Annotated in this window: 47 protein-coding genes, 1 tRNA gene, 1 other RNA gene, 1 pseudogene and 1 riboswitch (2 of these 51 cut by a window edge); of the genes and pseudogenes, 38 read left to right on the top strand and 12 right to left on the bottom strand. The window is 74.7% G+C overall.

Annotation, left to right across the window (positions count from 1 at the left end):
• Positions 1-1,107: the start of an FtsK/SpoIIIE domain-containing protein gene (locus tag ACZ3J7_RS19920; RefSeq protein ID WP_465622709.1), read on the bottom strand. 1,608 nt of this gene lie to the left of the window's left edge; 1,107 of the gene's 2,715 nt are visible here — the first part of the coding sequence; it begins with the start codon at positions 1,105-1,107; the stop codon falls past the left edge of the window.
• 341 nt (positions 1,108-1,448) lie between these two features.
• Between ACZ3J7_RS19920 and ACZ3J7_RS19915 the strand changes: the two genes are divergently transcribed.
• From ACZ3J7_RS19915 to prfB, 3 genes are all read left to right on the top strand, one after another.
• Positions 1,449-3,266: a serine/threonine-protein kinase gene (locus tag ACZ3J7_RS19915; RefSeq protein ID WP_465622707.1), complete on the top strand. Its 1,818-nt coding sequence runs from the start codon at positions 1,449-1,451 to the stop codon at positions 3,264-3,266.
• Positions 3,267-3,418: 152 nt separating this feature from the next.
• Positions 3,419-4,672: a serine/threonine-protein kinase gene (locus ACZ3J7_RS19910; RefSeq protein ID WP_465622704.1), complete on the top strand. Its 1,254-nt coding sequence runs from the start codon at positions 3,419-3,421 to the stop codon at positions 4,670-4,672.
• Positions 4,673-4,706: 34 nt separating this feature from the next.
• Positions 4,707-5,810, top strand: a complete 1,104-nt coding sequence (gene prfB, locus ACZ3J7_RS19905; RefSeq protein ID WP_465622700.1) for a peptide chain release factor 2 — start codon at positions 4,707-4,709, stop codon at positions 5,808-5,810.
• A gap of 171 nt (positions 5,811-5,981) precedes the next feature.
• Here prfB and ACZ3J7_RS19900 read toward each other — a convergent pair whose 3' ends face one another.
• Positions 5,982-6,170, bottom strand: coding sequence for a hypothetical protein (locus ACZ3J7_RS19900; RefSeq protein WP_465622697.1), 189 nt, complete (start codon positions 6,168-6,170; stop codon positions 5,982-5,984).
• A 261-nt stretch (positions 6,171-6,431) separates the two neighbouring features.
• Here ACZ3J7_RS19900 and ftsE point away from each other — a divergent pair, with 261 nt between their 5' ends.
• From ftsE to ACZ3J7_RS19850, 10 genes are all read left to right on the top strand, one after another.
• Complete coding sequence (ftsE, locus tag ACZ3J7_RS19895; protein ID WP_033253741.1) at positions 6,432-7,121, top strand: cell division ATP-binding protein FtsE; 690 nt, start codon at positions 6,432-6,434, stop codon at positions 7,119-7,121.
• Between the two features lie 11 nt (positions 7,122-7,132).
• The gene (ftsX, locus tag ACZ3J7_RS19890) at positions 7,133-8,041 is read left to right on the top strand and encodes a permease-like cell division protein FtsX (protein ID WP_465622694.1); all 909 of its coding nucleotides are present in this window, start codon (positions 7,133-7,135) and stop codon (positions 8,039-8,041) included.
• Between the two features lie 51 nt (positions 8,042-8,092).
• Positions 8,093-9,295, top strand: a complete 1,203-nt coding sequence (locus ACZ3J7_RS19885) for a S41 family peptidase (RefSeq protein WP_465622691.1) — start codon at positions 8,093-8,095, stop codon at positions 9,293-9,295.
• A gap of 44 nt (positions 9,296-9,339) precedes the next feature.
• Positions 9,340-9,822 carry an SsrA-binding protein SmpB gene (gene smpB, locus ACZ3J7_RS19880; protein ID WP_014136009.1) on the top strand — a complete coding sequence of 161 codons (483 nt, stop codon included), beginning with the start codon at positions 9,340-9,342 and terminating at the stop codon, positions 9,820-9,822.
• A gap of 122 nt (positions 9,823-9,944) precedes the next feature.
• Positions 9,945-10,323: a transfer-messenger RNA gene (ssrA, locus tag ACZ3J7_RS19875) on the top strand.
• Positions 10,324-10,516: 193 nt separating this feature from the next.
• Positions 10,517-11,887, top strand: coding sequence for a nitrate/nitrite transporter (locus ACZ3J7_RS19870; RefSeq protein ID WP_465622685.1), 1,371 nt, complete (start codon positions 10,517-10,519; stop codon positions 11,885-11,887).
• Positions 11,888-12,060: 173 nt separating this feature from the next.
• A complete protein-coding gene (locus ACZ3J7_RS19865; protein ID WP_465622681.1) occupies positions 12,061-13,206 on the top strand; it encodes a uroporphyrinogen-III synthase in 1,146 nt (381 codons plus the stop codon).
• Positions 13,207-13,330: 124 nt separating this feature from the next.
• On the top strand, positions 13,331-15,631 hold the full coding sequence (locus ACZ3J7_RS19860; RefSeq protein ID WP_465622677.1) for a HelD family protein: 2,301 nt from the start codon (positions 13,331-13,333) through the stop codon (positions 15,629-15,631).
• A gap of 325 nt (positions 15,632-15,956) precedes the next feature.
• Positions 15,957-17,432, top strand: a complete 1,476-nt coding sequence (locus tag ACZ3J7_RS19855) for an NAD-dependent malic enzyme (RefSeq protein WP_465622673.1) — start codon at positions 15,957-15,959, stop codon at positions 17,430-17,432.
• Positions 17,433-17,859: 427 nt separating this feature from the next.
• Positions 17,860-18,141 carry an HU family DNA-binding protein gene (locus tag ACZ3J7_RS19850; protein WP_030459611.1) on the top strand — a complete coding sequence of 94 codons (282 nt, stop codon included), beginning with the start codon at positions 17,860-17,862 and terminating at the stop codon, positions 18,139-18,141.
• 81 nt (positions 18,142-18,222) lie between these two features.
• On the opposite strand, the gene murA is transcribed toward ACZ3J7_RS19850, so the two are convergent.
• A complete protein-coding gene (gene murA, locus ACZ3J7_RS19845; RefSeq protein ID WP_465622669.1) occupies positions 18,223-19,578 on the bottom strand; it encodes a UDP-N-acetylglucosamine 1-carboxyvinyltransferase in 1,356 nt (451 codons plus the stop codon).
• A gap of 224 nt (positions 19,579-19,802) precedes the next feature.
• On the opposite strand from murA, the gene ACZ3J7_RS19840 reads away from it, so the two are divergent.
• From ACZ3J7_RS19840 to ACZ3J7_RS19815, 6 genes are all read left to right on the top strand, one after another.
• Entirely contained in the window at positions 19,803-20,372 is a 570-nt protein-coding gene (locus tag ACZ3J7_RS19840) for a YqgE/AlgH family protein (RefSeq protein WP_465622666.1), read from the top strand.
• Between the two features lie 81 nt (positions 20,373-20,453).
• Positions 20,454-20,729, top strand: coding sequence for a DUF3039 domain-containing protein (locus ACZ3J7_RS19835; RefSeq protein ID WP_014136001.1), 276 nt, complete (start codon positions 20,454-20,456; stop codon positions 20,727-20,729).
• A gap of 72 nt (positions 20,730-20,801) precedes the next feature.
• The gene (locus ACZ3J7_RS19830) at positions 20,802-22,442 is read left to right on the top strand and encodes a beta-N-acetylhexosaminidase (RefSeq protein WP_465622663.1); all 1,641 of its coding nucleotides are present in this window, start codon (positions 20,802-20,804) and stop codon (positions 22,440-22,442) included.
• Positions 22,443-22,662: 220 nt separating this feature from the next.
• A complete protein-coding gene (locus ACZ3J7_RS19825; RefSeq protein WP_465622661.1) occupies positions 22,663-23,559 on the top strand; it encodes an FAD binding domain-containing protein in 897 nt (298 codons plus the stop codon).
• A complete protein-coding gene (locus tag ACZ3J7_RS19820; RefSeq protein ID WP_465622659.1) occupies positions 23,556-24,467 on the top strand; it encodes a (2Fe-2S)-binding protein in 912 nt (303 codons plus the stop codon). The genes ACZ3J7_RS19825 and ACZ3J7_RS19820 overlap by 4 nt, the downstream gene beginning before the upstream one ends.
• Positions 24,464-26,785: a xanthine dehydrogenase family protein molybdopterin-binding subunit gene (locus ACZ3J7_RS19815; protein ID WP_465622656.1), complete on the top strand. Its 2,322-nt coding sequence runs from the start codon at positions 24,464-24,466 to the stop codon at positions 26,783-26,785. The genes ACZ3J7_RS19820 and ACZ3J7_RS19815 overlap by 4 nt, the downstream gene beginning before the upstream one ends.
• Positions 26,786-26,837: 52 nt before the next feature.
• Here ACZ3J7_RS19815 and ACZ3J7_RS19810 read toward each other — a convergent pair whose 3' ends face one another.
• The gene (locus ACZ3J7_RS19810) at positions 26,838-28,541 is read right to left on the bottom strand and encodes a hypothetical protein (protein ID WP_465622653.1); all 1,704 of its coding nucleotides are present in this window, start codon (positions 28,539-28,541) and stop codon (positions 26,838-26,840) included.
• Positions 28,542-28,638: 97 nt separating this feature from the next.
• Positions 28,639-30,174, bottom strand: a complete 1,536-nt coding sequence (locus tag ACZ3J7_RS19805; RefSeq protein ID WP_465622651.1) for a hypothetical protein — start codon at positions 30,172-30,174, stop codon at positions 28,639-28,641.
• Between the two features lie 273 nt (positions 30,175-30,447).
• On the opposite strand from ACZ3J7_RS19805, the pseudogene ACZ3J7_RS19800 reads away from it, so the two are divergent.
• The 5 genes and pseudogenes from ACZ3J7_RS19800 to ACZ3J7_RS19780 all read left to right on the top strand — a co-directional run.
• Positions 30,448-30,906 (top strand): annotated as a pseudogene (locus tag ACZ3J7_RS19800) (S8 family serine peptidase); the annotation flags it as partial.
• A 76-nt stretch (positions 30,907-30,982) separates the two neighbouring features.
• Entirely contained in the window at positions 30,983-31,198 is a 216-nt protein-coding gene (locus tag ACZ3J7_RS19795) for a hypothetical protein (RefSeq protein ID WP_465622813.1), read from the top strand.
• A gap of 214 nt (positions 31,199-31,412) precedes the next feature.
• Complete coding sequence (locus tag ACZ3J7_RS19790; protein ID WP_465622649.1) at positions 31,413-32,840, top strand: S8 family serine peptidase; 1,428 nt, start codon at positions 31,413-31,415, stop codon at positions 32,838-32,840.
• 127 nt (positions 32,841-32,967) lie between these two features.
• Positions 32,968-33,294, top strand: a complete 327-nt coding sequence (locus ACZ3J7_RS19785; protein WP_465622647.1) for a hypothetical protein — start codon at positions 32,968-32,970, stop codon at positions 33,292-33,294.
• A gap of 1 nt (position 33,295) precedes the next feature.
• Positions 33,296-34,825, top strand: coding sequence for a PPE domain-containing protein (locus ACZ3J7_RS19780; RefSeq protein ID WP_465622645.1), 1,530 nt, complete (start codon positions 33,296-33,298; stop codon positions 34,823-34,825).
• 160 nt (positions 34,826-34,985) lie between these two features.
• Here the strand turns inward: ACZ3J7_RS19780 and ACZ3J7_RS19775 are convergent.
• A tRNA-Cys gene (locus ACZ3J7_RS19775) sits at positions 34,986-35,057 on the bottom strand.
• A 314-nt stretch (positions 35,058-35,371) separates the two neighbouring features.
• A riboswitch (guanidine-III (ykkC-III) riboswitch) is annotated at positions 35,372-35,437 on the top strand.
• Between the two features lie 34 nt (positions 35,438-35,471).
• On the opposite strand from ACZ3J7_RS19775, the gene ACZ3J7_RS19770 reads away from it, so the two are divergent.
• Together ACZ3J7_RS19770 and ACZ3J7_RS19765 are read left to right on the top strand one after the other, a co-directional pair.
• Positions 35,472-35,786 carry a DMT family transporter gene (locus ACZ3J7_RS19770; protein WP_465622643.1) on the top strand — a complete coding sequence of 105 codons (315 nt, stop codon included), beginning with the start codon at positions 35,472-35,474 and terminating at the stop codon, positions 35,784-35,786.
• A gap of 97 nt (positions 35,787-35,883) precedes the next feature.
• On the top strand, positions 35,884-37,329 hold the full coding sequence (locus ACZ3J7_RS19765; RefSeq protein WP_465622640.1) for an MFS transporter: 1,446 nt from the start codon (positions 35,884-35,886) through the stop codon (positions 37,327-37,329).
• A gap of 91 nt (positions 37,330-37,420) precedes the next feature.
• On the opposite strand, the gene ACZ3J7_RS19760 is transcribed toward ACZ3J7_RS19765, so the two are convergent.
• Positions 37,421-38,716 carry a polysaccharide deacetylase family protein gene (locus tag ACZ3J7_RS19760; protein WP_465622639.1) on the bottom strand — a complete coding sequence of 432 codons (1,296 nt, stop codon included), beginning with the start codon at positions 38,714-38,716 and terminating at the stop codon, positions 37,421-37,423.
• Between the two features lie 333 nt (positions 38,717-39,049).
• Between ACZ3J7_RS19760 and ACZ3J7_RS19755 the strand changes: the two genes are divergently transcribed.
• Together ACZ3J7_RS19755 and ACZ3J7_RS19750 are read left to right on the top strand one after the other, a co-directional pair.
• Entirely contained in the window at positions 39,050-41,593 is a 2,544-nt protein-coding gene (locus ACZ3J7_RS19755; RefSeq protein ID WP_465622637.1) for a phosphatidylglycerol lysyltransferase domain-containing protein, read from the top strand.
• 125 nt (positions 41,594-41,718) lie between these two features.
• Positions 41,719-42,339, top strand: a complete 621-nt coding sequence (locus tag ACZ3J7_RS19750) for a class F sortase (protein ID WP_465622635.1) — start codon at positions 41,719-41,721, stop codon at positions 42,337-42,339.
• Positions 42,340-42,431: 92 nt separating this feature from the next.
• On the opposite strand, the gene ACZ3J7_RS19745 is transcribed toward ACZ3J7_RS19750, so the two are convergent.
• Entirely contained in the window at positions 42,432-42,929 is a 498-nt protein-coding gene (locus ACZ3J7_RS19745; protein WP_465622632.1) for an SsgA family sporulation/cell division regulator, read from the bottom strand.
• A 280-nt stretch (positions 42,930-43,209) separates the two neighbouring features.
• Between ACZ3J7_RS19745 and ACZ3J7_RS19740 the strand changes: the two genes are divergently transcribed.
• From ACZ3J7_RS19740 to ACZ3J7_RS19715, 6 genes are all read left to right on the top strand, one after another.
• On the top strand, positions 43,210-44,292 hold the full coding sequence (locus ACZ3J7_RS19740) for a cellulose binding domain-containing protein (protein ID WP_465622630.1): 1,083 nt from the start codon (positions 43,210-43,212) through the stop codon (positions 44,290-44,292).
• Between the two features lie 184 nt (positions 44,293-44,476).
• Positions 44,477-46,300: a DEAD/DEAH box helicase gene (locus ACZ3J7_RS19735; RefSeq protein WP_465622812.1), complete on the top strand. Its 1,824-nt coding sequence runs from the start codon at positions 44,477-44,479 to the stop codon at positions 46,298-46,300.
• 365 nt (positions 46,301-46,665) lie between these two features.
• Positions 46,666-46,920, top strand: coding sequence for a TM2 domain-containing protein (locus tag ACZ3J7_RS19730; RefSeq protein ID WP_465622628.1), 255 nt, complete (start codon positions 46,666-46,668; stop codon positions 46,918-46,920).
• A 1-nt stretch (position 46,921) separates the two neighbouring features.
• Positions 46,922-47,380 carry a DUF2752 domain-containing protein gene (locus tag ACZ3J7_RS19725; protein ID WP_465622627.1) on the top strand — a complete coding sequence of 153 codons (459 nt, stop codon included), beginning with the start codon at positions 46,922-46,924 and terminating at the stop codon, positions 47,378-47,380.
• A 356-nt stretch (positions 47,381-47,736) separates the two neighbouring features.
• The gene (locus ACZ3J7_RS19720; RefSeq protein WP_014135981.1) at positions 47,737-48,387 is read left to right on the top strand and encodes an IclR family transcriptional regulator; all 651 of its coding nucleotides are present in this window, start codon (positions 47,737-47,739) and stop codon (positions 48,385-48,387) included.
• Between the two features lie 99 nt (positions 48,388-48,486).
• Complete coding sequence (locus ACZ3J7_RS19715) at positions 48,487-49,293, top strand: hypothetical protein (protein WP_465622622.1); 807 nt, start codon at positions 48,487-48,489, stop codon at positions 49,291-49,293.
• 94 nt (positions 49,294-49,387) lie between these two features.
• On the opposite strand, the gene ACZ3J7_RS19710 is transcribed toward ACZ3J7_RS19715, so the two are convergent.
• The 3 genes from ACZ3J7_RS19710 to ACZ3J7_RS19700 form a co-directional block, all read right to left on the bottom strand.
• Positions 49,388-50,149 carry a helix-turn-helix domain-containing protein gene (locus ACZ3J7_RS19710; protein WP_465622620.1) on the bottom strand — a complete coding sequence of 254 codons (762 nt, stop codon included), beginning with the start codon at positions 50,147-50,149 and terminating at the stop codon, positions 49,388-49,390.
• A 186-nt stretch (positions 50,150-50,335) separates the two neighbouring features.
• Positions 50,336-50,824: an Lrp/AsnC family transcriptional regulator gene (locus ACZ3J7_RS19705; protein ID WP_465622618.1), complete on the bottom strand. Its 489-nt coding sequence runs from the start codon at positions 50,822-50,824 to the stop codon at positions 50,336-50,338.
• A gap of 121 nt (positions 50,825-50,945) precedes the next feature.
• A complete protein-coding gene (locus tag ACZ3J7_RS19700; RefSeq protein ID WP_465622616.1) occupies positions 50,946-51,563 on the bottom strand; it encodes a hypothetical protein in 618 nt (205 codons plus the stop codon).
• A gap of 179 nt (positions 51,564-51,742) precedes the next feature.
• Between ACZ3J7_RS19700 and ACZ3J7_RS19695 the strand changes: the two genes are divergently transcribed.
• The 3 genes from ACZ3J7_RS19695 to ACZ3J7_RS19685 all read left to right on the top strand — a co-directional run bounded on the left by ACZ3J7_RS19695 (position 51,743) and on the right by ACZ3J7_RS19685 (position 55,756).
• Positions 51,743-52,438, top strand: coding sequence for a response regulator transcription factor (locus ACZ3J7_RS19695; protein WP_465622614.1), 696 nt, complete (start codon positions 51,743-51,745; stop codon positions 52,436-52,438).
• 25 nt (positions 52,439-52,463) lie between these two features.
• Entirely contained in the window at positions 52,464-53,855 is a 1,392-nt protein-coding gene (locus ACZ3J7_RS19690; protein ID WP_465622809.1) for a sensor histidine kinase, read from the top strand.
• 488 nt (positions 53,856-54,343) lie between these two features.
• Positions 54,344-55,756 carry a glycosyltransferase 87 family protein gene (locus ACZ3J7_RS19685; protein WP_465622612.1) on the top strand — a complete coding sequence of 471 codons (1,413 nt, stop codon included), beginning with the start codon at positions 54,344-54,346 and terminating at the stop codon, positions 55,754-55,756.
• A gap of 211 nt (positions 55,757-55,967) precedes the next feature.
• On the opposite strand, the gene ACZ3J7_RS19680 is transcribed toward ACZ3J7_RS19685, so the two are convergent.
• Positions 55,968-56,387: an SsgA family sporulation/cell division regulator gene (locus ACZ3J7_RS19680; protein WP_465622609.1), complete on the bottom strand. Its 420-nt coding sequence runs from the start codon at positions 56,385-56,387 to the stop codon at positions 55,968-55,970.
• Positions 56,388-56,841: 454 nt separating this feature from the next.
• On the opposite strand from ACZ3J7_RS19680, the gene ACZ3J7_RS19675 reads away from it, so the two are divergent.
• Positions 56,842-57,671: the 5' portion of an RDD family protein gene (locus ACZ3J7_RS19675; RefSeq protein WP_465622606.1), read on the top strand. It continues 916 nt past the right edge of the window; 830 of the gene's 1,746 nt are visible here — the first part of the coding sequence; it begins with the start codon at positions 56,842-56,844; its stop codon lies off the right edge, out of view.

Genomic DNA, 57,671 nt, shown 5'->3' with positions numbered 1-57,671 from the left:
GTGCAGGGCGGCGAGCTGGGCGAGGGCGGCCCGGGCCAGGCCGGTCAGCCGGTGCCGGGGGCCGGTCAGGCCGAGGCTGCCGGCGGTCTGCAGGTCGACGGTGACCGGGACGGCGGGCAGCAGGCTGCCGGGGGCGGTGCCGCCCCCGCCGGGCAGGTCGGCGGTGCCGAGCCGGAGGGTCAGCGCGTCCGGGTGGTCGGGGCCGCGCTCCCACAGCCGGGGGCCGGTGCCGAGCGCGGTGAGCAGCAGGGCGGCCGGGTCGGGCCAGCGCTCGCGCTGGTTGGCGGCCTGCCGGAGCCGGGCGCTGTCGTGCTGCCGGCCGGTGTCGGTGGCGGGCGGTTCGGCCTTGCCCCGGCGCAGCCAGCGGCCGCCGCGGCCGGCGGCGGGCGCCGGGTCGGGCTCGGGGGCGGCCGGGGGTGCGGCGGGGCGGCCGAGGGCGGCGCGGGCGCCGGTGCGCGCGGCGAGCCGGAGCCGGCCCTCGCCGTCGGGCGCGGTGGGGCGGGCCGCTATGTCCGCGGCCGCGGCGGGGGCGAGCTGCAGGGTGGACTCGCCGATCCGCAGCAGGGCGCCGGGGGCGAGGTCCGCGGAGTCCTCGCGCAGCCACTGCTCGTCGAGCCGGGTGCCGTTGGTGGAGCCGAGGTCCCGGACGGTGGCGCGGCCGTCGGCGGCCAGGTGCAGGGCGAGGTGCAGGCGGGAGACGTCGGGGTCGTCGAGCGGCACGTCGGCCTCGGTGGAGCGGCCGATCCGGATCCGCTCGCCGTGCAGCCGGTGCACGCCGCCCGCGTCGGGGCCGCCGACCACGCGCAGTTCGGCGGCCGGGCGCTCGTCGCCGGCCTCGGCGTCCGGGTCGGGCTCGCCGAGGGCCAGCACCGCGCCGTCCACCAGCGGGGGGTGGCCGAGCGGGGTCTGCTCGTCCAGCCGCCGTTCCCCGTCGTAGAGGTGGACGTGCGTGGCGGAGCGGGCGCCGCGCACGCCGACCGCGCCGGCCAGGGCGGTGGCGACGGCCCCGAGCACGGTGCCGGCCGGTGCCGTGACCAGGACGTCGGCGGAGCTCCCGGGGGAGGCCGGGCCGCTGCGCGGTCGAAGGACGGTGAGCCGGATCTGCATCTCGCCCGGGGTCCCTTCTGCACACGTGTGGTGCCTGCCATCCTGCCACTCGGGACGGACAGTCCGCGCACGGTACCGGATTTGACGATCTTGCGATCATCGCCATGGTGAATCCGACGGCCAGTCAGGTCAAGGACGCCCCCGCCGCCCACCGGGCGACCCCGCCCGGCCCGGCCGGGGAACACCTCGGAAACCCGCGCGGGCACCGTTAGAGTTGCCGAAAATACCGGAGCCCGCCCGCCGGGCGGGCTCCTCCAGGCCCCGGCGCCGTTCACGGGAACGGGGGAGTGCCGGAACGCGGCCCCGGCAGCGGGCGCCGGGTGACCGAACGGAGTGCACAGGTGCGGCCTGTCGGCAGCAAGTACGTGTTGGAGGACAGCCTCGGGCGCGGCGCGACCGGGACGGTCTGGCGCGGCCGGGTCCGCGAGGACGCCGCGGTGCCCGGCCTGGTCCCCGGGCAGGCGGTCGCGGTCAAGGTGCTCCGCGAGGAGCTGGCCGCCGACCCGGACGTGGTGATGCGCTTCCTGCGCGAGCGCTCGGTGCTGCTCCGGCTGTCCCACCCCAACATCGTCCGCACCCGCGACCTGGTGGTCGAGGGCGAGCTGCTCGCCCTGGTGATGGACCTGGTCGACGGCCCCGACCTGTACCGCTACCTGCGCGAGTCCGGCCCGCTGTCGCCGATCGCCGGCGCGCTGCTGATGGCCCAGGTCGCCGACGCGCTGGCCGCCAGCCACGCCGACGGCGTCGTGCACCGGGACCTCAAGCCCGCCAACGTGCTGCTGGCCACCCTCGCGGTCGACGGCGACGAGCGGATGCACCCGATGCTCACCGACTTCGGCATCGCCCGGCTCGCCGACTCCCCGGGCATCACCCGCACCCACGAGTTCGTCGGCACCCCCGCGTACGTCGCCCCCGAGTCCGCCGAGGGCCGTCCGCAGACCGCCGCGGTGGACGTCTACGGCGCCGGCATCATGCTGTACGAACTGGTCACCGGCCGCCCGCCGTTCCAGGGCGACAGCCCGCTGGCGGTCCTCCAGGCGCACCTCGCCCAGGAGCCGCAGCGCCCGCGCACCATGCCCGAGCCGCTGTGGACGGTGGTCGAGCGCTGCCTGCGCAAGGACCCGGCCCAGCGCCCCACCGCCGTCGCGCTGGCCGGGGCGCTGCGGGTGGTCGCGGCCGGCGTCGGCGTGCACGCCGCCCCCGCCGCGGTGGACGCCGCGCTGGGCGTCGGCGCGCTGCTGGTGCCCGACCCGGCGCTCGCCCCCGCCGCGCCCGCGGCCGCCCCGCACGACGCCACGCTGGCGGGCGTCGGGTACGACCCGGCCGCCGCCACCCAGGTGATGGCGCACCAGCCCGCCGTGCCCGGCGCCGAGGACCGCACCCGGCTGACGAGCCCGCAGCCGCCGGCCGACCCGCCCGCCGACCGCACCCGGGTGATGCCCCCCGTCCCGCCCGGCGCCCCCGGCGGGCGGCCCGGCGGGTCCGAGGACCCGCACCCCTGGCAGACCCAGCTGCGCGCCGCCCGGGACCGCAACGCGCAGACCCGGATCGGCCACTTCGAACCGGAGGAGCTCGGCGAGCCGCAGGTCGCCCCGCGCCCCTACCAGGCCGGCCAGTACCCGCAGCAGGCCCCGCACCCGCAGCAGCAGCCCCGCCCGTACCCGCCGCAGGACGGCCGGTACGCCCCCCAGCAGGGCCCGTACCGGCCGCAGCAGCCGCCGCAGCCGTACCCGCCGCAGGGACAGGGCCAGGGCCAGGGCCGGCACCCGCAGCAGGGCCGCCCGCCGGTCGCCCCGCCGCCGTACCAGGCCCGGCAGTCGGCGCCGCAGCCCGCCCCGCCGGCCGCCTACGGCGGGCAGCCGCAGGGCTACGGCGCCCCGCAGCGCCGCCCCGAGCCCGCGCCGCAGCACCGCCCGGAGCCGCCGTACCGGGAGCCGGAGCCGGCCCGCGAGGCGCCCCGGGAGCGGGAGCCGCGCCGCCGCAGCCCGAACCGGATGCGGATCCCCGGCCTGGGCTGCCTCAAGGGCTGCCTGCTGGTGCTGGTGGTGCTGGCGCTCGGCTGCGTCGCGCTGTGGAACTTCACGCCGCTGCCGCACTACTGGGACAACGTGGTCGGCTGGTACGACTCGGCCCGGAACTGGGTCACCAGCCACACCTGACCGGCCGGGCGGTGGAATTGACGCTATGTCGACAATCCCGCGAAATTCCACCGGATCGGTACCTCGACGAGCGCCCTCGGCGGCCCACCGGAGGCCCGCGGGCGCGTAGGTTGTTCGTCGAGCACCGACCTACACGAGCCCACGGAGCAGCATTGGCACGCAAGATCGGCAGCCGGTACACCGTCCACCAGGTGATCGGCCGCGGCTCGGCCGGCACCGTGTGGCTCGGCGAGGGCCCCGACGGCCCGGTCGCGGTGAAGCTGCTGCGCGAGGACCTCGCGGCCGACCAGGTGCTGGTCGGCCGCTTCGTCCAGGAGCGCGCCGCCCTCACCGGCCTCGACCACCCGCACGTGGTCGGCGTCCACGACATGGTGGTGGACGGCAGCGACCTCGCCCTGGTGATGGACCTCGTGCAGGGCAGCGACCTGCGCACCCGGCTGGAGCGCGACGGCGTGCTCAGCCCGCTGCTCGCCGCCTCGGTGATCGCCGACGTCGCCGACGGCCTGGCCGCCGCGCACGCCGCCGGCATCGTGCACCGCGACGTCAAGCCGGAGAACGTCCTGCTCGACCTCGCCGCCCCGCCCGGACCCGGCGGCGCCCCGCGCGCCAAGCTCACCGACTTCGGCATCGCCCGGCTGGTCGACGCCCCTCGCCGCACCCGCGCCACCCGGATCATCGGCACCCCCGACTACCTCGCCCCCGAGATCATCGAGGGCCTGGAGCCGCGCGCCGCCGTCGACATCTACGCCACCGCCACCGTGCTGTACGAGCTGCTCACCGGCGCCACCCCGTTCGGCGGCGGCCACACCGGCGCGGTGCTGCGCCGGCACGTCACCGAGAACGTCCCCCCGGTCGAGGGCATGCCGGACGGCCTGTGGCGGATCATCTCCGAGTGCCTGGCCAAGGCCCCCGCCTCCCGGCTGCGGGCCGCCGAGCTGGCCGCCCGGCTGCGCGCCCTGCTGCCCGAGCTGGCCGGCCTCGGCCCGCTCGCCGTCCCCGGGCAGCGGGCCGCCGCCGAGGAGGTCCCGACCCCCGGCGAGGCCGTCTACGCGGAGGCCGACGCCTTCGCGGGCAGCGGCACCCACCGCCGCCGCCGGGGCCCCGCCGTCCCGCTGGTGCCCGTCCCGCAGCCCGACTCCACCCGGGACACCCACACCAGCCTGCGCCGCCCCTCCGCCCAGGAGCTCGCCTCGTACGCCGAGGAGTCCCGCGCCCAGCGCGAGCGCCCGGCCGCCGGCCACCGGCGCACCCGGGCCCAGATGATCCGCCGCCGCCGCACCCTGGCCGTGCTGATCGCCGTCGTCCTGCTGCTGGCCGGCGCCGCCGCCGCGTGGACGGCGTTCGCCGCCGAGCCCCCCGGGGGGCCCGCCGCGACCGTCGGGGCGCCCTGGTACCCCCGGCTGTAGCCGAGCCCCCCCGCGGAACCATTACCCTTGAGGCGTGGCAGCCGTCGATCCTTCCGAAGAGCTCAAGAACCTCGACTCGACCATGTCGTCGATCGAGGCAGTCCTCGACCTGGACAAGATCCGGGCAGACATCGCGACCCTGGAGGAGGAGGCAGCCGCCCCCACCCTGTGGGACGACGTCGCGAACGCGCAGAAGGTCACCAGCCGGCTCTCCTTCCTCCAGGGCGAGCTGCGCAAGGTCGAGACCCTGCGCGGCCGGGTCGAGGACCTGGGCGTCCTGTTCGAACTCGCCGAGGCCGAGGACGACGCGGACACCCGCGTCGAGGCCGAGGCCGAGCTGGAGTCCGTCAAGAAGGCCGTCGAGGAGCTGGAGGTGCGCACCCTGCTCTCCGGCGAGTACGACGCCCGCGAGGCCCTCGTCAACATCCGGGCCGAGGCCGGCGGCGTCGACGCCGCCGACTTCGCCGAGCAGCTGATGCGCATGTACCTGCGCTGGGCCGAGCGGCACGGCTACCCGACCGAGGTCTACGACACCTCGTACGCCGAAGAGGCCGGCATCAAGTCCGCGACCTTCAGCGTCAAGGTGCCCTACGCCTACGGCACCCTCTCCGTCGAGCAGGGCACCCACCGCCTGGTGCGGATCTCCCCGTTCGACAACCAGGGCCGCCGCCAGACCTCCTTCGCGGGCGTCGAGGTGCTCCCGGTCGTCGAGACCTCCGACCACGTCGACATCGACGAGGGCGACCTGCGGATCGACGTCTACCGCGCCTCCGGCCCCGGCGGCCAGGGCGTCAACACCACCGACTCCGCCGTCCGGATCACCCACCTGCCCACCGGCATCGTGGTCTCCTGCCAGAACGAGCGCTCCCAGATCCAGAACAAGGCCTCGGCGATGAACGTCCTCCAGGCCAAGCTGCTGGAGCGCCGCCGCCAGGAGGAGCGCGCCGCGATGGACGCCCTCAAGGACGGCGGCTCGTCCTGGGGCAACCAGATGCGCTCCTACGTCCTGCACCCGTACCAGATGGTCAAGGACCTGCGCACCGAGCACGAGGTCGGCAACCCGCAGGGCGTGCTGGACGGCGACATCGACGGCTTCATCGAGGCCGGCATCCGGTGGCGCAAGCAGCGCGAGAGCTGATCGCGCGGGGCGAGGAGGTCGGCTGAGATGGAGATCGAGCACAGCATCGAGGCCGGCATCCGGTGGCGCAAGCAGCGCGAGAGCTGACCGGGCGCGCGACCGCGCCTCCGTCGTCACGCACGGTGAAGGGCCCCACCGCCTCGGCGGTGGGGCCCTTCGGGGTCTTTCGGGTCAGCGCAGCAGCAGGACCAGGGTGAACACCGCGGCGAACAGCAGGGCCAGCAGCACCGCCGGGTTGAGCGTCGCGAACGGCCCGTGCTGCTCCTGCTGGAGCCGGGCCCGGTTGGCGCGGCACACCGGGCAGCGGCCGTCGCTCACGCGGCCGTTGCAGTTGGCGCACACCAGTTGGTCGCAGGTCATGCGATCTCCTCCTTGCTGCATAGCCAACGCGCCGGAGGCGGATTCGGTTCCGACTGCCTACCACTCTGCCAGGTTCCGTACCCCGCGGCCCCCGGAGGGGAAGGGTTACCGATCTGTGACGTACCTCGCAATTTCCGGTCCGAACCGGAACAACACCTGACGAAACCACGGTCAGTAGGCGTCCCGCGACTGCGGGTGCCGTGGGGCATCGCGTAAGGTCACTGGCTCCGATCCACCTAGGATGGCCTCCGTGATGCAGCCGTGATCAGATTCGACAACGTCTCCAAGACCTATCCCAAGCAGAACCGTCCGGCCCTGGACAACGTCTCGCTGGAGATCGAGAAGGGCGAGTTCGTCTTCCTGGTCGGTTCGTCCGGTTCGGGCAAGTCGACGTTCCTGCGCCTGTGCCTGCGCGAGGAGCGCCCGTCCACCGGCGCGGTGCACGTGCTGGGCAAGGACCTGGGGAAGCTCTCCAACTGGAAGGTGCCGCACATGCGGCGCCAACTGGGGACGGTCTTCCAGGACTTCCGCCTGCTGCCGAACAAGACCGTGGGGCAGAACGTGGCGTTCGCCCTGGAGGTCATCGGCAAGCCGAAGAGCGCCATCAACAAGGTGGTGCCCGAGGTGCTCGACCTGGTCGGCCTCGGCGGCAAGGAGGAGCGGATGCCCGGTGAGCTGTCGGGCGGTGAGCAGCAGCGCGTGGCGATCGCCCGGGCGTTCGTGAACCGGCCGATGCTGCTGATCGCCGACGAGCCCACCGGCAACCTCGACCCGCAGAACTCGGTCGGCATCATGAAGCTGCTCGACCGGATCAACCGCACCGGCACCACCGTGCTGATGGCGACTCACGACCAGGCCATCGTCGACCAGATGCGCAAGCGCGTCATCGAGCTGGACAAGGGCCTGCTGGTCCGTGACCAGGCCCGCGGCGTCTACGGCTACCAGAGCTAGAAGAGAGAAGCATGCGCGCCCAGTTCGTCCTGTCGGAGATCGGCGTCGGTCTCCGCCGCAACCTGACCATGACCATCGCCGTCGTGGTCAGCGTCGCGCTCTCGCTCGCCCTCGCCGGAGCCTCGCTGCTGGTCCGCGACCAGGTCAACTCCATGAAGGACTACTGGTACGACAAGGTCGAGGTCAGCATCTACTTCTGCACGAAGGCGGACCACAACTCGCCGCAGTGCGCGGCGGGTGCGGCCACCGACGACCAGGTCGCCCAGGTGAAGGCCGACCTGGACAAGATGGCCCCGCTGGTGCAGACCTCGATCTTCGAGACCTCCAACGAGGCGTACCAGCACTTCAAGCAGAGCAACCCGGACAACCCGCTGCTGGCGGCGGTCGGTCCGGACGCGATGCCGCAGTCCTGGCGGGTGAAGCTGAGCGACCCGACCCGGTTCGACGTGGTGCAGAGCGCCTTCGCGGGCAAGCCCGGGGTCAAGTCGGTCGACGACCAGCGGAAGATCCTGGAGAACCTGTTCGGCCTGCTGCGCGGTCTGCAGACCGCGGCGTTCGTGATCATGGTGCTGATGCTGTTCGTCGCGCTGCTGCTGATCGTCAACACCGTCCGGGTGTCCGCGTTCAGCCGCCGCCGCGAGACCGGCATCATGCGGCTGGTCGGCGCGTCCAACTTCTACGTGCAGATGCCGTTCATCGCGGAGGCGGCGTTCGCCGCGCTGCTCGGTTCGGTGCTGGCCTCCGGCCTGCTGCTGGGCGGGCACTTCTTCGTCCAGGGCTGGTTGGCGAAGAAGGTCGCGTTCATCCACTTCATCGGACTGTCCTCGGTGCTGGCGGTCATCCCGCTGCTCGTCGTGGTCGGCATGCTGATGGCGGGCGTGGCCGCGTTCTTCACCCTCCGCAAGTACCTGAAGGTCTGACGCGCCGTCGGTGCTACCGGACCGCGCGTCCGCCCGCCTAGACTCGCAGGCATGCCGACAGCGCCGCGGGTACGCCAGGGGATGACGCTCGGGCTGGTGTTCGGCGCGGTGCTGTTCGCCGGAGCCGCCTCGGGGGCCTGGGGAGAGCCGGAAGGCTCCCCCCAGGCCCCTTCGTCGTCCGACGCCCGCCCGCCCGGCCCCGACCTGGCGGGGGCGGACCTCACCCCGCAGCAGGCCCGGCAGCTGGTCGGCAGCAGCGGCGACCGCTGGGCGGCCTACCTGAGCCCGCAGCAGTACGCGGACCTCACCGGCGGCCGGTACGCGGGCGTCGGGCTGAGCGTGGACCGGGAGGCCGGCGGGCCCACCACGGTCGCCGAGGTGCTGCCCGGCTCGCCCGCCGCGCGGGCCGGCATCGCCCCCGGCGAGCACCTGGTCAGCGTCGACGGGACGCCCGCCGAGCAGCTGCCGGTCACCGAGCTGGTCTCCCGGCTGCGCGGCGGACCGGCCGGCAGCGCGGTCGCCGTGGGCGTCCGGGACGAGGCGGGGCCGGTGCGCCAGCTCACCCTGACCCGGACCGAACTGGCCGCCCGCGAGGTCGAGTCCGACCGCCCGGCGCCCGGGGTCGCCCGGATCGCCGTGCACGCCTTCACCGAGGGCGTCGCCGACCAGGTCCGGGCCGCCGCGGCCGGCGCCCGGGGCGTGGTGCTCGACCTGCGCGGCAACTCCGGCGGGCTGGTCGCGGAGGCCGTCGCCACCGCCTCGGTGTTCCTGGACGGCGGACCGGTGGCCAGCTACCAGGAGCGCGGCGAGCACCGCGAGCTCACCGCCGCCCCGGGCGGCGACACCGCCGTCCCGCTGGTGGTGCTGGTCGACGGCGGCACCATGAGCGCCGCCGAACTGCTGGCCGGCGCGCTCCAGGACCGCAGCCGGGCCGTCCTGGTCGGCACCCGCACCTTCGGCAAGGGCACCGTCCAGCAGCCCAGCCGGCTCGCCGACGGCTCGGTGCTGGAGCTCACCGTCGGCCGCTACCAGACCCCGGCCGGCCGCTCCCCGGACGGCACCGGCGTCCAGCCCGACGTGCCGGCCGCCGGCGAGGACCCGCAGGCGCTCGCCCTGCGGGTGCTGGACGGGCTGAGCACCCCCGCGGACCCCGCGGGCTCCACCGCGCCCACCACGCCCACCGGGCCCGCCGCGCCCACCACGCCCACCGCGCCCGCCTCGCCCCCCGGGCCCGGTTCCCCCGCCGCGCCGTAAAGGGGCTGCCGCGCCCGCCGCCGAGGTGCGAGAATGGCCGGGCTATGGCAAAGGAAACGGGCAAGAAGCTGGTCGCGCAGAACAAGAAGGCGCGGCACGAGTACACGATCCTCGACACCTACGAGTGCGGGATGGTGCTCACCGGTACCGAGGTCAAGTCGCTCCGCGAGGGCCGGGCCAACCTGGTCGACGGCTACGCGTACGTCCAGGGCGGTGAGGCCTGGATCGACAACGTCTTCATCCCCGAGTACGCCCAGGGCACCTGGACCAACCACTCGGCGCGGCGCAAGCGCAAGCTGCTGCTGCACAAGATGGAGATCCGCAAGATCGAGTCGAAGGTGAAGGAGACCGGCCACACGCTGGTCCCGCTGTCCCTGTACTTCAAGGACGGCCGCGCCAAGCTCGAACTCGCCCTCGCGGTCGGCAAGAAGCTGTACGACAAGCGGCAGACCCTGCGCGAACGCCAGGACCGCCGCGAGTCCGACCGCGCGGTGGCCGCCGCCCGGCGCCGCTCCGGCCAGGGCTGAACCGCCACCGGCCCGCCGTCACCGGTTAATGCGCTGGACCCTTGACGCGCGGGTTGAGTACTATGGCAGCGCACCACCCGGAGAGGGGTCGCCCTCACCGGTGCTGTTTGTCAAATCAACATGGGGATGATCGGTTTCGACAGTGACAGTCGAAACAGGAGAAGCGAGCCGAGGAACGCGGCAATGATCTCGTAAACCACCTGTCGCAAAAAAATAATCGCCAACTCTAAGCGCGATTCCCAGCAGTTCGCTCTCGCAGCCTAGTCTGCGAAAGTGAATGGGTGTCAGCCCGGGGCGTTCCCGACCCGGATCCTGGCATAATCTAGGGAACTCAACCCTCCACCCCGGCCACGGGGGTGGAGGGGAAACCAAACAGTGGCTGGGCCTGTTGGCGGCTTGTCCGCGTGACCGCCAGGGCCGAGAAAATCACAGCGGACTGCGCTCGGAGAAGTCCTGAATCCACTTCACTGGACCCGGGTTCGATTCCCGGCATCTCCACCACCCCATGTGCATCGCAGAGCCGCCCTCCGTCCCGGAGGGCGGCTCTCGTGCGTTCCCGGGCCTCACACCCCGGGCGGCCGACGGGTGAGAGGACGGTTCCGCACCCTTCACACCGCACAACGAACCCGAAATCGTGGGCTCCTAGCGTCAGTGGCAGAGGGTCTCGGACACCCGCACTCGAAGGAGCTCGACCATGGACGGCACCACCACGAACGGCAGGACCGGCGGGCGCTGGATCCAGCACTGGGACCCGGAGGACACCGCCTTCTGGGAGGCCACCGGCCGCCGGACGGCCCGGCGCAACCTCGCCTTCTCGGTGCTCTCCGAGCACATCGGCTTCTCGATCTGGAGCCTCTGGTCGGTGATGGTGCTCTTCATGGGCAAGGAGTACGGCATCGACCCGGCCGGGAAGTTCTTCCTGGTCGCGATGCCCACCCTGGTCGGCTCCTTCGTCCGGATCCCCTACACGGTGGCGGTCGCCCGGTTCGGCGGCCGGAACTGGACGGTCTTCTCCGCGCTGCTGCTGATCGTCCCGGCGCTGGCCGCCGCGTACGTCATGCACCCCGGCACCTCGTACACCACCTTCATGCTGGTCGCCGCGCTCACCGGGTTCGGCGGCGGCAACTTCGCCTCCTCGATGACCAACATCAACGCCTTCTACCCGGCCCGGCACAAGGGCTGGGCGCTGGGCCTGAACGCCGGCGGCGGCAACATCGGGGTGCCGGTGATCCAGCTGGTCGCGCTCGGCGTGATCGCCTGGGCCGGCGCCGGGCACCCGCGGGTCGTGCTCGCCGTCTACCTGCCGCTGATCGTGGTCGCCGCGCTGTGCGCCGCCCTGTTCATGGACAACCTGGCCCCGATGAAGTCCGACACCGGCTCGCTCGCCGCCGTGCTCGGGGAGAAGCACACCTGGCTGATGTCGGTGCTGTACGTCGGCACCTTCGGCTCTTTTATTGGCTTCTCCTTCGCCTTCGGCCTGGTGCTGCAGAACCAGTTCGGCCGCACCCCGCTGCAGGCCGCCCAGCTCACCTTCCTCGGCCCGCTGCTGGGCTCGGTGGTCCGCCCGCTCGGCGGGAAGCTCGCCGACCGGTTCGGCGGCGCCCGGATCACGCTGTGGAACTTCGCCGCGATGGCCGCCGCCGCGAGCGTGGTCACCTACGCCTCGTCGATCCGCTCGCTGCCGGTCTTCCTCACCGGCTTCGTCGCCCTGTTCGCCCTCGCCGGGCTCGGCAACGGCTCCACCTACAAGATGATCCCCGGCATCTTCGACGCCAAGGCCCAGGACCGGATCGCGGCCGGCGCCACCCCCGAGGACGCCGCCGCCTGGTCCCGCAGGATGTCCGGCGCCGCGATCGGCGTGATCGGCGCGGTCGGCGCCCTCGGCGGCCTCTTCATCAACCTGGCCTTCCGCGAGTCCTTCCTGGTCGCCAAGTCCGGCACCCCCGCCTTCGCCTCCTTCCTCGCCGCCTACGCCGTCTGCTCCGCCCTCACCTGGGCCGTCTACCTCCGCCGCCCGGCCGGCGCCGCCCGCACCGCCGACGCGCCCGCCCTCGCACAGGTCTGAACCACCGTCACACCCCCGGGTGCTCCCGACCAGCGGCCGAAACACGCCGGTAATCGGAGCGACCCGGGGGTGACACCGCGACCGGCGACGATTGATCACCCACCCACCCGACCCACCGCCGCCCCCGTCCCCAGCCAGGACACCCGGGGCGGCGCACCGAAGGACGACACCGCATGGCCGACCCGACCCGAAGCCTGCAGGACGAACCCGGGCCCGCCGAGACCGGTCCGCTCGCGGGCTGGACCATCGGCATCACCGCCGCCCGCCGCGCCGACGAACTCGCCGCCCTGCTGCAACGCCGGGGCGCCAGCGTGCTGCGCGCACCCGCGCTGCGGATCGTCCCGCTCGCGGACGACACCGACCTGCACGCGGCCACCCGCGCCCTGATCGCCGACCCGCCCGACCTCGCCGTCGCCACCACCGGCATCGGCTTCCGCGGCTGGCTGGAGGCCGCCGACGGCTGGGACCTCGGCGAGGACCTGCGCGCCGCCCTCGGCCGGGCCTCGGTGCTCGCCCGCGGCCCCAAGGCCAAGGGCGCGATCCGGGCCGCCGGGCTGCGCGAGTCCTACTCCGCCGCGACCGAGTCCTCCGCCGAGGTGCTCTCCCACCTGCTGGCGGAGGGCGTCGACGGCCGGCGGATCGCCGTCCAGCTGCACGGCGCCCCGCTGCCCGGCTTCGTCGAGTCGCTGCGCACCGCCGGCGCCGACGTCGTCGAGGTCCCGGTCTACCGCTGGCTGCCGCCCGCCGACCTCGGCCCGCTCGACCGGCTCCTCGACGCGACCTGCGCCGGCGCGCTCGACGCCGTCACCTTCACCTCCGCGCCCGCCGCGATCAGCCTGCTCGACCGGGCCCGGCAGCGCGGCCGCACCGAGGAACTGCTGCACGCCCTGCGCCGCGACGTCCTCGCGGTCTGCGTCGGCCCGGTCACCTCCGCGCCGCTCGACGCGCTCGACGTCCCCACCGTCTGGCCCGAGCGGATGCGGCTGGGCGCGATGGTGCAGACCCTCACCACCGCCCTCCCCGAGCGCGCCCGCCGCCTCCCGGTGGCCGGGCACACCCTCGAACTGCGCGGCCAGGCCGCCCTCGTCGACGGCCTGCTGCGCCCCGTCCCGCCGGCCGGCATGGCCCTGCTGCGCACCCTCGCCCGCCACCCCGGCTGGGTCGTCCCGCGCGCCGACCTGCTCCGCGCCCTGCCGGGCAGCGGCGACGACGAGCACGCCGTCGAGACCGCGATGGCCCGCCTGCGCCAGGCGCTGGGCGCGCCGAGGCTGATCACCACCGTCGTCAAGCGGGGCTACCGGCTGACGCTCGACCACTGAGCGGGGCCCCCGGAGCCCGGCGCGCCCCCCGCCGCGCTCCCGAGTGCTCCCCGACGGCCGAAGGGGTGTCCGGTTCCCTGTAAGATCTTCCGTCCGCCTTTTTCTCCGCACCTTTGGGGGCTCCTTGGGCGCGCACGGTTCCGCCGAGCACCGATCCGACACTGTCCGCGACCGCGAGATCGCGGGCGAACAGCGCCACCTCGACACCGTCTACCGGCGGTTGGAGGAGAAACTGGCCGAGGCGGAGTACATCCTGGAGGACGCCGCGAAGCGGGTGCAGGTCGGCACCCCCGGCGCACTCGCCGAACGGGACGCGCAGGTCTACCGGGCCGGGGCGCACCTGCAGCGGTTGAACAACGAGTTCGAGGACTTCCTGTTCGGACGGATCGACCTCCAGCAGGCCGACGCGCCGGAGGAGCACGGGATCCCGTCCCAGACGCCGATGGATCCGGCCGACCCGGCCGTCGCCGAGAGCCTGCACATCGGGCGGCTCGGCGTGCTGGACGCCGAGTTCGGCCCGCTGGTGATCGACTGGCGGGCCCCGGCGGCCGCGCCGTTCTACCGGGCGACGCCGCTGGAGCCGGGCCGGGTGGTCCGGCGGCGGGTGATCCGCTCGAAGGGCCGGAAGGTGATCGGCGTCGAGGACGACCTGCTGCGTCCCGACCTGACGCCCACGCTCGGCGGCGAGGAGCTGCCGGTGGTCGGCGACGGCGCCCTGATGGCGACGCTCGGCCGGGCCCGCGGCCACTCGATGCGCGACATCGTCTCGTCGATCCAGCGCGAGCAGGACGAGGTGATCCGGGCTCCCGCCGCCGGCGCCACCCTGGTCACCGGCGGGCCGGGCACCGGGAAGACCGCCGTCGCGCTCCACCGGGCCGCGTTCCTGCTCTACCAGGACCGCCGCCGGTACGCCGGGGGCATCCTGGTGGTCAGCCCGACCGCGCTGCTGGTCTCGTACACCGAGGGCGTGCTGCCCGCGCTGGGCGAGGAGGGCCAGGTGGCGATCCGCGCGGTCGGCAGCCTGGTGGACGGGATCGAGGCGTCCCGCTACGACAGCCCCGAGGTGTCCCGGATCAAGGGCTCGGCGCGGATGGTCCAGCTGCTGCGCCGGGCCGCCCGGGCGGCCCTGGAGCTGGGCGCGCCGACCGAGCTGAAGGTGTTCGCCCGCGGCCGGGCGCTGCGGCTGGACGCGGGCCGGCTGAAGGCGGTGCGCGGCAACGTGGTGGGCGGCGGCGGCACGCCGCTGAACCTGCTGCGCCCGCGGGCCCGCCGCCTGCTGCTGGACGCCCTCTGGTCGGAGGCGCTCCGCGACCTGCCGAAGCCGACCACGTACGCGGAGCGCGAGCAGCGCCAGGAGGAGCGCGAGTCCTTCGACGAGTACGTGTCCGACGAGGCGCCGTTCCTGGAGTTCCTGGACGCCTGGTGGCCCGTCCTGACCCCGCGCCGGGTGCTGGCGACCCTCAGGCAGCACCGGCACACCAACCGGATCGCCCGCCGCGCGGTCACCCCGGAGGAGTCCCGGCTGCTCGCCGCGTCCTGGCGGCACCTGGACGAGCGCGGCGCGGGCGACCTGTCGGCGCACGACGTGGCGCTGGTCGACGAGCTGCAGGTGCTGCTCGGCGAGCCGGCCCGCCCGAAGGTGCGCGAGGTGGACGCGGTGGACCTGCTGACCGGCCTGGACGAGGTCACCACGTACGGCGAGCGGGCCTACCGGCAGCGCGAGCGCGAGCGGGTGCCGGAGGAGCGGCGCGAGTACGCGCACGTGATCGTCGACGAGGCGCAGGACCTGACCCCGATGCAGTGGCGGATGATCGGCCGCCGCTCCCGGACGGCGACCTGGACGATCGTCGGCGACCCGGCGCAGTCGTCCTGGCCGTTCCCGGAGGAGGCGCGGGCGGCGATGGACGAGGTGCTGGCGGGCAAGCCGCGCCGCCGGCACACGCTGACCGTGAACTACCGCAACCCGGCGGAGATCGCCGAGGTGGCGGCGAAGGTGCTGGAGCTGGCGGCCCCGGGCACGCCGTCGCCGAGCGCGGTGCGCTCCACCGGCGCGCACCCGAGGTTCGCCGCGGTCCGCGAGCCGGACCCGGCGGCGTTCGGCGCGGCCGCCCGGGCCGAGCTGGAGCGGCTGCTGGGCGAGGTGGACGGCACCGTCGCGGTGGTGGTCCCGATGGACCGCCGGGCCGAGGCGGCGGGCTGGGCCGAGGGCCTGGGCGGGCGGGTGGTGGCGCTGGGCAGCCTGGAGGCGAAGGGCCTGGAGTACGACGCGACGGTGGTCGCCGACCCGACCGGCATCGCGGGCGAGTCGGAGGCGGGCCTGCGGGTGCTGTACGTGGCGCTGACCCGGGCCACCCAGCGGCTGACCGTGCTCTCCGGCCCGGACGACCTGCCGGACGCGGCGGGCGTGCCCGCGCTGCTGAAGTAGCCGGACAGGCGGAAGGCCCCCCACCCGTCGGGTGGGGGGCCTTCGCCACGTGGTGCACCGACCCGCCATGCTCGCCTCGCGGCAAGTGGTCCCTCGAAGGGACGAAGGTTGGGCCCGGGGGCTTGGATCGAGCCGGTGCCGTTCCAATGTAACGCATCCGCGCCGACGGGCAAGGAGGCCCGGTTCCGGACCGCCCGGTTTGTGGGGTCCGCACACTCGGAGCGCGTTATTTCTGGCAACCCCTTGGTCGGTGCGACCATCGAGGTCTAGCATGCCGAGCGGCATGGAACTTCAACACTTTGTTGATTCAGGAAGAAGGACGTCGATGGCGACGGTGCCCAGTGTCTCGAACTCGATCACGGTCCGGTTGGAGGTCCCGGCCACCGGCAACGCGGTGAGCTCGATCACCACCGCGGTGGAGTCCTCCGGCGGTTCGGTCACCGGTCTCGACGTCACGGCCTCCGGCCTGGAGGCGCTGCGGATCGACGTCACGGTGGCCGCCTCCTCGGTGGCGCACGGCCAGGAGATCGTCGAGAAGCTCCGCACCATCGACGGCGTGAGCATCGGCAAGGTCTCCGACCGCACCTTCCTGATGCACCTCGGCGGCAAGATCGAGATGTCCTCGAAGCTGCCGATCCGCAACCGCGACGACCTGAGCATGATCTACACCCCCGGCGTGGCCCGGGTCTGCATGGCGATCGCGGAGAACCCCGAGGACGCCCGCCGGCTGACCATCAAGCGCAACAGCGTCGCGGTGGTCACCGACGGCTCCGCCGTGCTGGGCCTGGGCAACATCGGCCCGAAGGCCGCGCTGCCGGTGATGGAGGGCAAGGCGGCGCTGTTCAAGCGGTTCGCGGGCATCGACGCCTGGCCGCTGTGCCTGGACACCCAGGACGCCGACGAGATCGTGGCGATCGTCAAGGCGATCGCGCCGGGCTTCGCGGGCATCAACCTGGAGGACATCTCCGCGCCGCGCTGCTTCGAGATCGAGGCCCGGCTGCGCGAGGCGCTGGACATCCCGGTCTTCCACGACGACCAGCACGGCACCGCGATCGTGGTGCTGGCCGCGCTGACCAACGCGCTGAAGGTCGTCGGCAAGGAGATCGGCGAGATCCGGGTGGTGATGAGCGGCGCCGGCGCCGCGGGCACCGCGATCCTCAAGCTGCTGATGGCGGCCGGCGTCGCGCACGCCACCGTGGCGGACGTCCGCGGCGTGGTCCACGAGGGCCGCGACGACCTGGACGGCAGCCTGCGCTGGATCGCCGAGAACACCAACCGCTCCGGCCGCACCGGCACCCTCAAGGAGGCGGTGGCCGACGCGGACGTGTTCATCGGCGTCTCCGCCCCGAACGTGCTGGACGGCGACGACCTGGCCACCATGGCCAAGGACGCGGTCGTCTTCGCGCTGGCCAACCCCGACCCGGAGGTCGACCCGGCGGTGGCCCGGCAGACCGCCGCGGTGGTCGCCACCGGCCGCAGCGACTTCCCGAACCAGATCAACAACGTGCTGGTCTTCCCCGGCGTCTTCCGCGGCCTGCTGGACGCGCAGAGCGCCAGCGTCGACACCGAGATGATGCTGGCCGCCGCCCGGGCGCTGGCCACCACCGTCACCGACGACGAGCTGAACCCGAACTACATCATCCCCAGCGTCTTCCACCCGAACGTGGCCAACACCGTCGCGGCCGCCGTCCGGGAGGCCGCCCTGGCGGCCCGGGGCGGCGCCGAGGCGGCCCCGGAGCGGCCCACCGCGGGCATCGTCGGCACCCTCGACACCGGTGCTTTCCCGGCCGTTCGGCTCTGAGTCGCGCCGCTCCGGCGCCCCCGCCGCGCACGGGGGCGCCGGAGCCCTTGCGACACAAGGGCAAGGGGTGTGTTTGGGCTTGTCGGTGCCAGGGCGTACGGTAGCCCTGCGACGGGGAGGCGTGTCCGACAAGTACGGTACGTCCCCGGTTGCGCCACGGCGTGTCGTCCCGGCCGCCGCCCGCTCCGGCCACTCCGGAGCCGACGGAGCGTCACACCTCCGTCCGGCGGGCGCTGTTCGGGTCAACCACGCCGGTGCCCGATTGGCTTTCTCAGTGCCGGTCGGGGCAGGATTCGTACCCAGGCGGGCAGTTTGCGGCGCTTCGCGGTGCGAGCCCGGCCCCAGACCACCCCTCGCCTGAACAGCACCGTCGCGCGGACCGGCCACGCCTCCGCGCACGGCAGAGCAACAGACCACAGGAGTACACATGAACCGCAGTGAGCTGGTGGCCGCGCTGGCCGAGCGCGCCGAGGTGACCCGCAAGGACGCCGACGCCGTGCTGGCCGCCTTCGCCGAGATCACCGGCGAGGTCGTCGCCAAGGGCGACGAGAAGGTCACCATCCCCGGTTTCCTGACCTTCGAGCGCACCCTGCGCGCCGCCCGCACCGCCCGCAACCCGCAGACCGGCGAGCCCATCCAGATCGCCGAGGGCTACAGCGTCAAGGTGAGCGCCGGCTCGAAGCTGAAGGAAGCCGCGAAGGGCAAGTGACCCCCCGCCGCTGAACGCGACCGGTGGCCGGCTCCCCCTCGGGGGAGCCGGCCACCGGCCTTTCCGGGCGGGAGCCGCGGCTCAGGCGGTCAGCTGGACCTCGGCCACCTCGGTGCCGGCCGGCAGCTCGATGTGCGCGCCCAGGTCGCGCAGCTTGTCCATGAAGTTCTCGTAGCCGCGGTTGATCAGGTCGATGCCGTGCACCGTCGAGGTGCCCTCGGCCGCCAGCGCCGCGATCAGGTACGAGAAGCCGCCGCGCAGGTCGGGGATGACCAGCTCGCCGCCCATCAGCTTGGACGGGCCGGAGACCACCGCGGAGTGCATGAAGTTGCGCGCCCCGAACCGGCACGGGGTGCCGCCCAGGCACTCGCTGTACAGCTGGATGTGCGCGCCCATCTGGTTCAGCGCCCCGGTGAAGCCCAGCCGCGACTCGTACACCGTCTCGTGCACGATGGACAGGCCGGTGGCCTGGGTCAGCGCCACCACCAGCGGCTGCTGCCAGTCGGTCTGGAAGCCCGGGTGGACGTCGGTCTCCAGGGCGATCGCCTTGAGCTCGCCGCCCGGGTGCCAGAACCGGATGCCCTCGTCGTCGATCTCGTAGGCGCCGCCGACCTTCCGGAAGGTGTTCAGGAAGGTCATCATCGGGATCTGCTCGGCGCCCCGGACGTAGATGTCGCCCTTGGTGGCCAGCGCCGCGCACGCCCAGGAGGCCGCCTCCAGGCGGTCCGGCAGCGCCCGGTGGGTGTAGCCGTCGAGCTCGTCCACGCCGGTGACCAGGATGGTGCGGTCGGTGCCCAGCGAGATGATCGCGCCCATCTTCTGCAGCACGCAGATCAGGTCGACGATCTCCGGCTCGATCGCGGCGTTGCGCAGCTCGGTGACGCCCTCGGCGAGCACCGCGGTCAGCAGCACCTGCTCGGTCGCGCCGACCGACGGGTACGGCAGCTCGATCTTGGTGCCGCGCAGCCGCTGGGCGGCCACCAGGTAGGTGCCCTGCGGGTGCTTCTCGATGGTCGCGCCGAACTGGCGCAGCACCTCGAAGTGGAAGTCGACCGGGCGGCCGCCGATGTCGCAGCCGCCCAGGCCCGGGATGAACGCGTGGCCGAGGCGGTGCAGCAGCGGGCCGCAGAACAGGATCGGGATCCGCGAGGAGCCGGCGTGCGCGTCGATGTCGGCGACGTTCGCGGACTCCACGTGCGACGGGTCGAGGATCAGCTCGCCGTCCTCGTCACCGGTGCGGACGGTGACCCCGTGCAGCTGCAGCAGGCCGCGGACGACCTTGACGTCCCGGATGTCCGGGACGTTGCGCAGTCTGCTGGGACCCTGGCCGAGCAGTGCGGCGACCATGGCCTTGGGGACCAGGTTCTTGGCGCCGCGGATCTGGATCTCGCCTTCGAGCGGGTTTCCGCCGTGGACCAGCAGGACGTCGTCGGTCATCGTTCTCGCAATCCGGGTGCGCAGGAGGTTTTCGGCTGCAGAGTCGTGGGAAGGGCCCTTCGCCACCACTAGATGGTAGGGGGTGGGCGATTGGTTCCGGTGTGCCCTAATGGTGATCATGCTGTAGGGGAGGCACCACGGCACCGTCACTGGGCCGTCCGGGTGGCGCTCCGGGCGCCCCGGCGGATGGGCCGGGAGGGGCGGTACGGGGCATGATGGCAGACATGGAAGCGGCCCCCTCGCTCACCGGGCGCCTGCTGGTGGCGACCCCCGTGCTGACGGACCCGAACTTCGCCAGGGCGGTCGTCCTGCTGCTCGACCACGACGACCAGGGCGCGCTCGGCGTGGTCCTCAACCGGCCCACGCCGGTGGACGTGGCCGCGGTGCTGGACGGCTGGGCGCCGCTGGCCGGCCACCCCGCGGTGCTGTTCCAGGGCGGCCCGGTGGCGCTGGACTCCGCGCTGGCGGTCGCCGTCGTCCCCGGCGAGGACCACCACGCCGCGCCGCTCGGCTGGCGCCGGGTGCACGGCGCGATCGGCCTGGTCGACCTGGAGGTGCCGCCCGAGGTGCTGGCCGGGGTGCTCGGCGGGATGCGGGTGTTCGCCGGCTACTCGGGCTGGTCGCCCGGCCAGCTGGAGGACGAGATCGCCGAGGGCGCCTGGCACCTGGTCGACTGCGAGGCGGGCGACGTCTCCTGCGCCCAGCCCGACCGGCTCTGGCGCGAGGTGCTGCGCCGCCAGCGCGGCCCGCTGGCGATGCTCGCCACCTACCCCGACGACCCGTTGCTGAACTGACACCGGCCCCGGGCCGGGACCGGACCGGGGCGCCGCCGAGTGGTGGCCCCCTTCCGGGGAGCCCCCATAGACTTGTCACCTATGAGCACTCTTGAGCCCGAGCGCGGCCTCGGCACCGGCACCCTGGTCGAGCCCGTCCCGCAGACTTCGCACGGGGACGGCGACCACGAGCGCTTCGCCCACTACGTCCAGAAGGACAAGATCATGGAGAGCGCGCTCTCCGGGTCCCCCGTGGTGGCGCTGTGCGGGAAGGTCTGGGTGCCCGGGCGCGACCCGAAGAAGTACCCGGTCTGCCCGATGTGCAAGGAGATCTTCGACGGGCTGAACAACCCGGACGGGGACGACAAGAAGGACTGACCGGGAACGACCTGCGGAAAGACCCCGCGACTGGTCTATGCCAATCGCGGGGTCCGGGGCAGGATGGGGCGCATGGACCTCATCCCAGCCCCGTCGCACGTCCGGACCAGCCCCGACGCCCCGCCCTTCGTCCTGCGCGCCGACTCCCGGATCGCCGCCGCCCCCGGCACCGAGGGACCCGCCCGCCGGCTGCGCGCCGAACTCTCCGCCGCCACCGGCTTCGACCTCGGCCCGGCCCCGGCCGGCGGCTCCGACGGCGACCTGCGACTCGCCCTCGACCCGGAGCTCGGCCCCGAGGAGTACCGGCTGAGCGCCGACGCCGGAGCCGTCCGGCTCACCGCCGGCGGCCCCGAGGGCCTCGGCCACGCCGCGCAGACCCTGCGCCAGCTGCTCGGCCCCGCCGCGTACCGCACCGCCCCGCTGCCCGGCGCGAGCTGGACGGTGCCCGCGGTGGAGATCCGCGACGCGCCCCGGTTCGGCTGGCGCGGCGCCATGCTGGACGTCGCCCGGCACTTCATGCCCAAGGCCGGGGTGCTGCGCTTCGTCGACCAGCTCGCCGCGCACAAGCTCAACGTGCTGCACCTGCACCTGACCGACGACCAGGGCTGGCGGATCGAGGTCAAGCGCTACCCGCGGCTCACCGAGGTCGGCGGCTGGCGCGAGCGCTCGATGGTCGGCTACCGGGCCGGCAACCGGCGCGACGACCAGCCGCACGGCGGCCACTACACCCAGGACGACCTGCGCGAGATCGTCGCCTACGCGGCCGCCCGGGGCGTCACCGTCGTCCCCGAGATCGACCTGCCCGGCCACAACCAGGCCGCCATCGCCGCGTACCCCGAGCTCGGCAACACCGACGTGGTCGACACCGCCGCGCTCGGCACCTGGACCGACTGGGGCGTCAGCGAGAACATCCTGAACCCCTCCGAGGCCACCCTGCGCTTCTACGAGCACGTGCTGGAGGAGGTGCTGGAGATCTTCCCCTCCACCTTCGTGCACCTCGGCGGCGACGAGTGCCCCAAGGACCAGTGGAAGCGGTCCGCCGCCGCCCAGGCCCGGATCGCCGAACTCGGCCTGAAGGACGAGTTCGAGCTGCAGAGCCACGTCATCCGGCACTTCGACGGCTGGCTGGCCGCGCGCGGCCGCCGGCTGATCGGCTGGGACGAGATCCTGGAGGGCGGCCTCGCCCCCGGCGCCGCGGTCTCCTCCTGGCGCGGCTACGACGGCGGGATCGCCGCCGCCGAGGCCGGGCACGACGTGGTGATGTGCCCCGAGCAGCACGTGTACCTCGACCACCGGCAGGCCGACGGCGACGACGAGCCGGTCCCGGTCGGCTGGGTGCGCACCCTGGAGGACGTCTACCGCTTCGAGCCCGTCCCGCCGCAGCTCGACGAGGCCGCCGCCGCGCACGTCATCGGCACCCAGGCCAACCTCTGGACCGAGTTCATGTACAGCGGCCGGGACGTCGACTACAAGGCCTTCCCGCGGCTGGCCGCGCTCGCCGAGGTCGCCTGGTCCGACCTCCCGCGCGACCCCGAGGCCCGCGACTGGGCGGGCTTCGAGCGCCGGATGGCCACCCACTACCGGCGGCTGGACGCCCTCGGCGTCGAGTACCGCCACCCGGAGGGCCCGCGCCCCTGGCAGCGCAAGCCCGGCATCGTCGGCCGCCCGCTGGACGGCCCGCCCGGACCGTCCGGCGCGGGCACCGCGCCGTAACGGAGAGTCAGGACGGCGGAACTCCGGGCCCGCCCCGCCCGTCATGACCAGGTGAGGAACCGATCACCTCGGACACGACTCGATCGCGGTGCTGCCCGGAGTTGTCCCGAGTTGTTCGGTCCTGTCCGCCGCCCGGGAAATGATCAGCGGTCTTTGTGTGCCAGAGTTGCCCAACCCGCACCGATCGCCCGTACCCTACGGGCGGCAGGCCGCACTGCAAATGGAGCACGGTGGGAACCTGGTGAACCGGACGATCATGTTGCCGGCCTCGGTGGACGAGGCCGTCGAAGCGCTGGCCGTCACCCCCGGGGCGGTGCCGGTGGCGGGCGCCACCGACCTGATGGAGGCCGTCAACGCCGGGCGGCTGCGGCCGGCCGCGCTGATCGGCCTGGGCCGGATCACCGAACTGCGCGGCTGGCGCTACGAGGACGGCGGCACCGCCGTCCTCGGCGCCGGACTCACCCACGCCCGGATGGACCGCCCCGACTTCGCCGCGCTCATCCCCGCCCTCGCCGACGCCGCCCGCACCGCCGGACCCCCGCAGGTGCGCAACGTCGGCACCCTCGGCGGCAACATCGCCACCGGCGACCCGTCCGGCGACACCCTGCCGGTGCTCGCCGCCCTGGAGGCCACCGCCACCCTGACCCGGGCCGGCGCCGTCCGCGACGTCCCGATCAGCCACCTGCTCACCGGCCTCGACCCGCTGCGCCCCGGCGAACTCCTCACCTGGGTGCGGGTCCCGCTGCTGCACGCCCCCCAGGTCTTCCTCAAGTCCACCGGCCGCAGCGGCCCGGCCCGCGCCGCCGCCTCCGTCGCCCTCGTCCTCGACCCCGCCCGGCGCGGCGTGCGCTGCGCCGTCGGCGCCGTCGCCCCCGTCCCGCTGCGGCCGCTGGAGGCCGAGAGCTGGGTGGCCGGCTGCATCGACTGGGACGCCCGCGGCGCCGACGGCGCGGTGCTGATCGACCCCGCCGCGCTCGCCGCCTTCGGCGAGTACGTGGCCGGGGCGTGCGTCCCCGAGGGCGGGGCGAACGGAGAGGGGGCGGGCCCGGCCGCGGCCCGCCTGCGGCGTACGGTGGCGGTGCTGGCCCGCCGGGCACTGGGAAGGGCGCTCAAGTGACGGACGAACTGCTGAACCACCCCGGGGCGCTCACCGGAGACGTGCGCCCCACCGCCTCGTACACCCTGCGCGTCAACGGCGTCGAACGACCCGTCACCGACGCCTGGATCGGCGAGAGCCTGCTGTACGTGCTGCGCGAGCGGCTCGGCCTGGCCGGCGCCAAGGACGGCTGCCAGCAGGGCGAGTGCGGGGCCTGCTCGATCCAGGTCGACGGGCAGCTGGTCAACGGCTGCCTGGTGCCCGCCGCGCTCGCCGCCGACAGCGAGATCAACACCGTCGAGGGCCTGTCCGGCGCGGGCGGCGCCAGCGACGTCCAGCAGGCGCTCGCCGACTCCGGCGCCGTCCAGTGCGGCTACTGCACGCCCGGCCTGGCGATGGCCGTGCACGACCTGCTGCAGCGCAACCACCGGCCCGGCGAGGTCGAGGCCCGCCAGGCGCTCTGCGGCAACCTGTGCCGCTGCACCGGCTACCGCGGCGCGCTCGCCGCCGTCCAGGCCGTCGCCGACGCCCGCGAGGCCGCCCTCGAAGCCGAACTCGACGCCGCCGAACAGGCCCCCAGGGCCGCCCCCGCCGCCGAGCCCGCCCAGCCCGAGCCGGCCGCCGAACTCCCGCTGTACGCCGACTCCGAGCTCTGGCACGAGGCCGACCAGCTGGTCCCCGCCCAACCCCAGGGCGAGACCCCGCGCACCGGCGGCTACGCCTACCCGCCCACCCCGCCGCACGGCACCCCCGTCCCCGCCGACTGGCAGCGGGAACCCGCCGCCGACCCGTTCGGCACCGTCACCCACCAGGACGCGGGCGCCTACGACGGCACCGTCTACGCCACCGACGGCTACGGCACCCCGTACCCCGGCTACGACGCCACCCCCGCCCACGGCATCCGCCTCCCCGAGGACGAGAACGCATGACCTCCGCCACCGAGCTCCCGGCGGCCGCCCCCGCGGACCCCGAGACCGGCACCACCGGCCTCGGCACCTCCCCGCTGCGCACCGACGCCCTGCCCAAGGCGCTGGGCATCTACCCGTACGCCGCCGACCTGTGGGCCGAAGGGCTGCTCTGGGGCGCCGTGCTGCGCTCCCCGCACCCGCACGCCCGGATCGTCTCGGTGGACACCGCCCCCGCGCTCGCCGTCCCCGGCGTGCACGCCGTGGTCACCGCCGCCGACCTGCCCGCCGGGCCGGACGGCACTCCCGACGGCGCCCCCGACGGCCCGGTCACCGCCGACCGCCCGGTGCTCGCCGCCGGCGTCGTGCGCCACCACGGCGAACCCGTCGCCGCCGTCGCCGCCGACCACCCCGACACCGCCCGGCTGGCCGCCGCCGCGATCCTGGTCGAGTACGAGGTGCTGGAGCCCGTCACCGACCCCGAGGCCGCCTTCCACGCCCCCCCGCTGCACCCCGACGGCAACCTGCTGCGCCACCTGCCGCTGCGCACCGGCGACCCCGACGCGGTCGGCGAGGTCGTCGTCGAGGGCCTCTACCAGGTCGGCCGGCAGGACCCCGCCCCGATCGGCGCCGAGGCCGGACTCGCCGTGCCCCGCCCCGACGGCGGCGTCGAACTGCACCTGTCCTCCACCGACCCGCACGGCGACCGCGACCGCACCGCCGCCTGCCTCGGCCTCGACCCCGACCGGGTCCGGCTGGTCGTCACCGGCGTCCCCGGCGCCACCGGCGACCGCGAGGACCTCTCCTTCCAGGTCACCCTCGCGCTGCTCGCGCTGCGCACCGGCCGCCCGGTCAAGATGGTCCTCACCCGCGCCGAGTCCTTCCAGGCCCACCCCACCCGGCACCCCGCCCTGCTGCGCTACCGCCACCACGCCGACGCCGAGGGCCGGCTGGTCAAGGTCGAGGCGCAGATCCTGCTCGACGGCGGCGCCTACGCCGACGTCTCCGCCGAGGCGCTGGCCGCCGCCGTCGCCTTCTCGGTCGGCCCCTACACCTGCCCCAACGTCTTCGTCGACGCCTGGGCGGTGCGCACCAACAACCCGCCGGCCGGCCGGATGCGCGGCGAGGGCGCCCTGCAGACCTGCTTCGCGTACGAGTCGCAGCTCGACCAGCTCGCCAGGCAGCTCGGCGTCGACCCGGTGGAGATCCGCCGCCGCAACGCGATGGGCACCGGCGACCCGCTGCCCACCGGCCAGCCGGTCACCTGCCCGGCCCCGGTCGCCGCGCTGCTCGACGCGCTCGACACCACCCCGCTGCCCGCCCTCCCGCTCGACGACCCGGAGGCCGACTGGCTGCTGCCCGGCGGCCCCGGCGGCGCGGGCGACCCCGGCGCGGTGCGGCGCGGCATCGGCTACGCCGTCGGCATGGTGCACATGCTCGGCGCCGAGGGCGAGGACGAGGTCGCCACCGCGACCGTCCGGGTCTCCGGCGACCACGCCACCGTGATCTGCGCGGCCGTCGACTCCGGCCAGGGCTTCGCCACCCTGGCCCGGCAGGTCGTCCAGTCGGTGCTCGGCGTCAGCGAGGTCTACATCGCGCCCGTCGACTCCGACCAGTCCGCGGCCGGCCCGTCCGCCCGCGGCCGGCACACCTGGGTCTCCGGCGGCGCCGTCGAGCGGGCCGCGCTGATGGTCCGCCACCAGATGCTGCAGCCGATCGCCGCCGACTTCGGGATGTCCGTCGAGCTGCTCACCATCACCGACGGGAAGATCACCTCGTACGACGGCGTGCTCGGCATGCCGGTCAGCGAGGCGCTGGAGGGCCGCGAACTCTGGGCCACCGCGCAGTGCCGGCCGCACCCCACCGAGCCGCTCGACCCGGAGACCGGGCAGGGCGACGCCTTCGTCTCGATCGCGTTCTGCGCGATGCGGGCCGTCGTCGACGTCGACATCGAGCTCGGCGCCGTCCGGGTGGTCGACGTGACCGTCGCCCAGGACGTCGGCCGGGCGCTCAACCCCCGGCAGATCGAGGACCGGATCGAGGGCGCCGTCGCCCAGGGCGTCGGCCTCGCCCTGCTGGAGAACCTGCGCACCGAGGACGGCGTCCCCGTCAACGCCTCGCTCACCCACTACCGGCTGCCCACCGCGCTGGACACCCCCGACGTCCGGATCGCCGCCCTGCTGGAGGAGCGCGACGTGGTCGCCCCGTTCGGCGCCAAGGCCGTCAGCGCGGTGCCCGCCGTGGTCGCGCCCGCCGCGGTCGCCGCCGCCGTGCGGGCCGCGACCGGGCTGCCGGTCGGCCGGCTGCCGATCCCGCCGGAGGACGCCACCGTCCCGGCCTGAGCCGGAGGGGGCGGGCTCCACGGCCCGCCCCGCCGGGGCCCCTGCCGGGGGGTCAGTGCTTCCGGCCGGTCTCCGACCGCACGTGCGCCGCCCAGGCGCCCTGGAACGCGTCCGCCGACCCGCCGGTCGCCTCGGTCAGCTGCCGGTCGTACTCGCTCGGCCTGGCGTAGTGCGCGGCGACGAACCCGAACGCCTTCGCGTCCCCGTACGTCGCCGCCAGGTAGCGGACCGCGTCGCCGCTCAGCACGTAGTTCGCGCCCCGGGACTCGATGGTGTCCGCGTAGAAGTCGCCCGACCCGCCCGGCAGCCGCCCGTCGAAGGAGACCTCCGACAGCGCGCCGTCCAGCTCGTCGGCGGCCAGGTCGTCCTTGCCGCGCAGCGCCATGAACTCGGCGAAGCCCTCCGCCACCCAGTCGTGCGGCTGGCCCTTCCCGCTCGCCGACGGGTGCTCGGACAGCAGCGTCGCGACCAGCGCGTGCGCCATCTCGTGCCGGCCGATGTCCGTCACGCCGTCCTTCCAGCCGCCGTCGGTGAAACGGCTGTCGGTGGTGTCCATCACGATCCGGCTGCCGCCGACCAGCAGCCCGGTCACGCCCTGCCGGTCCACCCCGTCCGCCGCCGGCACCGGCATGTTGACGCCCGCCTCCAGGCTGTCGTCCTGCTTGCCGTCGCCCTGGTACAGCTTGTTGTAGACGTCCCGGTTCCGCTCCAGCACCACGAAGAAGCCCTGCGCGCCCCGCCGGCCGCCGACCGAGGCCGGCGCGAACTGCCGCCAGGCCGCCAGGTCGTCCGCCGCGGCCCGGGCCAGCAGGTCCGCGTCCCGGTCCAGCTCGACCGTCTGGCCCTTGTCCGCCATCACCACCAGGTGGTCGAGCGAACGCACCGCCAACTCGTCGTACAGGTCCCACGGCGCCGGGTAGTAGCCGCTGTCCTCGCTCTTGCCGGTGTGGTCCTTCACCGCGCCGACCCCGGTTATCACCTCGGTGCCCGAATCCACCGGCCGCACCTGCCAGCCGTACTCCTCGGTCACCGGGAAGTTGTCCACGCCCCGCACCTGGTGCACGAAGTCCACCCGCAGCTGCCCCTCGAACGAGGACGTCGACACCTCCCAGCGCGCCGTCTGCCACGGCACCTTCAGCAGGTTGCGGAACACCAGCCGCTGCTTCTCCCTGACCGGCCCCGCCGCGAACGGCCTGACGAACGCCTCCTCGTCCTTCGCCGCCAGCGCGTCCGTCAGCCCCTTCGCGACCCGGCTCCAGGCCTGCTGCTCCGCCACGTACGCGGGCGTCCTCGGCCCCCCGTCCCGGTCCTTCGCCACCTGCAGGTACACCGTCCCGCCGACCGCGGCCAGCAGCACCAGCGCCACACCCACCAGCGCCAGCACCGCCAGCACCCGCGACGCGAGCCGCGGCGGCCGGGGCGGCGGCGGGCCCCACGGGTACGCGTACGGGTACTGCTGCTGCGGCGGCGGGTACGCCTGCGCGCCCCACGGCTGCTGGAGCGGGTAGGGCTGCTGCGGCGGGTACGGCTGCTGCGCGGGCGGCAGTTCGGGCTGCTGCTGCTCGGGCGGCGCCGGCGGCTCGGACTGCGGCTCGTATGGCCGCTCGGGTGACTGCTCGGGTGACTGCTCGGAGTGCTGCTGCTCGGACCGCTGCCGGGGCAGCTGCTGCTGAGGCTGCTCGGGCCGCGGGACCGCCGGGCCGGGCTGCTCCGGCTGCTCGGGTGCGGGCGCGCCGGGCTGCGGCGGATGCGTCAAGGGACCCCCTGGGACGAACGACGCGCCATTCATAGCACAGGGGTCGCCCGTCCCCACCAGCCCTTTCCCACCTGCCGGGACCCGCCATCCGCCGAGGTCAGCGCCTGCCCGGCACGACCGAGCGGACGTGCGCCGCCCAGGCCGACTGGAACTGCGCCAGCGACTGGCCGGTCGCCGAGGTGATCTGCTGCTCGTACTCCTGCGGCCGCGCGTACTGCGCCGCCACGAACTCGCAGACCTTGGCGTCGCCGTACTTCGACGCCATGAACCGCAGCGCGTCGCCCGCCAGCGTGTAGTTCGCGGTGCGCCGGTCGCCGTCGCTGGAGTAGAACGACCCGTCGTCCCCCGGCAGCCGCCCGTCGAAGGGCACGCCCTTCAGGTACGCCGACAGCTCGTCGCGGGCCAGCGAGTCCTTGCCGCGCAGCGCCATGTACTCCGCGAAGCCCTCGGCCACCCAGTCGTGCGGGCTGCCCGTCCCGTCGAAGTTCCCGGCCGTGGCCAGCAGCGGGGCGACGATGGCGTGCGCCATCTCGTGCCGGCCGATGTCGGTGACGCCGTCCTGCCACTGGTCGCCGGTGAAGCGGCCGCCGGCGGTGTCCATCACGATCCGGCTGCCGCCGATCAGCGGGTCGCCCGGGGTCGACTTCGACGAGTCCGCCGCCCAGATCGGCATGTTGACGCCCGCCTCCAGGCTGTCGTTGAGCTTGCCGTCGCCCTTGTACAGCTTGTTGTAGACGTCCCGCTTCTTCTCCAGCACCACGAAGAACCCCCCGGCCCCCCGGCGTTCCCCGGACGGCGGCGGAGCGTACTTCTGCCAGGCCGCCAGGTCGTCCCGCGCCGCCCGGGCCAGGATCTCCACGTCCCTGTTCAGCTCGGCCGACTGGCCCTTGTCCGCCATCACCACCAGGTGGTCGCGGACCTGCACCGCCAACTCGTCGTACAGGTCCCACGGGGCCGGGTAGTAGCCGAAACCGGTGTTCTTGCCCTGGCTGTCCTTCACCCCGCCGACCTCGGTGACCACCTCGGTGCCCGCGTCCGGGGCGAGCACCTTCCACCCGTACTGCTCGGCGATCGGGAAGTTGTCCACCCCCTTCACCTGGTGCACGAAGTCCACCCGCAACTGCCCGTCCAACGGGATCAGCGCCTCCCAACGCGCCGTCTCCCACGGGATCTTGACCAGGTTGCGGAACACCAGCCGCTGCTTCTCCTTGGTCGGCCCCGCCGCGAACGGCTTGACGAACGCCTCCTCGTCCTTCGCCGCCAGCGCGTCCGTCAGCCCCCCGGTGACCTTCTCCCAGCCCTCCAGCCCCGTCGACAACCCCTGCACCGGCGGCCGCTGCCGGGTCGCGTGCAACAGCACCACCCCGCCCACCGCCAACCCCAGCACCAGGAACAGCACCACCCCCAGGCACGCCAACGTCCGCCCCACCCCGCCCCGCCGCCCCGGCGGAGGCGGCGGCATCCCGTACGGCGGCGGCTGCTGCACCGGGAACGGCGGCTGCTGGTACGGCCCCTGCGGATACGGCGGCTGCTGCTGGTACGGCGGCGGCTGCTGCACCGGGAACGGCGCCTGCTGGTACGGCGGCCCGGCCTGCCCCGGATACGGCGCGCCGGGCTGCGGCGGGTACGTCACAAGATCCCCCCTGGATGAATGCAGCGCCATTCATAGCACAGCGCCCCACCCACCCCACCGGCCCCGATCCCGCACCCCACCCGGCCCCTACGCCCCCGCACCAACCCGCATCCCCACCCCGGCAACGGCCTTCCCCTCCCTCGGGGGAAACCGCGCGGGCAGACCCACGAGGGAACCAGGACACTCGCCGGAACGGCCCGCGCCCTCGGCGCTGGCGCACTGACGGGAACGCTCCTGTTCCTCGGCGCTGCACCGCCGGCGGCGGCGGACCAGGTGCGCGACGGGCAGTGGGAGAACGCGTACTTCGGACCGGACAGGGTGTGGTCGGTCAGCAAGGGGGACGGGACCGGCACCCCACGGACCCGCACGGCACCGGCATGGTGGGCCACATCGCCGGCCACGGGCACGGAAGTGGGGCGGAGGTCGCGGCCTCGCGCCCTGCGCGAAGGTCCTCCCGGTCCACAAGAACGACCGGAGCGGCACCGTCTGGTCCGGCTCCAACCATGGACCGAAGGTGCCGCTCTCGGCCCCGCGACCCGGATCGTCTCGGCAGGCGCTTGCAACAGCGGCGGCTACTGCATCGGCGACGGAACCTCCGACTCCAGCGCGTTCGTTTCCGCCACGGCCGCCCTGATCCGGGCCAAGTACCCCCGGCTGACGGCCGGCCAGGTGGCCGACCGCCTGATCAAGTCGGCGAAGGCCGCACCGGGCGCGAAGCTTCCCGACCCGCACTACGGCTACGGCATCCTCTCCCCTTACGACGCCCTGACCAAGGACATCCCACCTGGCCCCCCAGGGCCCTCTCGCCGTGACGACCCCCGCACCGCCCGCCTCCTCCGTCCCTTCCCCGGCCTCCGGCCGGCAGGTCCTCTCCACACCCGCCGCCCCCGACTCCCTCACCCCGGCCGTGCTCCTCACCGCCGTCGGCGGAGCCGCCGTCCTGCTGATCGCGGTGACCACCCTCGCGGTCTCCACCGCCCGCCGCCGCGCCCGCGCCGCGATCCCGCCGTTCCCGTACGGGTGACCGCCGCTGCCGCCGGGCCGCCCTCAGCACCAGACGCCCCCTCAACCGCCGCACCAGGGCAGGGGTTGGCGGTAGGCGCCCGGGTCGGCAGGACGCAGTGGACCTGTCACACGTACCGGTGCCGGGCGAACCCGCGGACGATACGATCGGACCGTCCCGCGTTCCGGGGGCGTTGCGAGAGCGAACGGGCTGTCGATCGACTGACGGGGTACTGATGACGCTGACCAAAGCCACGCGCCTGCTCGGCGCGACCGCACTGACCGGCGCCCTGGTACTCAGCGCCGCCCCGGCGGCATCGGCGGACCAGGCGCGAGAAGCGCAGTGGACGAACGCCTACTTCGGCCTGGACAAGGTGTGGTCGGTCAGCAAGGGCGACGGGGTGATCGTCGCGGTGATCGACTCCGGCGTCGACGCCTCGCACCCCGACCTCACCGGTTCGGTGCTGGAAGGCTACGACCCGAGCGGGAGCGGCCAGGACAAGCGGCCCACCGACCCGCACGGCACAGGCATGGCCAGCCTCATCGTCGGCCACGGGCACGGGGAGGGGGCGGGCGTCGTCGGCCTGGCTCCCGGCGCGAAGGTCCTGCCGGTCTTCAAGAACTCCGCAGCCGGCGGTGACGCCATCCCCGAGGGCATCAAGTGGGCCGTCGAGCACGGTGCCAAGGTCATCAACCTTTCGCAGGCCCGCGTCGGCGCACCCGGGAACAACTCGGCCATGACCGAGGCGATCGCCTACGCGGCCAAGCACGACGTGCTGATCGTCGCGGGTGCCGGCAACGACGGCAGGGGCACGGTCTCCACCCCGGCGAACGAGCCCGGGGTGCTCGCGGTCGGGGCGACGGACAAGAGCGACACGGTCTGGGCGAAGTCCGCCTACGGGTCGCAGCTGATGCTGACGGCTCCCGGAACGGACATCGTCTCCGCCGGAGCCTGCTCGGGCAACCAGTACTGCTTGTCGGACGGGACGTCGAACTCGACCGCCTTCGTCTCCGCCACGGCGGCTCTGGTGCGGGCGAAGTTCCCGAACCTGACGGCGGGACAGGTCGCGAACCGGCTGGTCAAGTCCGCGAAGGCGCCGGCCGCGGTGAAGGGCGGGGCGCTGCCCGATCCGCACTACGGCTACGGGGTCCTGTCGCCGTACGACGCCCTGACGAAGGACATCCCGACCGGTCCGGCCCAGGGCCCGCTCGCCGCGACCGCCGGTGGTGAAACGAAGGCCGCCGGCGGCGAGACGAAGGCCGCCGAGCCGAGCGGAGCCGCGACCACCGGTGGGGGCGACAAGCAGTCCGACACGCTTCCGGCGCCCCGGAGCTCCTCCGAGTCGGGCCTCGGCATCGAGGTGCTCGCCGCGGTCGGTGCGGGTGTCCTCTTCCTGGTCGTCCTCGTCGTGCTCCTGGTGGCCCGGAGCCGTCGGCGTCCCGCCCCCGTGCCGCCGCAGGGGCAGCCGCCGTACGGTGCCCAGCCCGGGTGGCCGCCGGCGCAGCAGCCCTACGGTGGCCAGGCGCCGCCCCAGGGCTACCCTCAGCAGGGCTACCCGCCGCAGCAGCCGTACGGCGGCCAGCCCCCGCAGCAGGGCTACCCGCCGCAGCCGGGGTCCCACCAGAACCCCTACGGCCCTGGTGGGGACCAGTCGTACCGTTGACACCGGTATGGGTGTCCACGCCGCATCGGCGATACCATCGAATTCCCAACTGGCTGGTACCTGAAGTCCGTTGGGCAGCTGTACGCACGGGGAAGCACTCAGGACTCCAGGGGGAGGAGAAGGCCGCGTGGCCGACGGATACCGCGTCAACACGGACGAGCTGGAAGCGGTCGTGAGACGACTGCAGGTGATCCAGCAGAACATGGCCCAGACCAGCGACAGAAGCGCCTACGGCACCGACGTGGGAGCGGCTGACTTCGGGGCGAACTTCAGCCATGCCGCCAAGGTGCACGACGCCCACCAGAACATGCAGGGCTGGCTCACCGCGACCATCGCCGACCTGACCGCCTTGATCGACGACTTCGGGAACAAGGCCCAGACGGTCAACAACTCCTACAAGGGACTCGAGGCCGACGGCGTGGCCAACATGACGTACCAGCAGGGGACGGTCTGACATGGATCGCATCCACGAATTCGAGCAGCAGGCGCTGATTCCGCTCAAGGCCATGCTGAAAAGCTCCCAGCCCGCGAACCTCACCCGGGTTGCCGAGCACTGGGGCACCGCGAGCACCGACCTGCAGGCCGCGGCACGCGACCTCCAGCAGGCGCTCGAACACGCGCAGAGCAACTGGGAAGGCGCCGCCGCGGACGGTTTCGCGGCGCGCGCGACGAAGATCCAGACGATGCTGAACAACACGGCCGACCACGCGGCCAAGACCTCGTCCGCGATGCACCTGGCCGCGAACGCCCTGCAGGCGGCGAAGGCGCAGATGGACCGGATCTCGGTGCCCAGCCAGCTCGACAGCGGCCTGAAGTTCCTCGGTGACATGGGCGACCGGTCGGACGCCCAGTTCAAGGCGGACCTGGCCGCCGGCATGAACCGCTTCGACGCCGTCAACAAGAACTACGACGAGCTCTCGGCGACCGAGATCCAGCACCAGTACGCCATCGGGACGATGGAGTACCTCGGGACCCACTACGACGAGGCGGTGAACCAGATGCCGGCGCCGCCCTCGGGCAACGTCTACGAACTCAAGCCGTTCCCGCCGGCGCCGGACGACCCCGGTGGCAAGGGCAGCATCCCCCCGGTGGGGCGGCTGCCCGAGATGCTGCCGCCCAAGGAGCCGCCCCAGCAGACGATTCCGTCCGGGCCGACGCACCCCGGGGTTCCCGGCGTGCCGCAGCCGACGCTGCCCGGGCATCCGGGGACTCCCGGGATTCCGCCGGTGACGACGATGCCCGCGCCCGGGCACCTGCCGGTGCCGCCGTCGCCCGGGACGGGGATCCTCGGGGTCGACCCGTTGCCGCCCGGTGGGACGATCCCGGGGACCGGGGGCGGGACGCTGCCCGGTGGGGTCGGGACGCTGCCCGGTGGCGGGGTCGGTGGCGGTGGGTCCGGCGGTGGCGGGATCGGGGGTGGTGGCGGGTACCTGCCGGGTGTCGGTGGTGGCGGGTACGTGCCCGGTGGCGGCGGGCTCGGCGGTGGCCGGGTGACCGGTGCCGGCGGGGCCGGTGGCGGTCGGACGGCCGGCGGCACGGGTGCCGCGGGCTCGGCGGGCCGGGGCGCTGGTGCCGGTGGCGCCGGGGCCGGTGCCGCGGGCGCCGGTGGTGCGGGTGCCGGTGGTGCGGGCGCCCGGGGTGCCGCGGGTGCCGGCGGGATGGGCGGCATGCACGGCGGTGGCGCCGCGGGCGGTGCCCGGGGCGGTGCCGGCGGCAAGAGCGGCGGCAGCGGCCTGGTCCGCAAGGCCGGCGGTACGGTCGGCGGCGCGAAGTCCGGCGGTGCCGGTGGACGGGCGTTCACCGAGGGCGGTTCGGGCATCGGCAAGGGCCGGTCCGGGCAGGCGGGCGCGGCCGGGATGCACGGCGGTGCCGGCACCGGCGGCGCCGGCGGCAAGAAGAAGGACAAGGGCCACCGCCCGGACTACCTCGTCGAGGACGAGGACACCTGGCGCGGTGGCGAGGCGAACCCCGGCGTCATCCAGTAGGCGCGGGGGAGTGGTCGGCGGGCGCCGGCCGCGGTCCTGGGGACCGTGGCCGGCGCCCGCCGCCGTTCGGCCGCAAAAGCCGGACCGGTAATCCGGAAAACGGCAGCGGAATTCACCGGACGCCCTGGTGGAGAATGGGCGGCCGGTGAATTCCTGGCGGAGACCATGACGGGAATCGAACCCGTGTAAACCGCTTTGCAGGCGGTTCCCTCAACCACTCGGGCACATGGTCGTGAGGTGGGGCGTGGCGGCGCGGGGGAGCGGAAGCAGGCGTCAACCGGCCTGCGGAAGGTGAGAGTTCAGCGCTCAGGCGCAACAGCGGCAACGACAGGAACACGCGCAGCCGGGACAGGGGGCACAGGCGCGGTGCGCTGCGAGGGCCACCGTCTTCCTGTTCATCGCCGTCTCCTGTCGCGGGGTAAGGGCTGCGCCGGTCCGTTCCTTCGTCCCGGTGAATTGACTATAACAAGGAGAGGCGGGGTCACGTCAATATTCGAAGGTGAATTCCGTGGGTCGGATCGCGGTCGTGCTACCTTCGGAAGGGAGTGCGGCGGCCCCTCGCGGCCGCCCCGGACGAGGTGCGTCGTACCCGGCACGACAAGACGACGCGGTAGGTGTTTCGACTACTGCGGAGGAGTCCGTCGTCATGGCCTGGGTGGTTCTGATCGTCGCCGGAGTGCTGGAGACCGTGTGGGCGGTGGCACTGGAGGCGTCCAAGGGGTTCTCGCGGCTCGTGCCGAGCCTGGTGTTCGCGGTCGCGCTGGCGCTGTCGATGGGCGGGCTGGCGTACGCGATGCGCTCGATCCCGCTGGGCACGGGGTACGCGGTCTGGGTGGGCATCGGCGCGGTGGGCACCGCCGTGTACGGGATGGCGGCGATGGGGGACGCGGTGAGCGCGGCCCGGATCTCCTGCCTGGTGCTGATCCTGGCCGGAGTGGTCGGGCTCAAGGTGCTGCACTGAGGACCGGAGGCCGACCGGGGCCCGGGACCTCCGACGGAGGGGACGTTCCGACCAAAGGTCAGGATCAAAACGCGGCGACGGCACTTACCATGTCCGGGTGACCAGCACCTCCCAGGCCGAAACGGCAACCTCCGCGCCCCCTCTGCTCCCCCACGACGACGGCACCGGCGGGGTGCTCAGCGGCCCCTGGCGGGCGCTGACCCTGGGCATCGTGTCGGTGGTGCTGCTGCTGGCCTTCGAGGCGACGGCCGTGAACACCGCGATGCCGACGGCGGCCCAGCAGCTCGACGGCATCGGCCTGTACGCCTTCGCCTTCTCCGGGTACTTCACCACCACGCTGCTGGCGATGGTGGTCTCCGGCCAGTGGTGCGACCGCCGGGGCCCGCTGGTGCCGCTGTTCAGCGGCATCGCGGTGTTCGCCGCCGGACTGGTGACGGCCGGCACGGCGGTGAACATGTGGATGTTCGTCGCCGGCCGGGCGATCCAGGGGCTGGGCGGCGGCCTGGTGATCGTCGCGCTGTACGTGGTGGTCGGCCGGGCGTTCCCGGAGCGGCTGCGGCCGTCCGTGTTCGCGGCGTTCTCGGCGGCCTGGGTGCTGCCCTCGATCCTCGGCCCGGTGATCTCCGGCGCCGTGACCCAGCACCTCGGCTGGCGCTGGGTGTTCCTGGCCGTCCCGGCGCTGGTGCTGCTGCCGCTCGCCGTGATGGGCCCGGCGCTGCGCCGCGCGGAGCGGTCCCGGCCGCCGCTGCCGGCCGGCCCGTACGACTGGCGGCGCACCCGGGACGCGGCGATGGTCGCGGTCGGCGCGGCGCTGCTGCAGTACGCGGGCCAGCGCCTGGACGCGTGGGCGCCGCTGCCCGCCGCGGCGGGGCTCGCGCTGCTCGGCCCTGCGGCGCTGCGGCTGCTGCCGCGCGGCACGCTGCGGGCGGCGCGCGGACTGCCGACGGTGATCCTGCTGCGGGCGGTCGCGGCGGGCGCGTTCTTCGCCTCCGAGCTGTTCATCCCGCTGATGATGCAGACCCAGCGCGGCCTCTCGGTGACGATGGCGGGCCTGACGCTGGCCCCGGGCGGGCTGGCCTGGGCGTTCGGTTCCTGGCTGCAGGGGCGGCCGGGCGCGGACCGGCACCGGGCGGCGCTGATCCGGATCGGCTTCGTGTCGACGGCGGTCGCGGTCGGCGGCGCGGCGCTGGTGCTGTTCCCGGCGGTGCCGGTGTGGGTGACGGCCGTGTTCTGGGGCGTCGGCGGCGCCGGGATGGGCTTGGCGATCGCCAGCATCAGCGTGCTGATGATGAAGCTGTCGAAGCCGGAGGAGACCGGCGAGAACTCGGCCGCCCTGCAGCTGGGCGACGCCCTGGGCAACGTCCTGCTGACCGGCCTGGCCGGCGTCCTGTTCGCCGCCCTGGGCGGCGGCGCGGTCGGCGCGGCGGCCGACGGCGACCCGCTGCCGGCGGCGGCGTTCGCCGCGGTCTTCCTGACCATGCCGGTGGTCGCCCTGATCGGCGCGGTCCTCTCCGGCCGGGCCACCGCGAAGGCCGCGCCCTGAACGGACGCGGCCCGAACGGGCACGCCCTGAACGGACGCGCCCTGAACCGACGCGGCCCGAACGGTGCCGGAGCCGGTGGAGCAGGGGAGGGCTACTTGCCGCCCGCCACCGGCGGAGCGGACGCCGCACCGCCCGCCGGGGTGCCGGCGCCGCCGAGGTAGGCGTTCCAGCCGCCGGCCGGGGCCTGGCCGGGCGGGAGCGCCTGGAGCTTCTTGAGGACGGCCGGGTCCTGCGCGTCCAGCCACTCGACGAGCTGCCGGAAGGAGACCATCCGGACCTCCGGCTTGTCGGCGATCTGCTTGAGGGTCTCCTCGACGGCGTTCATGTAGATGCCGCCGTTCCACTGCTCGAAGTGGTTGCCGATGATGAACGGCGCCCGGTTGCCGTTGTAGGCGCGGTCGAAGCCGGCCAGGTACGAGTCGCGGGCCTGGGTCTGCCAGAAGGCCTGCCGGCCGGGGTCGCCCTTGGTGTTGTCGCCGGACTGGTTGTACATGATGTTGTAGTCCATCGAGAGCACCTGGAAGCTGTGCCCGGGGAACGGGATCGACTGCAGCGGCAGGTCCCACAGCGCGCCGCCGGCGAACTTCTGCGGCCACATCTGCAGGCCGCCGGGGCCCGAGCTGTCGTACTTCCAGCCGCGCTTGACGGCGGTCGGGAGCAGTCCGCGCTGGCCCTCCAGACAGGGGGTGCGGCCGCCGATCAGCTCCTTGCGGTAGTCGAAGGGCAGCGCGGGCAGGTCGGTGTTGCCGGTGTTGGTGCGCCAGTTCATCACGAAGTCCATGGCCTGCTGGATCTCGCTGTCCCACTCCTCGGGGGACCACCGCCCGCCGCCGTTGGCGCCGCAGAAGTGGCCGTTGAAGTGGGTGCCGATCTCGTGGCCCTCCAGCCAGGCCGCGCTGACCTGCTCGATGGTGGCCCGGATGTGCTGGTCGCTCAGGTAGCCGATGTCGGAGGCGCCGACGGGGTGCTGCGGCGGGTGGTACAGCGACTTCTTCGACTCGGGCAGGGTGTAGATGCCGCTGAGGAAGAACGTCATGGTGGCGTCGTGGTCCCGGGCGAGCTTCCGGAACCGGCTGAACAGCTGGTTGTCGAGTTCGCCGGCGCCGTCCCAGGAGAAGACCACGAACTGCGGGGGCCGCTGCCCGGCCTCCAGTGGGACGGCCTGCGGCTGGTTGGGCTGCGGGCCGGTGTCGGAGGTGGAGCCGTCGCCGATCAGGGTGGCGGGCGGCTTGGGCACGGCGCTGGGGCTGCCGTTCCCGGCGGAGCCGTCGGCCGGTGCGGGCGGGGCGGCGCTCCCGTTCCCGGAGGTGCTCGCGCAGCCGGCGGCGAGGGTGGCGGCGGTCGCCGCACCGGCGGCCAGCAGAGTCCTGCGGGAGAGGGCGTCCATGTCTCACATCCGTTCACCAGGGAGTAAGGGGAAGTCACCGGCCGGATGAACGGTCCATCAGATGGAATGGAGAGATGCGTCGTCCGGGGGAGTGGGCCTCAGCATGGCACGCGTCCGCACGTCGCGCCGGTAAGCACGGCCCGGGTACGGATGGACGGGGGACGCCGCGCCGAAACGCTCACCTGTTCGGCGCACCGGGCCGGGGCCGGGGCGCCGGCGGAGAGTTGACTTGGCGTCAGCGCACGCGCCCGGCAGGACCCGCACGACCGGCACGACCGGCACGCCCAGGACTGAACCAGGACCGAACCAGGAGCACGGAGGTCGCACCCGCCGATGTGGCAGCCGCTGATCGACGCCTACCGGGACCGGATCGTCGACACCGGACGGGAGCCGCTGTTCCTGCTGCTGCTCGGCCTGGTGCTGTCGTTCCTGTTCATCCGGCTCAGCACCCGGATGATCCGGGCCCGGGTCCGCTGGTGGCCGGGCAACGTCGCGCCGGGCGGGCTGCACATCCACCACGTGGTGTTCGGCCAGGCCCTGCTGCTGGTGTGCGGGGTGAGCGCGTTCGCGCTGCGCGGCGACGGCGGGGCCTGGTGGAACCTGCTCGGCTTCGGGTTCGGCGTCGGCGCGGGCCTGGTGCTGGACGAGTTCGCGCTGGTGCTGCACCTCAAGGACGTCTACTGGTCCACCCAGGGCCGCACCTCGGTGGACGCCGTCGTGCTCGCCGTCGCGATGATCGGCCTGCTGCTGGTCGGCGAGCTCCCGCTCGGCGGCTTCGTCCGGCACCCGGACGGGCCGACCCTGGCCGGGGCCGCCGGGCTGCTCGCGCTGGTGGTGGTCAGCCTGCTCAAGGGCAAGACCTGGACGGGGCTGCTCGGCATCATGCTCTGGCCGCTCGCCCTGGTCGGCGCCGTCCGGCTGGCCCGCCCGGCCAGCCCGTGGGCCCGCTGGCGCTACCGGGCCCGCCCCCGCCGGCTGGCCCGCGCCGAGCGCCGCGAGGAGCGGATCCACCGCCGCCTGGTCGCGGTGAAGACCGCCGCGTACGACCTGGTGGCCGGCAGCCCGGACGCCGACCCGGAGGCCGAGGCCGGGCCCGCGCCCGCACCCGTCGAGCCCGTCGAGCCCGTCCGGCCGGTCGAGGCGGTCGAGGCGGTCGAGGCGCCGGCCGTCCGGCCGCCCGCGCCCTGGCGGCTGCGCTGCGCCGGGTTCGCCGGGTGGTACCTGCGGGCCGCGACGGCGCTGAACCTGCTCGGCGCGCTGGTCGCCCCGTTCCGGGCGCAGGTCGAGCGGGCCGACCGGGGCGAGTACGTCACGCCGGTGCTGGTCACCTCCGGGTTCACCACCGCGCTGCTGGCCGGACTGCTCGCCGTGATGCTGCGCCGCCGCAAGCGCGCCGCCTGGATCGCCGCGCTGGCGCTCACCGCCGCGCACGCCGCCGTCCTCGCGTTCGCGCTGGCCCTCCCCGAGTACCGCGCCCACCCGTTCAACCTGGTCTCCGCCGGCCTCACCCTCGCCCTGCTGCTGGCGCTGTCGGCCGCCCGCCCGGTGTACCGGGTCCGCGGCGGCCGGGGCAACCCGCCGCTGGCCGCGGCCGTGCTGCTGCTCGGCGGGGCGCTGCTGACCGCCGCCGGGGCCGCCGCCGTCCGGCTCGCGCACACCGACGGGGTGCCCGGCTGGGGCGAGGCGGCCCGGTACGCCGTGCTGCGCCTGGTCACCGTCTCCGGAGTGGTCGAGGTCACCGGCGTGGACGTGCCGCGCTGGATCGACCTCGGCCTGAACCTGCTCGCCACCGCCCTGCTGCTGCTCACCCTGCGGATCCTGCTCCGCTCCCCGCACGGCGCCGAGTGGCAGACCCCCGAGGACGAACGCGCGCTGCGCCGCCTGCTGGCGCGGCCCGGCGGCGACTCGCTCGGCTACTTCGCGCTGCGCCGCGACAAGTCGGTGTGCTTCTCGCCCGGCGGCGAGGCCGCCGTCGCCTACCGGGTGGTCAACGGCGTGGCGCTGGCCTCCGGCGACCCGGTCGGCGACCCGGCGGCCTGGCCGCGGGCGATCGAGGAGTGGCACCGGCGGGCCCGCGCGCACGCCTGGGTGCCCGCCGTCACCGGCGCCGGCGAGCGGGCCGCCGCCGCGTACGCCCGGACGGCCGGACTGCGCGCGCTGCACCTCGGCGACGAGGCGGTGGTCGAGACGGCCGACCGCGCCCCGGCGGACCGCGAGCCGCCCGGCCCCCGGCGGACCCGCCACCGGCTGGCCCGGGCCGGGTACGCGGTGGTGCTGCGCCGCCACCGGGACATCCCGCCGGCGGAGTTCGCCGGCCTGGTCCGGCTCGCCGACGCCTGGCGGCACGGCCGCACCGAGCGCGGCTCCTCGATGGCGCTGGGCCGGCTCGGCGACCCGGCGGACGGCGACTGCCTGATCGCCGAGTGCCGCGACGGGGCCGGGCGGACGGCCGCGCTGCTGTCCTTCGTCCCGTGGGGCGCGGACGGCCTCTCGCTCGACCTGGTGCGCCGCGACCGGGAGTCCGACGACGGCCTGGCCGAGTACGCCGTCGCGGAGCTGCTCGACCGGGCCGGCGCGTGGGGGGTGGCCCGGGTGTCGCTGAACTTCACGGTGTTCCGCGAGGCGTTCGAGCCCCGGCTGGGCGCCGGGCCGGGCCTGCGGCTGTGGCGCGGGGTGCTGCGCTCGCTCTCCCGCTGGTGGCGGCTGGAGGACCGCTACCGGGCGAACGCCCGCCACCGGCCGCGCTGGGTGCCGCGTCACGTGCTGTACGAGAAGGCCTCCGAACTGCCCGCGATCGGCCTGGCCAACGCGCTGGCGGAGGGCTTCCTGACCCGCCCCCGGCTGGTCCGGGGCCGCCGCGACCGCCGCGGACGCTGACGGCGCGTCACCCGCCGTGCCCCCGGCCGCGTCACCCGCCGCGTCACCCGTGCGGAAGCCGTGGGGTGCCGCGCTGCCGCCCGCCGGGTGAACTGGGCGGGTCGGGACGAGGGCCGGAGGACGTGGTGGGCGAGCGGAGCTGGACGGGTGCGGCGGCGGCCGCGACCGCCGTCCTCGCGGGGGCGTGGCTGCTGCACGGCGGACTGGCCGGCACGTTGCCGCCGGCGCCGCTCGCGGCCCAGGCGTACGACGGCACCCCGGTCGGCCCGGCCGTCCCCGCGCTGCCGCCCTCGCCGCCGGTGCGGGTGCGGATCCCGGTGCTCGGGGTGGACGCCCCGGTGGCCCGGCTCGGGCTGGACGGCGACGGCCGGCTGCAGCCGCCGCCCGCGGAGGACCGCAACCTGGCCGGCTGGTACCGGGACGGCGCCGCCCCCGGCTCCAGCGGGGCCGCGGTGCTGGCCGGGCACGTCGACAACGCGCACGGCCCGGCGGTGTTCTACCGGCTGGGCACGCTGCGCAAGGGCGACCAGCTGGAGGTCGACCGGGCCGACCGGGCCAGCGCCTGGTTCCAGGTCGACGGGGTGGAGGTCTACCCGAAGAGCGGGTTCCCGGACGGCAAGGTGTACGCGGCCACCCCGGACGCCCAGCTGCGGCTGATCACCTGCGGCGGCGGCTTCTCCCGGGACGGCGGCTACGACGCGAACGTGGTGGTCTACGCGCACCTGGTGCGGACCGCGAAGGCGTGACCGCGGAGGCCGGGCGGGGCAGGGCGGGGCGGGGCACGAGCGGCCGCCGTCCTGACGGAGCGTGAGGGGCGCGCCGCCAGGACGGCGGCCGGTCAGGCCAGCAGCTCGGCGAGCGCCCGGTCGCAGTCCAGGTGGCGCAGCTCCTGGCCCTCGGGCACCACCAGGTAGCTGTGCCACAGGAAGCGGCGCAGCTCGGCGCGGTCGAACTGGAGCAGCGCGACGCCCTCGGGGGAGCGCAGCTCGACCATGGTGCGCTGGCCGAGCGCGGGGCGGACGTGCACGTCGCCCTCGCCGCTGGGCAGGTCGAGGCCGGCCGCGAGCAGCTGGCGGGCGAACACCCACTCGACCCCGTCGCCGGCCTCGGCGGCCAGCTCGGCCGGGGCGTCCGCCGGCCCGTCCAGCGGTGCGTCCAGCGGGTCGGTGTCCGGGTCGACGGCCTCCAGGGCGTACTCCGCGGGGAAGACCATCCGCACCGCCAGCGGGTCGTCGGCGCCGTACCGCAGGGTGACCCGCAGCAGCGCGGAGCGGTGGGTGCTGACGACGAGTCGGGCGTGCGCGGTCTGCTCGACCGGTGGGGGCGCTGCGAACACGGCGGTGTCCTCCCGAGAGTGCGAACGTGTGCGGGGGCGACCGGCGTCGCCCCCCTGTGGAAGAAGAGTCACGAGTGACAGGTGCGATTACACCGGTTCTGCGACTCCGTTGGTGATCTGCGTCACACCAGGATGGACCAATCCGGGCATTCCGGGCCAGTGGCATGGGCATTCCATGGGCAGCGGAGGGGCGCCCCGGGCAGGATCTCGGAAGCCGCGCGGGCCCCCACATTCACCCGTTCGGCGACCTCAGGGGAGGGCCGAGACCATCGAGGAACGAGTGCGGACGGCCGGGCGGAGCCCGCTCGCCGCGTACACCGAGCTGTACCGGGTGCACCACCACGGCCTGCTGCGGTACGCCAGCGGCCTGACCGGCGGCGACCGCTGGCGGGCCGAGGACCTGGTCGCCGAGGCGCACCTGCGGGTGTGGCGGCGGCTCGCCGCCGGTCACCGGATCGAGGACCCGCGGGCCTACCTGGCCACCACCGTCCGGCACCTGGCCGCGGCGCCGGTGCGCGAGCGGGCCGCCGGGGAGCTGCCCGCCGAGGACGGCGCGGCGGCCGCCGACCCGGCGCCCCGGGTGGCCGAGACCGACCGGATGCGCGGGCTGCTCGCCCAGCTGCCCGAGCGCTGGGCGCAGGCGCTGTGGCTGTCCGAGGTCGAGGGCCTGCCGCCCGGCGAGGTCGGCGACCGGCTCGGGATGGGCCGGGGCGCCGCCGCCGTGCTGCTGCACCGGGCCCGCGAGGGCCTGCGGCTGGCCTACCTGCGGGCCTACCCGGGCGCCCCGCGCGACCCCGGCTGCTCCGGGCACTGGGCGGCGCTGGCCGGCCAGGCCCGCGGCCGGGCCGGGCGGCGGGTCCAGCGGCACCTGGCGGACTGCGCCGACTGCCGGGGTCGGCTCGACCTGCTGCGCCGGGTCAACCTGCGGCTGGTCGGCCTGGCGGGCAGTGCGGCGGCGCTGGCGGCCGCGCTGTTCTGCGCCCCGTTCGACCCGGCGGAGCGCCGGCAGGCGGTCGCGGCCGCCGCCGCGGGCTGCGAGGTGCGCTACCGGGTCACCAGCGAGACCGACGACCGGTTCACCGCCCGGATCTCGCTGCGCAACACCTCCGACCGCCCGGTGGCCGGCTGGACCCTGCGCTGGCCGCTGCCGGCCGGCGAGCACCTGCTGGCGGCCTGGCCGGGCACCGGCGAGGGCTACGAGGAGCGGTCGGGCGGCGCGGTGATCCGCGACGTCGGCTGGAACGCCCTGCTGCCGCCCGGGGCGACCGCGGTGACCGGTTTCACCGGCAGCTGGACGAGCCCGCACCCGGTGCCGGAGTCGATCACGCTGAACGGCCGCCCGTGCCGCGTGAAGGTGTGGTGACAGTCCTACGAACGGAGTGGGACACCCGCCACAGAGGCGTGCCGCGGCGGCCGTCCGGGTGTCGGGAGGGGCTAGGCTGGGCGGGTTCCACGACCGCCCGCCGCCCGCGGGGGAAGGGCCGCACATGGGCCCTGACCTGCGACGACCCCGTTCGGAGACCGTGACTACCGCCGCCTCCTCCTCGATGGCCCCGCTGTTCTCGCACGTAGACGGCGCCCACCCCCGCCCGAGCGGCACCTCCGCCGCCGCGCACCTCTCCCCGGCCTTCCCGGGCCGTGCCCCCTGGGGCACCGCCGCCAGCCTGCGGGCCTGGCAGCAGGGCGCGCTGGACCTCTACATCGAGAAGCAGCCCCGCGACTTCCTGGCGGTCGCCACCCCGGGCGCCGGCAAGACCACCTTCGCCCTGACCCTGGCGTCCTACCTGCTGCACAACCACCTGGTGCAGCAGGTCACCGTGGTCGCGCCCACCGAGCACCTGAAGAAGCAGTGGGCCGAGGCCGCCGCCCGGATAGGGATCCGGCTCGACCCGGCGTACTCCTCGGGCCCGCTCTCCAAGGACTACCAGGGCATCGTGGTCACGTACGCGGGCGTCGGGGTCAACCCGATGCTGCACCGCAACCGGACCGAGGCCCGCAAGACGCTGGTGATCATGGACGAGATCCACCACGCTGGCGACTCCAAGTCCTGGGGCGAGGCCTGCTTCGAGGCCTTCGAACCGGCCACCCGCCGGCTCGCCCTCACCGGTACGCCGTTCCGCTCCGACACCAACCCGATCCCGTTCGTCCAGTACGAGGCGGGCGGCGACGGCCTGCGCAAGTCGGTCGCCGACTACACCTACGGCTACGGGCACGCGCTGGCCGACCACGTGGTCCGCCCGGTGATCTTCCTCAGCTACTCCGGCAACATGCGCTGGCGCACCAAGGCCGGCGACGAGCTGGAGGCCCGGCTCGGCGAGCCGATGACCAAGGACCTGATCGCCCAGGCCTGGCGCACCGCGCTCTCCCCGCAGGGCGAGTGGATCCCGGCGGTGCTGCAGGCCGCCGACCGGCGGCTGACCGAGGTCCGCAAGGCCATCCCGGACGCTGGCGGCCTGGTGATCGCCACCGACCAGACGGTGGCCCGGGCGTACGCCAAGATGCTGCGCGAGATCACCGGCGAGAAGGTCGCCCTGGTGCTCTCCGACGAGGCCGAGGCCTCCCAGCGGATCTCCGACTACGCCGAGGGCACCTCGCGCTGGATGGTCGCGGTCCGGATGGTGTCCGAGGGCGTCGACGTGCCCCGGCTGTGCGTCGGCGTGTACGCCACCTCGATCTCCACCCCGCTGTTCTTCGCCCAGGCCGTCGGCCGCTTCGTGCGCGCCCGCAAGCGCGGCGAGACCGCCTCGGTGTTCCTGCCGACCATCCCGATGCTGCTCGGCTTCGCCAACGAGATGGAGCTGCAGCGCGACCACGTCCTGGACCGGCCGAAGAAGGAGGGCGAGGGCCTGTTCGACGAGGAGGACCGGCTGCTCGCCGAGGCCGAGAAGGCCAACGACGGGGCGGACACCGGGACCGAGGAGTTCTCCTACGAGGCGCTGGGCAGCGACGCGGTCTTCGACCGGGTGCTGTACAACGCCATGGAGTTCGGCATGCAGGCGCACCCCGGCAGCGAGGAGGAGGAGGACTACCTCGGCATCCCGGGCCTGCTCGAACCCGACCAGGTGCAGATGCTGCTGCAGAAACGTCAGCACCGGCAGATCCAGCGCTCCAAGGCCAAGCCCGCCGAGGAGGCCGACCTGCTCGAACTCCCGGCCGACGAGCGCCCGGTGGTCACCCACCAGGAGCTGCGCGAACTGCGCAAGGAGCTGAACGCGCTGGTCGCCGCCTGGCACCACCGCACCGACCAGCCGCACGGCAGCATCCACAACGAGCTGCGCCGGCAGTGCGGCGGGCCGCTCACCGCGCAGGCCACCGCCAACCAGCTCAAGGCCCGGATCGGCCGGATCCGGGAGTGGGCCAACCAGGGCTGACCGGCCCGGGGCCCGGCGCCGACTCCCCTGCGGGAGGGCCCCGGTAGGACCGGGGCCGGGCCTCCGCCGGGCCTCCGCCCGGGCCCCCGCCGGGCCTCCGCCCGGGCCCCCGCCGGGCCTCCGCCCGGGCCCCCGCCGGGCCTCCGCCCGGGCCCCCGCCGGGCCTCCGCCCGGCCCCCCGCCGTCCCCCTGCCGGACCTTCGCGGAGGAAGTGTGGAGACATTAGGTCGTACGATCCGCTAATCTTCCGCGTGCCGGTGCTGGGGGGCCACGACGCGTGGATGCGCCTCGGCACGCGGCCGACCTGCCGGCCGTGCCGCCCCGAGCGGTGCGCCGGATCCCGCGTTTTCCTGAGGAGCCCCACCGTGGCGTACCCGGCGTACCCGCCCCAGCAGCAGCCCCAGCCCCAGTGGTCCGACAAGTCGAAGGTCACCGCGGGTCTGCTGCAGATCTTCCTCGGCGGCTTCGGCGTCGGCCGCTTCTACACCGGCCACATCGGCATGGCCATCGGCCAGCTGCTCACCTGCGGCGGCTTCGGCATCTGGTCGCTGATCGACGGCATCCTCTTCCTGACCAGCGACAACCGCACCGACTCGCAGGGTCGCGTGCTGCGCCCCTGACGTGTTCGGCGCACCGGTCGGCCGGCACCCCCGTCCCGCGGAAGACCGCGACGGGGGTGCCGGCCGTCGGCGTCTCCCGGGCCTGCCCCGGCACCCGCTGGCCGGGCCGCTCGGCCTGCTCGGCGCGGGCCTGGCCGGCTGCGCCTACCTCTACACCCGCGATCCGCACCTGCCCGGCCAGTGGCTGCCGTTCTGCCCGTGGCGCCGGGTGACCGGCCTGCAGTGCCCCGGCTGCGGCGGGACCCGGATGGCGTACGACCTGCTGCACGGCGACCTGCTCGCCGCCTGGCACGACAACGCCGCCCTGCTGCTGGCCGTCCCGTTCGTCGCCGCCTGGTACGCGGTGCGGCTGCGGCATGGGCTGGCCGGACGGTACTGGAAGCTGCGGATGGACCGGCGCGCGGTGGCGGCGCTGCTGGGCGGCGCCGTGCTCTGGACGATCGGCCGGAACCTGCTCTGAGCGGGCCCGGCCGGCGGGCCGCCCGCCCGGGCCGGCGGTCAGATAGCGGACACCGCGGCCGCCGGGGCGCGAATTATGAGCGCCTTATCCGTTTTTTCATCACGAGTTCCCATCGATGATGACCGAATTCGGGACAACCACTTCCACCCGGGCGCCCCCGTTCATTAACGTCTTCCCACATTCGTCCGAGCCCCACCCACCGGCCCGGGCGGGTGCCGCGGAGCCCCGCGCCCTGTCGACGTCGCCGAGGCCGGACTCCCGCGCTGGACACCCTTCCCGCGCGCGATCAATTCCGGTGCGGCCCAAGGCAGTTGTGTCGTAGGGTCGGACTCGCCGCGGAAAGGACCTGGCGCCTCGTGACTGCTGAGACCTCCCAGACCCTGGACAGAGGTGTCCGGGTACTGAAACTGCTCGCCGACTCCGAGCGCGGGCTGACGGTGACCGAACTGGCCGCCCGGCTGGCCGTGAACCGCACGGTCGTCTACCGGCTGCTCGCCACCCTGGAACAGCACGGGCTGGTCCGCCGGGACATCGGCGGCCGGGCCCGGGTCGGCCTCGGCGTGCTCCGGCTCGCCCACCGCGTCCACCCGCTGCTGCGCGAGGCCGCGCTGCCCGCGCTGCGCTCGCTCGCCGAGGACCTGGGCGCCACCGCCCACCTCACCCTGGTCGACGGCAACGAGGCGCTGGCCGTCGCCGTGGTCGAACCGACCTGGACGGACTTCCACGTCGCCTACCGCACCGGCCTGCGCCACCCGCTCTCCGAGAGCGCGGCCGGCCGGGCCATCCTGGAGGCCCGCAGCTTCCCCGGCCAGCGCCGCCCCGAGCAGGGCTGCGTGATCACCCGGGCCGAGGAGCAGTCCGGCGCCAGCGGCGCCGCCGCCGCGCTGATCGGCCTCAGCGGCATCGAGGGCAGCGTCGGCGTGGTGATGCTCAACGGCCTGGTGCCCGAGCGGGTCGGCCCGCGGGTGATCGAGGCCGCCACCGAGGTCGCCGACGCGCTGCGCTGAGCCCGCCGCCGCACCGGGCCGGGCCCGCCGCCGCACCGCGTCGGGCCCACCGCACCGTGCCGGGCCCGCGCGGGTGCCGTCGTGTGTTTGGATGCGGGGGTGCCTTCTCGGAACCTGCCCCCGGCCCTGACCTCCCCGCGCAGCCGCGCCCTCGCGCTGTGCGCGCTGCCGGTGCTCGCGCTGTTCGCGGTGGCCGCGTTCGTGCCGCTGCCCTACACGCTGGAGTCGCCCGGCGACACCGCCGACACCCTGGGCGCGTACGGGGGCGCCCAGGTGATCACGGTCAGCGGGGTGCCGCAGCGGCAGACCACCGGACAGCTGCGGGTGGTCACCGTCAGCGCCACCAACCCGGACGTGCGCAACTCCCTGTGGGACGCGCTGTCGGCCTGGGTCGACCCGAAGCGGGCCGTGGTGCCCACCGACGAGGTCTACCCGCAGGGCGACCCGCGGAAGGCCGACGAGGCGACCGAGCGGCAGATGACGGAGTCCCAGGACAGCGCGACGCTGGCCGCGCTGAACTACCTGCACCTGTCGCCGGACCAGGTGAAGGTGACCGTCGACCTCGGCGAGATCGGCGGCCCGAGCGGCGGCCAGATGCTCGCGCTGGGCATCATCGAGAAGATCGCCGGCGACGGCCGGGGCGGCGGGCTGACCGGCGGGCGGGACGTGGCCGGCACCGGCACGATCGACCCGGACGGGCGGGTCGGCCAGGTCGGCGGCATCCCGCTGAAGACCCAGGCGGCGCGCGCGGCCGGGGCCACGGTGTTCCTGCTGCCGCGCAGCGAGTGCGCGCAGGGTCGGGTCAACACCCCGGACGGGCTGCAGCTGATCCCGGTGGACACCCTCTCCGACTCGGTCGCCGCGCTCCAGGCGCTGAACGACGGAGCGGCCGTACCGCACTGCTGACACCCCGTCGCCGTCGCGCGGGGCAGGTGGGACCGGGCGTGGCACCCCCGTGCGCCCGGCCCTCGGGCAGGTCGTCCCCCGGACGGCGTGCGGCCTACGGGCCGAACGCGGCGGCCACCAGGTCGTCCCCGACCCGGACCCGCAACTGCGCGGCGACCTGCGGTAAGCGGTGCGCCTGGGACATCGGCAGTGCCACCGCGACCGCGGCCAGCCCGCTGCCCAGCACGATCGGGACCGCCGCCCCGGCCGTGCCCAGCGCGTACTCCTGGTACTGGGTGATCGGCGCGGCCCGCTGCGGCCCGTGCCGGGGCAGCAGCGGCAGGTGGGCGGGGTCGCGCAGGGTGTACGGGGTGAACGGGACCATCGGGTAGCGGTGCAGGTGGGTCCGCCGCTCCTCGGCGGACATCAGGGCCAGCAGGGTCTTGCCGGCCGCGTGGGCGTGCGCCCCGGCGTGGAAGTGCCGGGGGTCGGCGGTCGGGGCGCCGGGGGCGGCCGCCGCGGCGACCAGCTCGACCTCGCCGTCCTTGTAGCGGGCGAAGTGCACGGCCGCCGCCAGCTCGTGGGCGATCCGGCCGAGCAGCCGGTCGAACCGGGACCGGTCGGCCGCCGGGCTCTCGGCCCGGCTCAGCCCGGACACCGCGGGCCCGGTGCGGTACAGGCCCTCGCGGCGCTCCAGGTAGCGGTCGTGCACCAGGGTGCGCAGCAGGTGGTAGGTGGTGCCGAGGGCCAGTCCGGTGTCCCGGGCGAGCTGCTTGGCGGTGGCGCCCGACGGGTACCGGGCGGCGGCCTCCAGCAGCCGCAGGGCCCGCTGCGCGGAGGCGATCAGGGTGGTCGGGGCCTCGGTGGCCCGGCTCATGGCCGGCCCCCTCGGGGTCCAACGTCCGTGCGGTGGCACGGGGTTGACGGCGGGGAAGCCGGCGGGCACTCGGCGAGTGCGGTCCGTATGCTCATGGCAGCGATCTTTGCGTGCACAGTCGAAAGGCATATGCCAAAAATCGGTCGATGTCGGGAGGCGCGCCCGGCGGACCTGCGGCGACCCGGCTCAGGGGCCGGTTCCGGCCGCCTGCTCCACCAGCGGGAGGATCCGGAACGGCACCGGGTTCTCCAGCGCGATCGCGGTGGACGCCCGGACGATCCCGTCGAAGCCCACCACCCGGTCGATCACCCGCTGCAGGTCCGCGTTCGACCGGGCCACGATCCGCACCAGCATGTCCCCGTGGCCGGTGATGGTGTGCAGCTCCAGCACCTCCGGCACCGCCGCCAGGTGCGCCCGGACGTCCGCGCCCTGGCCCTGCGAGATCTCCAGCGTCGCGAACGCCGTCACCGGGTAGCCGAGCGCCGCCGGGTCCACCTGCGGGCCGAACCCGCCGATCACCCCGCGCGCCTGCAGCCGGTCCAGCCGGGCCTGCACCGTGCCGCGCGCCACCTGCAGGCGGCGCGAGCACTCCAGCACGCCGATCCGCGGCTCCTCGGCGAGCAGCCGGATCAGCTTTCCGTCCAGCGCGTCGATGGCGTCGGGCTGCGGGGGCACGGGGCGGCTCCGGGGGTGGTGCGGGCGGGCGGGGCGTCGAGCGACATTGTGCGGCCGACCCGGTCCGCGCGTCAGCCCGGAGCGGCGGCCCGGACCGGCCGCGCGGTGCGCGCGCGGCCGGTCAGTTGCCGATGACGGCGGTCTGCACGTCCGGCTCGTGCCCGTTCCAGGACACGATCACCGAGGAGACCCGGTCGCCCTTGGAGAAGTCCACCCGCAGCCACTGGTCGCCGTGCCAGACCTGCATCGACCAGCCCGCCTCCGGGACCGCCGACACCAGCCGGGCCTCGGTGGGCCGCTGGTCGAGCGCGACCCGGCCGCCCAGCACCGGGTAGCTGTGCACCGTGCTGGGCGGGGTGCCGGCGACGCTCTTCCGGGTCGGCGTGCCCGCGGGGGAGGACGCCCCGGTGCCGGTGCCGGTGCCGGTGCCGGTGCCGGTGCTCGTGCCCGCACCCGTGCCGCCGCCCGTCCCCGTTCCCGCTCCCGTCACCGTGCCGGTGCCGGCCGACGGCGTCGGGTCCGGGCTGGGGGCCGCCGCCGAGGGCGGCGGATCGCTCGGGGGAGGCGGCGGGCTGTCCGTCCCCGCCGGCTTGGTGGAGGCCACCGAGGGCAGCTGTATCGCCGCCGGCTGCTCGAACACCGTGTCGACGAGCACCGCGTGCACGCCGAGCCAGGACAGCGCCACCGCCGCTCCGGTAGCCGCCGTCCAGGCGCCCAGTTGAACCAGTCCGCTCCGCATCGCGGGCCCATCCTGCCGTACGAAGGTCACAACCAGGTCAGCGGGCCGGGGAATCCGCAGAAACCTTGTGGAAAAAGAGCGCCCAGCTTCAGGGAAGCTCAAGCTTCTGCCCGCTCCGCCCGCGGACGAACCCCCCGAGGTACAGACCAGTCCGCCGCGATGCCGTACCGTGCAGCCCCATGGCAACAGTGCTTGTGGTCGAGGACGACCCCTTTGTGCGTTCCGCCCTGATCCGCCATCTGGCCGACACCGGCCACGCCGTGCGCTCCGTCGGCACCGCGCTGGAAGCCCTGCGCGAAGTCGCCCAGGTCGGCTGCGACCTGGTGGTCCTCGATCTGGGCCTGCCCGATCTGGACGGCAGCGAGGCGCTCAAGATGATCCGCGGTCTGACCAACGTCCCGGTGATCATCTCCACCGCGCGGGACGACGAGGCGGAGATCGTCCGGCTGCTGAACGACGGCGCCGACGACTACCTGGTGAAACCTTTCTCCGGTGAGCACCTCACCGCCCGGATGGCCGCCGTCCTGCGCAGACTGGGCGGCGGCGCCCTGATGGCCCCGCAGATCCTCCGGGTCGGCGGCCTCGCCATCGACCCGCAGCGCCGCGAGGCCCTGCTGGACGGGCAGCGACTGGACCTCACCCGCCGGGAGTTCGACCTGCTGGCCTTCCTGGCCGCCCGCCCCGGCGTGGTCGTCCCGCGCAAGGAGATCCTCGCCGAGGTGTGGCGGCAGACCTACGGGGGGGACCAGACCATCGACGTCCACCTGTCCTGGCTGCGCCGCAAGCTCGGCGAGACCGCCTCCAACCCGCGCTACCTGCACACCGTGCGCGGCGTCGGCGTCCGGCTGGAAGCCCCCGACGGACCGGTCGGGTGACGACGTGAAGCGCATCCTCCGCTCGCTGCGCTGGGCGATGGTCAAGGCCGCCATCGCCGGCACCGTCATGGTCGCGCTGGCCTTCCTCATCCCGCTCGGCCTGATGGTCCAGCAGACCGCCCGCGACCGGGCGTTCACCGCCGCCGAACGACAGGCCGCCGCCCTCGGCCCGGCCCTGGCCATCACCACCGACCAGCAGGCCGTCGCCAAGGCGATGGCCTCCACCGACGCCGGCACCCGGGACCGGCTCGCCGTCCACCTGCCCGGCGGCATCACGGTCGGCCCGGCCCGGACCGACAACGACCAGCCGCCGCCCAGCACCGACAAGCAGGGCTCCACCCCCACCGTCCGCTCCGGCACCGCCCGGGTGGCCGGCGGCTACGTGCTGCTGCAGCCCGTCGCCGTCGACCGGGGCGGGATCGCCATGGTCGAGGTGTTCATCCCGAACGCCGACCTGTCGCGCGGCGTCGGCACCGCCTGGCTGGTGCTCTCCGGCGTCGCGCTCGCCCTGGTCGCGGTGTCCGTCGCGGTCGCCGACCGGATGGGCACCCGGATCATCCGCTCCGCCCGCCGCCTCGCCACCGCCGCCCGCTCGCTCGGCTCCGGCAACCTCTCCGTCCGGGTCCCGGTCGAGGGACGCGAGGCGGCGGGCGCGCCCGAGGAGCTCCGGGAGGCCGCCTACGCGTTCAACGCGATGGCCGACCGGGTCGTCCACCTGCTCGCCGCCGAACGGGAGCTCGCCGCCGACCTGTCCCACCGGCTGCGCACCCCGCTCACCGTGCTCCGGCTCAACGCCGCCGCGCTCGGCCAGGGCGACGCCGCCGACGCCACCCGGCACGCCGTCTCCCAGCTGGAGCGCGAGGTCGACCAGATCATCCGCACCGCCCGCCGCCAGCCCGAGGACGCCCCGCCGGTGATCCTCGGCTGCGACGCCGTCGAGGTGCTCCGCGACCGGGTCGCGTTCTGGTCCGCGCTCGCCGAGGACGAGGGACGCCCCTGGCGGCTGGCCGGCGACGACGCGCCCGCGCCCGTCCCGGTGCAGCGCGGCGACCTGGCCGCCGCCGTCGACGCGCTGCTCGGCAACGTCTTCCGGCACACCGCCGTCGGCACCGCCTTCTCCGTCGACCTGCTCGCCACCGAGGACGGCGTCATCGTCCTGGTCGGCGACGCCGGCCCGGGCTTCACCGACCCGGCCCCGGCCATCCGCCGAGGCGCCGGACACGGCGGCGAGGGCTCCACCGGCCTCGGCCTGGACATCGTCCGCAAGCTCGCCGAGGGCACCGGCGGCGAGGTCGTGCTCGGCCGCTCCGCCGTCCTCGGCGGCGCCGAAATCACGGTGCGGATCAACACCCGCACCGAGGTCGAACTGCCCAAGCAACAGCGCCGCCGGGCGATCCGGCCGGCCCGCAGGGACTGAGCGGGACCGAGGCGACCGATGCCGGCACAGGAGCTGTTACCGCGGGGGCGACAGCTCGGTGTCGCTCCTCTCCCTTAAATACGTCCTAGGCCGGGCTCAACGCTGACTCATGCCGCCCCGGGGCGGCCGATCGGGCCCGCCGCCCCGGATAGCGTCGGCCGACACCGGGAGGCGCGCGGCCCCGGAGACCGCCGGGCCGCACCGCGAGGCGGAGCCGGGACCGGGACCGCCGGGTCGCACCGCGAGCCGGAAGCGGAACCGCGACCCCCGGCAGCACCGTCCGACCGCCGCGACGGCACGGCACCCGCCGGCCGCCCCGGACCGCGGTCGCCCCGGGCCGGGACCGGACGGCCGACCGCTCTCCCCGGCGGCCGGCCGCCCGCCCCAGGAGGGGAGCCCGGGACGACCGCGAGCGGTGGCGTCCGCCGACCGTTCGGGTAGTGTCGGCTGCTGGCCCAGCGCAGGTCGACGGCGGACGGAGCAACACAGTGAGCACGGTGCAAGCGGAACGCGGCACGCCCCCCGGCAGCCCCGACCGGCCGCCCGTCCCGGCCTGGAAGCGCGCCCTGACCGCCCCCGGCCGACAGGCCGCCGCGGCCGCCGACGCCCTGCGCGCCGCCCCCCGGCGCCCGCTGCTGCTGGCCGGCGGGCTCGCCCTGGTCTCGCTGCTCACCTACGCGGTCGTCCGGCACTTCGTCCACACCTCGATGGTCGACATGATCGTCTACCGGGCCGAGGGCGCCGCCGTCGCGAACGGCGAGGACCTGTACGCGCTGCGGGTCACCCAGTGGAACCTGCCCGCGACCTACCCGCCGTTCGCCGCGATGCTGTTCGTGCCGACCACCTGGTTCGGCGTCCCCTTCCTGCGGGTCGCCGTCACCGCCGGGAACCTGCTGCTGCTCGGCACCCTCGCCCACCTCTCCTTCAAGCTGGTCGGCTGGCCCCGCCGCGACCTGCGGCCGATCGGCGTGGTGCTGGTCACCGGCCTCGGCGTCTGGCTGGAGCCGGTCTTCACCACCCTGCGCTACGGCCAGATCAACCTCGCGCTGGCCTGCCTGATCCTCTGGGACCTCACCCGCCCCGACTCCGCCCGCAGCAAGGGCCTCGCCATCGGCATCGCCGCCGGCATCAAGCTCACCCCCGGCCTGTTCGCCGTCTACCTGCTGATCACCGGCCGGGTCCGGGCCGCCTTCGTGGCCGGCGCCACGTTCGTCGGCACCTTCCTGATCGGCGCGCTGGTGCTCCCGGACGCCACCCGCGGCTTCTGGACGACGTACATGTTCGACTCCAGCCGGGTCGGCAGCACCGTCATCGTCGACAACCAGTCGCTGCGCGGCCTGGTCGCCCGGCAGATGCACATCGAGAACCCCGGCACCGTCGCCACCCTGCTCGGCGTCCTGGTCGCCGCCGCCGGACTCTCCGTCGCCGTCTGGGCGCACCGCAGCGCCCGCTGGTCGCCGCGCGCCGACGCCTGGAGCGTGTGCACCGCGCTGGTCACCGCCGTCCTGGTCTCCCCGATCAGCTGGACCCACCACTGGGTGTGGTGCGTCCCCGTGCTGGTGCTGCTCGCCGCCGAGGCCGCGCACGAGCAGTCCCGCCCGGCCGCCGTCCGCCGCCTGCGCTGGCGGCCGATCTTCGGCCTGACCCTGGTCGGCTTCCTGTCCTTCTCGATGTGGACCGTCCCGCACAAGGGCGACCTCGACCTGCACCTCTCCCTGCTCAAGCAGGTCCCGGCGGGCGTCTACCCGCTGATCGGACTCTGCTTCCTCGCCGTCGCCGCGCTCCGGGTCCGCTCCCGGCGCCGCGCGGCCGGCGCCCCGCTGGTGCGCGTCCCCGCCCCGCGCACCGACGTGGACGGGCTCGGCAGCACCGGCGCGCAGAAGGCCCCCGCGGCCCGCTGAGCGTCCCGGCCCGCCGCGACCCGCCGGGCCGCTCCGCCCGCCACGGCCTCCGGGCGTCCGCCGGGCCGCCCCGAGGGCGGACGTCCCGGCGGCCGGGTCGACCCCGCCAGGGCCCGCGCCGCCCCGGTGCCGGGCGCTGTTCGTACGCTGCTCCGCCCCCGCCCCCGCGCCCGTGAGCGGGCCCGCGCCCGGGCCCGCGCCGCGCGCCCCCTCACGCCAGCAGCTCCGCCAGTGACCCGTCGAGGTCCATGGTCTCCAGCTCCGCCCCCGGCGGCACCAGCCGGTGCGCCCGCTCCAGCCAGGCCGCCACCGTCGGCAGCGGCGCCTCCAGCAGCGCGTCGCCCGCCGGCGAGCTCAGCGCCATGCAGAGCACGCTGCGCCGCCCCGAGCGGGTCGGCCAGATCCGCACGTCGCCCTGCCCGCACGGCCGGAACGTCCCCTCCACCAGCAGCTCGCGGGCGAACACCCAGGTCACCGGCGTCCCGCTGTCCAGGTGGAAGGTCACGTACACCGCGAACGGGTCGTGGCTCCCGTACGACAGCCGGGCCGCCACCGGGACGCTGCGCTCCGGTGACAGCACCAGGTTCAGCTCCAGCTCCTGCTCCACCACTCCGGTCGACTGTCCGGCCATCGCCCTCACCCTCTCCGCCACGCGGGGCCGCCCTTCGGCCCCGCACCAGCCAAGAGCGCGGCCGCCGCGGACTCTTACACGGGTTGCCCGAGATTCCGCGGAACTTTTTTCGGCAGAACCTTTTCCGCCCCGCCCCGGTTGTTCCGGGCAGGGTTCACCGGAACGCGGGTCCCCCGATCCGCCGCCACCCGACCGCCTGACCACCCGACTGCCCAACCGCCTGACCACCCGACCGCCCGACCACCCGACCGTGTCCGGAACGGCTCCGCCGTCCCGGGCGCACCTGCCGTACCACGTGTCTCCGCCCGTTTCACGAGTTCCGGTGAACCAGGGGGACGAGGTCGTCCGAGGCACTACCCTTTGTGACTGCCCGGCGACTCTCCGCCCGCGGCTCCCCCACGCACGTCCGCAGACCCGCACGCCGCGGTGCCGGTACGAAGGAAGACGCGACGCAATGACGGACCGGCCCTCCACCGCAGGCTCGACCCTCGGCGCGACCCTGGCCGGGGAGGCCGGAGCACCCGGCTACTACCCCGACCCCTCGGTGCCCGGCTTCATCCGCTACTGGGCCGGCCACGCCTGGGTCCCGGGCACCAGCCGTCCCGCCCCCGGCCCCGGCGAACCGCTCGACCCGCCGCGCTTCGTCGCCCGCTACCTCACCGCCCCGCCCTACACCCTCCCGCCCGGCCTGGTCCCCGCCCCCGCCGAGGCCGCCGCGCCGCTGGTCGAGACCGGCCCCATCTACCTGGACGAGACCGGCGCCCAGACCGTCTTCACCATGCCCGTCCACCCCGAGCCGCCGGGCGGGCCCGCACCGCAGCCGGGGGCCGGGGCCGGGGACGCGTCGGAGCCGGCCTCCGAGCCCGTCGGGGAGCTGGCGGTCCGCCCGCGCGGCGGGCCGGCGGTGCTGCGCCCCGTCGAGGCGGCGCCGTGGGCGGTCACCGGGAACGGGCTGCAGCCGGTCGCGGCCGAGTCCTGGGCCACCACCGCCGCGCTGCACCTCGGCACCGGCGCCGGCGGCGGCATGCCGGCCGGTGCGGTCGTCGCGCCGCGCAAGGGGCGGGAGCGGCGGGAGGCCCGGGAGGTGGCGGCGGCGGTCCGGCCGCTGGAACTGCCCGCGCCCGCCGGGGGGCCGGAGCCGCTGTCCGAGCCCGAGTCCGAGCCCGAGTCCGTGTCGCTGTCCGGACCCGAGCCCGAGGCGGTGTCGGTGCCCCGACCCGCGCAGCCGCTGGGCGGAACGCCCTGGCACGGGGTGGTCGGTGGCTCGGTGGGCCTGTCCGCCGC

This window comes from Kitasatospora sp. NPDC015121 (assembly GCF_055562955.1).
The sequence above is the reverse complement of the archived record's forward strand: the minus strand, read 5'-3'. Positions and strand labels throughout refer to the sequence as shown.

Excerpts from the sequence above, each read along its gene's own strand:
- ACZ3J7_RS19900 (WP_465622697.1), bottom strand. The coding sequence starts at position 6,170 with ATGACCTGCGACCAACTGGTGTGCGCCAACTGCAACGGCCGCGTGAGC.
- ftsX (WP_465622694.1), top strand. The coding sequence starts at position 7,133 with ATGCGCGCCCAGTTCGTCCTGTCGGAGATCGGCGTCGGTCTCCGCCGC.
- ACZ3J7_RS19885 (WP_465622691.1), top strand. The coding sequence starts at position 8,093 with ATGCCGACAGCGCCGCGGGTACGCCAGGGGATGACGCTCGGGCTGGTG.
- smpB (WP_014136009.1), top strand. The coding sequence starts at position 9,340 with ATGGCAAAGGAAACGGGCAAGAAGCTGGTCGCGCAGAACAAGAAGGCG.
- ACZ3J7_RS19870 (WP_465622685.1), top strand. The coding sequence starts at position 10,517 with ATGGACGGCACCACCACGAACGGCAGGACCGGCGGGCGCTGGATCCAG.
- ACZ3J7_RS19865 (WP_465622681.1), top strand. The coding sequence starts at position 12,061 with ATGGCCGACCCGACCCGAAGCCTGCAGGACGAACCCGGGCCCGCCGAG.
- ACZ3J7_RS19855 (WP_465622673.1), top strand. The coding sequence starts at position 15,957 with ATGGCGACGGTGCCCAGTGTCTCGAACTCGATCACGGTCCGGTTGGAG.
- ACZ3J7_RS19850 (WP_030459611.1), top strand. The coding sequence starts at position 17,860 with ATGAACCGCAGTGAGCTGGTGGCCGCGCTGGCCGAGCGCGCCGAGGTG.
- murA (WP_465622669.1), bottom strand. The coding sequence starts at position 19,578 with ATGACCGACGACGTCCTGCTGGTCCACGGCGGAAACCCGCTCGAAGGC.
- ACZ3J7_RS19840 (WP_465622666.1), top strand. The coding sequence starts at position 19,803 with ATGGAAGCGGCCCCCTCGCTCACCGGGCGCCTGCTGGTGGCGACCCCC.
- ACZ3J7_RS19835 (WP_014136001.1), top strand. The coding sequence starts at position 20,454 with ATGAGCACTCTTGAGCCCGAGCGCGGCCTCGGCACCGGCACCCTGGTC.
- ACZ3J7_RS19830 (WP_465622663.1), top strand. The coding sequence starts at position 20,802 with ATGGACCTCATCCCAGCCCCGTCGCACGTCCGGACCAGCCCCGACGCC.
- ACZ3J7_RS19825 (WP_465622661.1), top strand. The coding sequence starts at position 22,663 with ATGGAGCACGGTGGGAACCTGGTGAACCGGACGATCATGTTGCCGGCC.
- ACZ3J7_RS19815 (WP_465622656.1), top strand. The coding sequence starts at position 24,464 with ATGACCTCCGCCACCGAGCTCCCGGCGGCCGCCCCCGCGGACCCCGAG.
- ACZ3J7_RS19790 (WP_465622649.1), top strand. The coding sequence starts at position 31,413 with ATGACGCTGACCAAAGCCACGCGCCTGCTCGGCGCGACCGCACTGACC.
- ACZ3J7_RS19780 (WP_465622645.1), top strand. The coding sequence starts at position 33,296 with ATGGATCGCATCCACGAATTCGAGCAGCAGGCGCTGATTCCGCTCAAG.
- ACZ3J7_RS19770 (WP_465622643.1), top strand. The coding sequence starts at position 35,472 with ATGGCCTGGGTGGTTCTGATCGTCGCCGGAGTGCTGGAGACCGTGTGG.
- ACZ3J7_RS19760 (WP_465622639.1), bottom strand. The coding sequence starts at position 38,716 with ATGGACGCCCTCTCCCGCAGGACTCTGCTGGCCGCCGGTGCGGCGACC.
- ACZ3J7_RS19755 (WP_465622637.1), top strand. The coding sequence starts at position 39,050 with ATGTGGCAGCCGCTGATCGACGCCTACCGGGACCGGATCGTCGACACC.
- ACZ3J7_RS19735 (WP_465622812.1), top strand. The coding sequence starts at position 44,477 with ATGGCCCCGCTGTTCTCGCACGTAGACGGCGCCCACCCCCGCCCGAGC.
- ACZ3J7_RS19710 (WP_465622620.1), bottom strand. The coding sequence starts at position 50,149 with ATGAGCCGGGCCACCGAGGCCCCGACCACCCTGATCGCCTCCGCGCAG.
- ACZ3J7_RS19700 (WP_465622616.1), bottom strand. The coding sequence starts at position 51,563 with ATGCGGAGCGGACTGGTTCAACTGGGCGCCTGGACGGCGGCTACCGGA.
- ACZ3J7_RS19695 (WP_465622614.1), top strand. The coding sequence starts at position 51,743 with ATGGCAACAGTGCTTGTGGTCGAGGACGACCCCTTTGTGCGTTCCGCC.
- ACZ3J7_RS19680 (WP_465622609.1), bottom strand. The coding sequence starts at position 56,387 with ATGGCCGGACAGTCGACCGGAGTGGTGGAGCAGGAGCTGGAGCTGAAC.